Here is a 57,671-nt window from a genome sequence, read left to right on the forward strand (position 1 = left end):
AATACGATGTATATTGAAAGCCGAAAATAGTCTAGTGATGATGGCAAAGAGGTCACACCCGTTCCCATACCGAACACGGAAGTTAAGCTCTTTAGCGCCAATGGTAGTTGGGGGCTTCCCCCTGTGAGAGTAGGACGTCGCTAGGCGCAAAAAGTCGCTGCTGATAAACTCAGTAGTGGCTTTTTTTATATGCAAAAGAATATTAAATACTAGCAATATATATAAAGGAGACATTTCAACCAAGTGAATGGTAAAATGTCTCTTTATTATATTTTATACAGTTGTTGTTGCTGCTCGTAGTTCTATACGACGAATCTTACCAGAAGTTGTTTTTGGTAGCTCATCGATAAAGACAATACTACGAGGATATTTATAAGGCGCTGTTAATGCTTTAACGTGCTCTTGGAGTTCTTTTATTAACTCTTCCTCATCACGGTCTCTGAAGCTTTCTCGTAAGATGACAAAGGCTTTAACAATATGTCCTCTAATTTCATCTGGAGCTGCGACTACAGCACATTCTTGTACAGCTTCATGTTTATTTAAAGCATCTTCTACTTCAAATGGCCCAATTGTATAGCCTGATGAAATAATGATGTCATCTCCTCGACCTTCAAACCAAAAGTAGCCGTCTTCATCGCATTTAGCTTGGTCTCCAGTAATATACCAATCTCCACGGAAGGCAGCTTGTGTACGTTCAGGCTCACGATAATACTCTTTAAATAGAGCAGGAGAAGATTTGTGTACTGCAATATCTCCAACTTCTCCAACCGGTGCCTCGTTGCCTTCATGATCTATAATACGAACAATATTGCCGGGTGTAGGAACACCCATTGAACCTGGACGTAAATCTATATTTTCAAGTGTGCCGATTAATAAAGTATTTTCTGTTTGTCCATAGCCATCGCGAACTTTAAGATTGAAATTTTTCATAAATGTTTCGATGACTGGTCTATTTAATGGTTCACCAGCTGAAACAGCACTGCGTAGAGAAGATAAATTATAGTCTTTTAAATTATCAATCTTCGCCATAATTCGATATTCCGTTGGAGTACAGCACAATACATTAACCTTTTCTTCTTGAAGCAGTTTAAGATATGTTTTTGCATCAAATCCTCCGTGGTATACAAATGCAGTTGCGCCCAGCATAATAGTCGATAAAAATGGGCTCCAAATCCATTTTTGCCACCCTGGAGCTGCTGTAGCCCAAACTAAGTCACCTTCACGTACACAAAGCCATTGTGAAGCGGCCGTTCTAATATGTGCATAACCCCATCCGTGTGAATGAACAACTCCTTTTGGTTTGCCAGTTGTGCCAGATGTATAAGAAAGAAATGCCATATCATCTCTTTTAGTAGCAGCCGCTGTAAATGTATCTGGCTGAGTACTTGCTAATTCATCTAAAGAGGTCCAATCACCAGTAGCAGTGCCTATAACCAATTTATTATTTAAAGCCTTCACTGAAGAATTAATACTATCTACCTCACTTGTGAACGCTTCATAGGCTATCACTGCTCTTGCAGAAGAGTGTTCCATACGATATTCTAAATCACTTGCACGTAACATTTCTGAACAAGAAATAGGAACAATCCCAGCCTTTAGACAGCCAAGGAAGACAAAATAAGCTTCAGGCAGACGAGGAATAATAACTAATACGCGATCTCCTTTTTGAAGCCCCTTCTTCGTAAAGGCGTGTGCGTATTGGTTCATTTTTTGAACAAGTTCAACATAGGAAATTGTTTGACGCTCCTGCTGAGTATTTAGCCACCGTATTGCTTGGCGATCACTATCACGAGAAAATTTCTCCAATTCCTCTGTAATATTATAAAATTCCGGTGCAATTAAATCGTTTGTTACCATATGAACATTCCTCCCCTAATCAAATTTGATAGAAAATTCATAAAACTATTTTTATTTTATCAATTGCAATAATATACAGCAAGAATATTCTGTACATGAAATAGAAATATTAGATTTAATAGAGAACTATTACGTTTCTTGTTGCTGCATAGGAAGACTTCGACAAAAAATATAAAAATTTTCACAAAAAGTATTGCATAATTTATAATGCTTGCTATAATAATAAATGTACTTAAGAGGTTTTAAAAACTGAATTGAATAGTATTGTTCCGAAGTAGCTCAGTTGGTAGTAGCACCTGACTGTTAATCAGGTTGTCGCAGGTTCGAGTCCTGCCTTCGGAGCCATTTTTTTGCTCATTTTTAAAGGTGATGTATACATAAAAAATTTTTTAAAAAAGTATTGCATCGTACGACGAAAAATGTTATCATAATACTTGTCTTGTTTGAGACATTTCAAAATGGCCCCTTGGTCAAGTGGTTAAGACACCGCCCTTTCACGGCGGTAACACGGGTTCGAATCCCGTAGGGGTCACCATTTTTAAAGCATTGTAGTAATGCAAAGGCTTAAAAATAAAATAAAAAACTGTAAAGAAATGAACACCTGTTTCTATGGAGGATTAGCTCAGCTGGGAGAGCATCTGCCTTACAAGCAGAGGGTCGGCGGTTCGAGCCCGTCATCCTCCACCATATGTGTTATTTCGGAGGGGTAGCGAAGTGGCTAAACGCGGCGGACTGTAAATCCGCTCCTTAGGGTTCGGCGGTTCGAATCCGTCCCCCTCCACCAGTTTTTTATAAATGATTGGGGTATAGCCAAGCGGTAAGGCAACGGATTTTGATTCCGTCATGCCTAGGTTCGAATCCTAGTACCCCAGCCATTTTTATTTTTTGAGCCATTAGCTCAGTTGGTAGAGCATCTGACTTTTAATCAGAGGGTCGAAGGTTCGAGTCCTTCATGGCTCACTTTTATAAATAAAAAAAGTGTAACATTAACTACAGATACTAATCTCTTGCTGAAAACAGCAGGAGATTTTTTTATACGCTCTTTAATTGCATAAATATTCATAAAATTGCGAGGTTGAGCCAAGGAGGATGCAGGCTTTACAATAGTCTTACAATCTAAAGGGGGTATAGAAAAATGAATAAACTAAATATTTCTATTATTGGTGTACCAACAGATTATGGGCAAACTCGCAGAGGGGTAGATATGGGGCCGAGTGCTATTCGTTACGCAGGCGTTGTAGAGCGCCTAGAGGCAATAGGACATGTAGTACATGATCAAGGGGATATACGTGTTAGTCAAAAACAAGATGGCATTATTGTTGATAAGCAGCTACTTAATTTAGAGGAAGTTATCGATGTAAGTACGTCTTTGGCGAAAAGTGTAAATGAAGCAATTGAACAAAAGGAGTTTCCGCTTGTACTTGGTGGCGACCATAGTATCGCTATTGGCACTCTTGCAGGGCTAGGTGAGCATTATAAAAATTTAGGCGTTATTTGGTTTGATGCGCATGCTGACTTAAACACTCCAGAAACGACGCCATCTGGTAATATACATGGTATGCCATTAGCTGTAAGCATTGGACTTGGTCATGAACGGTTGGTGAAAATTCGTAATAATGTACCGAAAATTAAACCTGAAAACGTTATTATTATAGGAGCGCGTTCTGTAGATCCAGGAGAACGTGAATTAATTAGCCAGCAAGGAATCAAAGTATATACAATGCATGAAATAGATCGTCTTGGGATGACGCGTGTCATGGAAGATGCTCTAGAATATTTAAGGGAGCGCAATGTAGATGGTTTGCATTTATCACTTGATTTAGACGGTTTAGATCCACTTTATACGCCAGGGGTTGGGACTCCTGTAGCTGGTGGTATTACATATCGAGAAAGCCATTTGGCAATGGAAATGCTTCAGGAATCAGGTATGCTAACATCTGCTGAATTCGTTGAAGTTAATCCAATTTTAGATGAGAAAAATAGAACTGCCGATGTTGCAGTAGCATTAATGGGCTCTTTATTTGGCGAAACACTAGTTTAAAGAAATTTAACAAAAAATTGTCTATTGCCACAATGTATAAAAATCTTTTGCTATAATTAATAATAAAACGAAACTTTTCTTATCGATAGGTCGTATAGTATAAGACAGTTGTAAAGGTGGAGAAATAAACACAATGGATGCGTTAGTAAACAAGAAAATTAAACAAGTGCTTAAAGGTGATCAAAACGCATTTGCAGATATTGTGAGTCTCTATCAGCACAAACTGTACCAAGTATGCTATAGGATGTTAGGGAACAAGCAAGAATCTGAGGACATTGCACAAGAAGCTTTTGTTCGTGCCTATATGAACTTGCATACTTTTGATCAGAAAAGGAAATTTGCGACGTGGCTTTATCGTATAGCGACAAACCTTTGTATAGACCGTATCCGGAAGAAAAAGCCGGATTACTATTTAGATGCAGAAGTAGCTGGTACAGAAGGACTTGATATGTATTCACAGATCGCAGCAGATGACCAGCTACCTGAAGAACAGATAGAGCAAATGGAACTGCAAGATCGCATTCAATATGAAATTGGACGTTTGCCTGATAAGTACCGTTCAGTTATAGTATTGAAATATATTGAAGAATTATCATTACAGGAAATTAGCGAGATTTTAGATATGCCTCTTGGAACGGTGAAAACGAGGATTCACCGCGGACGTGAAGCATTACGAAAGCAATTAAACAATCTGTAGGAGGGGAAGCGTCATGAATACTTGTCCAGAGCATATAATAGACTATATCCATGATTATTTAGATGGTGACATTAGTCGTGAGCATGAGCAAGAGTTAAAACGACATTTGCATACATGCAGTGATTGTAAACAGTTGATGCAGGAATTAAGTGAAACAATCGCCTTTGTGAAGAGCGCTTCCCACATTACATCACCTCCGCATTTTGAAGAAGCCGTAATGGCTCGTTTACCGAAACCTAAAAGTCGTGTAGGGATGCAAAAGTGGATTCGTCGGCATCCACTCTTTGTGGCAGCAGCAGTTTTTTGTTTATTCATGAGTGCAACTTTACTAGGTAATTTTATGGATGACCGACAGTTCTCTGTGACTAAACAGCCAAATCTAGTTGTTGAAGGTCAAACGGTTATTGTGCCGAAGGGTGAAGTTGTAAAAGGCGACATTATTGTTAAAAATGGTGATTTAATTGTTGAGGGTGAAGTGGATGGCAATGTCACTGTTATTAACGGGCAGTATATGGCATCTTCGGCAGTTGTTTCGGGAAAAATAGAAGAAATTGACGAAGTATTCGAATGGTTGTGGTATACGATTAAAAATTCAGTGAAGTCTGCTGTAACATTCGAGGATAAACAAGCAACTAAATAACACTCTATACGTCCTAATAGATAGTGCACGTGAGAGGCTGAAAGGTCTACTCTTTTGAGTAGACTTTTTATTTGAAAAAAGTTACATTTGATAAGAATGTGCTATACTTATATGTGTATGGATTCGCAATGAAAAGTGGGGGATGCCACGTGCAAATTATCGAACATTTCGCTAATTTAACACCTGTGAATATTTTTATTAACTTATTAGATGTACTGCTCGTATGGTACGTTATTTATAAAATTTTAACCCTCATTAAAGGTACAAAGGCTGTCCAATTATTAAAAGGCATTTTCGTCATTATTATTGCGCGCCTTGCTACAGACTTTTTTGGGTTAGAGACGTTAGGTTGGATGTTAAAACAAGTTATCGAATTCGGTTTCTTGGCGATTATTATCATTTTCCAACCTGAAATAAGACGTGGTCTTGAACAAATTGGTAGAGGGAAGTTATTCCAACGTTCGATTAGTCAAGTTGAAGAAGAACAAACAAGGCTTATTGAGGCAATGAAGAAATCTGTTAGTTATATGGCCAAACGTCGTATAGGGGCGTTAATTTCTATTGAAAAAGAAACTGGTCTAAATGAATATATCGAAACAGGTATAGGTCTAAATGCTGAGATTTCATCTGAATTACTGATCAACATTTTTATACCTAATACACCGTTACATGATGGAGCGGTTATCATGCAAAAAGATAAAATATCGGCAGCGGCTTGTTATTTACCGCTTTCTGAGAGTCCGTTTATCTCAAAAGAGCTTGGGACACGTCACCGTGCTGCACTTGGCTTAAGTGAAGTGACAGATGCCATTACTATTGTCGTATCAGAGGAAACCGGTGCCATTAGTATTACACTGAATGGTAATCTACATCGAAATCTTTCTTTAGAAGAATTCGAAGGACTGTTACGTAAAATGTGGTTCGGATCAGCACAGGAATCAAATGCAGCCTCTAAGTTAACTTGGAGGGGGAAAAAGAATGGATAAAATGATGGATAGCCCTTGGGTGTTACGAATTGTTGCGCTAATTTTAGCCTTATTGTTATTTTTCTCCGTTCGTGCTGAATTATCTCCCTCAAATAAAACAATAATGAGTGAGCAAACAGCGGTAATCCGAGATGTACCAGTAGATGTTTTTTATGACGATAAGAACCTCATTGTAACAGGGATACCAAAGACAGTAGATGTTACGATAAAAGGTCCGATGACACTCGTTTTACAGGCTCAAGCGTCGAAGGATTTTTCTGTATTTGCAGATTTGAGTAAATTACTCATAGGTGAGCATAATGTTCGACTACAATACGAAAATATTTCGGAGAAGTTGCAAGTTACATTAGACCCTGCGATTGTAAAGGTTAATATTGAGGAAAAGGTCACACAAGAGTTTCGTGTTGACCCTGAGCTAAATACTCGTTTACTTGAAGAAGGATATATTTTAAATGGCATGAGTGCTAATCCAGCTACGGTGTATATTACAGGTGCCAAAAGTGCAATTGAAAATATTAGCTATGTAAAAGCTACTGTAACGGGTGAACGAGGCTTGAAAGAACCGTTCTCACAAGTAGCGGCAGTGAAAGTACTAGATCGTGATTTAAATAAGTTAGACGTGACGATTGAACCAGAAACTGTGAAGGTAGAAGTAGATATTGGAGCTTACAGTAGAGAGTTGCCTGTTGTGCTGAAGGAAATAGGAAAAGCAGAGAATGGTATTACCGTCAACCAACTAACAATTAGTCCAACAAAGGTGAGAGTATACGGTAGAAAATCTATGATAGATACTTTAACCGCAATACCATTAGAGGTTGATTTATCAAAAATTACAGAATCAAAAACTTATGAATTTGAAGTGAAATTGCCAGAAGGTGTGACAAAAATATCTGACTCTAAAATTAAAGTGAAGGCAGATGTTACGAAGGTAGAGCAGGAAAAAACAACAACGACAACAACGACTACCCCTCCTGCTCCTACACCTACTCCTTCGCCACCTTCAGAGGACACTAGCACTCCTTCTGATAACAGTACGCCACCGCCTACTGATAAAACAGAAGAAGATATTGATTCTTAAACAATAACTGACTATAATTTTATTTTGATTCAGTAGAGATTTCGTTCTCTATCCGTAAAGGTATTCTTTAACGGGAAGAAGTTACTTAGGCTAAAATCAAAATACCCTATGCTAAAATTTATCTGTGCCTATTTATAAGCCCAGATAAATTACATAGGGGCATAATTAATAGTTACCAGTGAATGAACGAAAATAGACTTTTCCAAAAGTAAGCAGACGAGTGGTCTAGTTGTCAGCATAGACAAGCATGACCGCCGTCTTGCATTGAAGGAGAGAATAATTAAAATGGGTAAATATTTTGGAACAGATGGCGTCCGTGGCGTCGCGAATAGTGAATTAACACCGGAGTTTGCATTTAAACTTGGCCGTGTAGGTGGTTACGTTTTAACGAAGGATGCAACTGACCGTCCAAAGGTTTTAATCGGTCGTGACACACGTATTTCAGGTGAAATGCTTGAAGGTGCACTTGTAGCTGGTCTTTTATCAATCGGCGTAGAGGTAATGCGTCTTGGTGTTATTTCGACACCAGGTGTGGCCTATCTTACTCGAATGATGAGCGCAAATGCAGGCGTTATGATTTCAGCTTCACATAACCCAGTAGCTGACAATGGTATTAAATTTTTCGGTCCTGATGGCTTTAAGCTAACAGATGCGCAAGAAGCTGAAATCGAAGCAATATTAGATGCTCAAGATGATACTTTACCACGTCCAATAGGGGCAGATTTAGGTTCTGTAAGCGACTACTTCGAGGGCGGACAAAAATATATTCAATACTTAAAACAAACGGTGGCTGAAGAATTTGAAGGCATCCACGTAGCATTAGATTGTGCACATGGCGCTACGTCTTCTCTAGCTACACACCTATTTGCAGATTTAGAAGCGGATATCTCAACGATGGGTGCCTCACCAACAGGCTTAAATATTAATGACGGTGTCGGCTCAACACATCCAGATGGATTAGCTAAATTTGTCACAGAAAAGGGTGCTGATGTTGGTTTAGCATTCGATGGCGATGGTGACCGTTTAATCGCAGTAGATGAAAACGGTAAAATTGTTGATGGTGATCAAATTATGTTCATCATTGGTAAGCATTTAAATACAGTTGGTCGCTTGAAAAAGCAAACAATCGTTTCGACGGTAATGAGTAACATGGGCTTCTACAAAGCTGTTGAAGATAACGATATGCATAGTGTACAAACAGCTGTAGGTGATCGTTACGTTGTAGAAGAAATGCGTGCTAATGATTATAATCTTGGTGGCGAGCAATCTGGTCACATTGTTTTCCTAGACTTTAACACAACTGGAGATGGCTTATTAACAGGTATTCAGCTTGTTAATATTATGAAAGCTACAGGTAAAAAACTATCAGAGCTTGCTTCGGAAATGAAAATTTACCCACAGCGTTTAGTCAACGTACGTGTAACAGACAAGCATGCTGTGACAGAAAATGCAAAAGTTGCTGCAGTGATTGCTGAAGTAGAAGCAGATATGGCTGGTAACGGTCGCGTGTTAGTACGTCCTTCTGGTACTGAGCCACTTGTACGAGTAATGGTGGAAGCGGCTACAGAAGAAGACTGTGAGCGTTACGTAGAGCGTATAGCAAATGTTGTCCGTGCAGAAATGGGCTTAACTGAATAAATAGTATGAACTCGATTTCCTTTGATAGGAGGTCGAGTTTTTATTTTTGTTCCTTCCTAAATGTACCAACGAAAAAATGAATGCTTTCGAAAAGAATGGGAACAGTAGTACAGAGTCACAATAACAAGGAGTGTTGTATTGCAATGGCTAAAATTGCTACAGTGATTACTAATATGTTTGAGGACGCTGAATATACAAGTCCTAAAGGAGCATTAGAAGCGGCAGGCCATGAACTAATAACGATTGATACGACGGCAGGCATTGAGGTAGAAGGTAAGCATGGAGAGAAAGTAAAAATCGATAAAGACATCGATGAGGTAAATGCTTCTGAATTCGATGCATTATTTATCCCAGGCGGTTTTTCTCCTGATATATTACGTGTAGATGATCGTGTTGTGGCATTTGTTAAAGAATTTATGGATGAGATGAAGCCAACCTTTGCTATTTGTCATGGACCTCAATTACTCATTACGGCAAAAACATTAAAAGGTCGTGACGCAACTGGCTACAAATCGATTCGTGTAGATTTAGAAAATGCAGGTGCGATATTCCATGACGAGGAAGTGTTTGTTTGCCAAAATCAATTGGTAACAAGTCGCACACCGGAGGATCTACCAGCATTTAATCGAGAAATTGTGAAATTATTGGAGAATAAAGAAGGCTAAGCTTAAAAGGCACAAGTAGTTTGCCTGTGCCTTTTATGTTTTAACTTCTTTCAGCGAGTGTCAAGCCCTTCAATGGATGTCACGAAAATCGGAAAAGAAGTGAATAAAGGATACTAGCCTAAGCTGACTAACCTGCATCGATGCCGCCGCTACGCTACGTTAGCACTGCGCTTCGCACTAAAACATTTGCGGGCATCAGCAAATCTCCATACTGGACGCAATTATGCCGATGCATAGTTATTCTAATTAAAATAGCCCTATTTCTTTTTCAACGCTATAATAGCATTAGTAATTTGTCCAAGTCCGATACCAATGATAATTCCAACACCGGCACCTATTGCAGTGTCAATCCAGCCTTTATCAAAAAAAGCTTCATATCCACCGCCAGTTAGAAAACCGGTTAATCCGCCAATGCCTAATCCTAAAAATAGGAAGCCACCATAAAACAGTCCGATTGCCTCATAATCTGCGGGATCGCGATTTTCGTAATACTGCTGGAAGCGTTCATTTAAATCCTCAGATTGCTCAGAGTTACTGGCGAATTGCAATTCCTCGCTAGCCTTATTAAAAGCTTCTTGCTCCGTTAAACCTTGTGACATTAAATCATTCATATAATCGCTCATATAGATTATCATGTCATCTTGCGCTTCTCGTCCCTGATCGGAACGCCCTTTAAACTTAGACAATTGCTTGTCAATTTTCCGTTTAGTTTGCCCACTTTTCTTACGCAGCTTTTCTATATAAGTCATCTCAGCATCCTGCAAATAATTCTGGGATTGTTCTTTCGTAAAACGATTAATTCTCTCCTGAATTTCACGACTAAAGCTCATGTTTGTTCCCTCCATTATGTCTTAAAATTTCAATACGACTACTTAAAAAATCCCATTTAGCCCAGAAAGATATTAATTTTTCTCTTCCTTGTTCATTTAGTGTGTAAAATTTCCTTGGTGGACCCATTTCAGATGGCTTTTTGACAATATTGACAAGGCGATTTCTTTCCAATCGCATAAGTAACGCATATACAGTTCCTTCAGCTATGCCCTCGAACCCCATCTGCGTGAGATATTTGACAATCTCATAACCATATATTTCACCGCGGCTAATGATTTCTAATACGATACCTTCTAAGACTCCTTTGAGCATTTCACTCAGATTATCCATAATCTCACCCCCAGGCTTAGCTCACCTGTACTAAGTGTTGCTAAGTACTGTATATAGTATTGCTAAGTAGTGGCTTTGTCAAGCAATAAAAGAATAGAATTTATCCAGGTTGATATTTACTTTTAGAGCAATTTATTTTGACACTGTTCAAAATAAATCCTTCACCGAAAATATTTGTTGCTGACATAAGGAAAAAACATCGTAGTTTAAACTTCTTTATGTAACGTAAGTGAAACGGCAGTTACTTTGGTGGCGACAGCTCAATAATGCCAAGGTATAAATCTCAAGACAGGCTATATAGCAGATTGTTTGTCTACTTTTTGTCATTAAAAAGTAGGATAAATAGGTGTTTTTTATAACGAAAATTTGACGTATAGCATATGATTGAGTATGATGGAGAAGTTGAATTATGAGGTCCGACCTTATCATTTAACGAAAGCGCATAAGGAGGGAAGAAAGCGCAAAATCGGAAAACAATTATAGCGCCTGAGCTGAAGAAATTGGACGAAACTATCTTCAGCAGACGAGGTGGAGGTTTATCGAAAGTTCGGCGGATGCCTCCCGATCGACGTACCCGATTGTCACTTTTCATTTTGAAAGCATTTAAGCGATTGAATGTACAGAAAATGAAAAAGGTATAGTTAAAGCAATAGATAAATAGAGAAACCTCATGTATCGAATGTTTACTATTCAGATGGCTGAATGAGTGTTAAGCATGGAATGTAAAAGCTATGCCTATTAATAAGCATACTTTTACATTCAAAAAAATTCGATAGGTTGAGGTCTAGTTTGTCGTTGCGTCAAATTGACAATATCGGAGGAAAAGAAATTTATGTGTGGAATTGTAGGATATATTGGAGAATCAGATGCAAAGGAAATTTTATTAAAAGGTTTAGAGAAACTAGAGTATCGTGGCTATGACTCAGCGGGTATCGCAGTACGAAACGAAGATGGTGTAACAGTCTTTAAAGAAAAGGGACGTATTGCAGATTTACGTGATGCAGTGGATGAGGACGTTGCTGCCAAAGTGGGTATCGGCCATACACGTTGGGCAACTCATGGTGTGCCAAACCGTTTGAATGCACACCCTCACCAAAGTGCATCAGGACGTTTTACGCTAGTACACAACGGAGTTATCGAAAACTATCATTTATTACAAAAAACTTATTTAAAAGGTATTCCGATGAAATCTGATACAGACACAGAGGTCATCGTACAATTAGTAGAGCTATTTGTGAAAGAAGGTTTAAGCACGGCTGAGTCATTCCGTAAAACATTATCTTTATTACATGGCTCTTACGCATTAGCCCTATTAGATGCAGAAGCGGCAGATACAATTTTCGTTGCGAAAAACAAATCTCCACTTTTAGTTGGTGTTGGTGAAGGCTTTAATGTTGTAGCTTCAGATGCGATGGCAATGCTACAGGTAACAGATCAATATGTGGAACTACATGATAAAGAGGTCGTAATCGTACACAAAGCTAGCGTTGAAATTACAAAGTTAGACGGTACATTAGTAGAACGTGCACCATATACAGCTGAGCTCGATATGAGCGATATTGAAAAAGGTACGTACCCTCACTATATGTTAAAAGAAATGGATGAGCAGCCAACAGTTATTCGTAAAATCATTCAAGCGTACGAAGGTGAGAATGGTGAATTAACAATTGATGCTACTATTTTAGAAGCATTACAAGCAGCAGACCGTCTATATATTATTGCAGCCGGCACAAGTTATCATGCAGGTCTAATCGGTAAGCAATATTTTGAAAAAATGGCTGGTATCCCAGTGGAAGTTCATATTTCAAGTGAATTCGGCTACAATATGCCATTACTTTCAGAAAAACCATTGTTTATCTTTATTACACAATCAGGTGAAACAGCAGATAGCCGTCAAGTACTTGTGAAAATTAAAGAGCTTGGTTATCCAACATTAACGATTACAAACGTACCTGGCTCTACACTTTCACGTGAGGCAGACCATACATTGTTATTACATGCAGGTCCAGAAATTGCGGTAGCCTCTACAAAAGCTTATGTAGCACAAGTAGCTGTACTTGCTCTAACAGCCTATGTAACAGCGAAAGCTAATGGCAAAGGCTTAGAATACGATTTAAAACAAGAACTTGCGATTGCAGCAAACGGTATCCAAACAATTATCGATTCAAAGGATGTTTTAGAGGATATTGCTGAGGACTACTTAAAAATCGCACGCAACGCATTCTTCATCGGCCGTAACATAGACTTCTATGTAAGCCTTGAGGGTGCCCTAAAGCTAAAAGAAATCTCTTATATCCAAGCAGAAGGCTTTGCAGGTGGCGAGCTAAAACACGGAACAATTGCCTTAATCGAAGAAGGTACACCGGTGTTTGCCCTTGTTACACAAGCAGCAGTAGGATTAAACATCCGTGGTAACGTCAAAGAGGTAGCAGCACGTGGAGCATACCCATGCATTATTGCTATGGCTGGCGTAGATGAAGACGGTGACCGTTTAGTAATTCCTCAAGTTCATGAATTACTAACACCACTAGTTTCTGTAGTGCCATTACAATTAATTAGCTATTACGCAGCACTACACCGCCGCTGTGATGTGGATAAACCACGTAACTTGGCTAAATCGGTGACTGTTGAGTAATTGTTGAGATAGAGTTCAATTGTGAGTGTAGGTGTGAGTTATAACTAATGCTGTCACAATTTATAATTATATTTGTCATAAATAAATAAGATGTTGTGACACCGAAAATAAGCCTTGGTACAGTGTAGTCGTTGCTGTATCAAGGTTTGTTTTTTTTCTCAGAATGATTTTAATTATAAGATATTGTAATATAAACCATTGAATATCACAGCAAAAAAATTATAAGTAATGTTGTCATTTAAACGCAAATGCAGACTTTGGTAGATCGCTTGATTCACCATGTCCACATCATCTCTTATACAGGACAAAGCTTCCGTTTAATCAATGCACTTTCAAAGAAGTTAAAAAAATATCGGGTGCAACACTCTGCAATTTTTCTTGCAAAAAACATCTCTTTTAAGTGCGTTTTTAGAAGTTTCTTTAACTAGTCCTAGTGGAATATATAAAAAATGTATTAGCTAATTTAGAGGGAGATAAAAGCTCTAAAACAAACAATAAAAAAATAAAATCATGATTGTTGTAATGGGGATCTTTCTGAATTAGAAGAAATGATTACTGACTATTTAGGGGGAAAAACGATGACAACTTTTATTATTATTCGATTATAGGATGAAGGTGGTATTGTCATAAATATCTGAACTCGGCAAAGCTGAAGGGCTTGCCGCCTGATATTCTCAGACGACAAGCCCTTATGCATATTATGAATTATTGTCTAATGGGTTATTTCAAACCAGCTGCAAATACTGCTGGCCCTGTAGCGCTTGAGGCTGCTGATTTCTTTAAATGTTATCATATAGCCCCATCCGCGAACCGGTATAGTATAATATGACCGGCGCTGCCAGTAACTCCAGCAGTTTCGGATATGGTTACGCTATTAGGTGAGCCATTCACGATCCTGATTGTATCACCAACGGATTGGAGGTTGACTTGAATGACCGATATCTGACCCGCGGTGTCTGCATTTGAGGATGGTGCAACAAGCGCCCCGCCGTTTATGGATACACCAAAGTAACTTTGTGCTGGCGTCCCTTCTGCAAAATTTAAAACAACAGCCAGTGAATAAAGACCTGCTCTTGTAATGATAAAAGTATCAGTACCGTTGAAATCGATACCAAAGATTGTAGAAATTCCAAACGTAACAGCGGCGCCGGAAGCTATTGTTTGGCCATCTATATTTGCACTGACGAATGCTTGTGAAATAGGCCCGGTAGCGCCAGTAGCACCAGTAGCGCCAGTGGCCCCGGTAGGACCAGATGCACCAGTAGCGCCCGTAGCCCCAGTAGAGCCAGTGACACCAGTTGGCCCAGATGCACCAGTAGCGCCAGTGGCCCCAGTAGGCCCGGATGCCCCGGTAGCGCCAGTAGCTCCTGTACAACATGGCCCTGTTGCTCCTGTAGCGCCAGTGACACCAGTAGGCCCGGATGCACCAGTAGAGCCAGTAGAGCCAGTAGAGCCAGTGGTACCAGTAGAGCCAGTGGCCCCAGTAGGCCCGGATGCACCAGTAGAGCCAGTAGAGCCAGTAGAGCCAGTGGTACCAGTAGAACCAGTAGAGCCAGTAGAGCCAGTAGCCCCGGTAGCGCCAGTTACACCCGTAGAGCCAGTGGCCCCAGTAGGCCCTGATGCACCAGTAGCGCCAGTAGCGCCAGTAGAGCCAGTAGCCCCAGTAGAGCCAGTGGCCCCAGTAGGTCCTGATGCACCAGTAGAGCCAGTAGAGCCAGTGGCCCCAGTAGGCCCTGATGCCCCGGTAGCGCCAGTAGAGCCAGTAGAGCCGGTAGCCCCAGTAGAGCCGGTAGCGCCGGTAGCCCCAGTAGGCCCGGATGCCCCGGTAGAGCCAGTAGCCCCGGTAGAGCCAGTAGCCCCAGTAGAGCCAGTGGCCCCGGTAGAGCCAGTGGCCCCGGTAGAGCCAGTGGCCCCGGTAGAGCCAGTAGCCCCGGTAGAGCCAGTAGCCCCAGTAGAGCCAGTGGCCCCGGTAGAGCCAGTAGTCCCAGTAGAGCCAGTGGCCCCGGTAGAGCCAGTAGCCCCGGTAGAGCCAGTGGCCCCAGTGGCACCCGTAGCCCCGGTAGAGCCTGGAGGTCCACCAGAAGGTCCTGTAGGCCCAGTAGCCCCGGTTGGACCTACTAAAGAAGGAGCAGCCAAGATATTTTCCAGTTTAGATTGAAGGAGTAGCTCCTTCTTAATTAATTCTTGCATAGTAGTTTGAACACTTGAATTTACCTGTAGCAACTCACTGATGGTCGCTGGAACCGAAAGTCCTGGCAGCGTACCGACAGCGTATTGTATTTTCTCCGCTTCGGCATTAATAATATGCCCTAGCCCTAACTCTTCAATCGCTATAGAAGATAACAAGAGGTTCAAGGCGTCATCTCTAGTAATAGTGATGCTAGGGGTTATATTAGGGAGATTTGCTTGTGACACTGTCTTCACCCTTTCTCAATTTTCAAAGTTTATGAATTTACCGATCTATATAGAGAGGTCTCCCTCTTTATAGTCATAATGCAGGATATGATTCTTTTTCATTAACGGTATGAGCATTCCTTGAGTTCAGTTAGAAGTTTCTGAGATATGCAGATCAGTGACGTAAGCCCTTCACTAGATCCATCTTCACGAATGTCAACTGTGATATAAACGGCTTCTTTAGATACCGTTTTACGACGTACTTGTACAACGCGTCTAAATAAATGCAGACATAGATGCATTTATTTAGACGTTTATTAAAGGCTTCTCCCTGTTCTGTGACCGCTTTTGTTCATGTAAGAGATTGCTTGTTCGTGTAAAGATGGTCATTTTTTTATTTAAACCAGCATTTCTGACATCTTAATTCCTTTTGGAAGAGCTAAATGACCGCTGATTCTAACGTGTCGTTCATTGGATAGATGAAAACGCTAAAAAGAGAGTTTAATTTTCGTTTTGCGATAATGTCTTCATAGGCTGATACGTTAACCAATCTGCATATTGTTAATGAAGCGCCAAGCGTACCGTTACTAGCAGTCGTAGTATTTGCGTTATCATTATTGAGCATCTGAAGAACGTTAACACATGGTCCAGTATTTAGAATGTATGCACCGGAGAGTTGTACATCTACCCCAACAGCGCCTCCGTTGCCAACATGACTCCCAAAAAGAGGAATCCCGTTTAGGCGAAGCGCGAATCCAACACCGCCAGTTGTCATTTCAACCCCTTCCAAATAGCTATTGATCCAATAGACTGTTCGGACTTAGATGGATATCTGGTGTTCCAGGTGTATGTGTAATACCGATATCATTGCTATTTATAGTTGAATCAAACATATAAGACGACCCCAGTGTAACTACTTGCTGAATGAAGCTTCCTAATTGATGTTGTTGGCTGTAAACGTACCGCCTGTAGCTCCAGTTGCACCGGTTTGACCCTACTTCAAAAGAAGCAGACAAGATGTTTTTGAACACCTGAATTAACCTCCAGCAATTCATTGAGGGTCGCCGAACCGATAGTCCTGGCAAACCCTTCAATTGCTATAGAAGCTAATAAGAGGTTCAATGCGTCATCTCTAGTAATAGTAATGCTAAGGGATTATATTAGGATTCGCTTGCGACTTTGTCTTCATCCTTTCTCGATTTTCAAAGTCTTGGATTCGATCTAATAGAGAGGTCCTCCTCCTTTTAGTCGTATAATGCAAGATATGATTTTTTTACATTAACGGTATGAGCTTTCACCCCGCAAAGAGGCTATTTTTATAAATACATACCGAAGTATTGAATCACGCTAGAGTTTTTGAAGCAAAGAGCCCGGAATCACCAATGTCTCCCGGGCTTAGACTCGTGCTTCCTATAGTCCATACTGCATAAGTTTTTTACCCGAACCGAACATGAATCAAAATGTCGGATACTTAGGCTATTTTTACAGAATGAAAGTGATGCGCAGATGAGGTGTTTTTTTATGGATACTTGAAGTTTATCTTGTGAAAAATTTTACTTAAACCCTAATGGTGCAGGATAATTTAATAAGGATTAAATTTAGGAGATGGTTAAATGAGTTTAATCAAGAACTGCCCCCTCTCCGTCATTCAAAATTCTATCTAAAATCAACTTATTGATATTATTCATATGTCGAATTTTCCATCAAATTTTTGGGATTCAAAACTCCTATACACAGAAATAGGAGAGGGGAAATATGGCAGAGTTAGGCGAGTGTTCGACATGCATTAAAAATGACTGGGCGGAACAGGTATGATAAATTAATGATACCTATTAATCTACTAATAGGTACCAATTTATCAGCAGTCGGGAGGAGATCAGATGGCAACACATATCACAGATAGCTCGGTATTGAACAACGGAGTTAAAATGCCGTGGTTAGGTCTCGGAGTTTGGAAGGCAAGAGAAGGCAACGAAACACTGGCAGTTCGCTCTGCTATTGAAGCTGGTTACCGCAGTGTTGACACAGCAACCGTCTACGGAAACGAAGAGGGCGTAGCCGAAGGAATCCGTCAATCGGGAATTGATCGTGATCAACTGTTCATCACGACCAAGTTGTGGAATGCAGATCAAGGCTATGAGACAACACTCAAGGCTTTTGACACCAGTATGAAAAAGCTGGGGCTCGATACACTGGACCTGTACCTCGTCCATTGGCCGGTAAAAGGCAAGTTTGTTGAAACGTGGAAGGCAATGGAGAAGCTATATCGCGAAGGATTTGTACGAGCGATTGGAGTAAGCAACTTCCAAATTCATCATCTGGAAGAATTACGTCAGAACAGCGAGATTACACCAGTGGTCAATCAGGTGGAATATCACCCGTTGTTGACGCAAAAAGAGCTACATGCCTATTGCAAAGAGCGTCATATCCAGCTCGAAGCTTGGAGCCCATTGATGCAAGGCAATCTGGATCACCCGCTTTTGATAGAACTGGGACAGAAATATGGCAAGTCTCCAGCTCAAATCATTATTCGCTGGGATTTGGAAAACCAGGTAGTGACGATTCCAAAATCTATTACGCCTGAGCGTATTCGCCAAAATGCAGATGTATTTGACTTCTCGCTTAGTGCAGAGGATATAGAAAAAATCAGCGCATTGAATCAAAATAAACGATTTGGACCAGATCCGGACAATTTTTCTTTCTAAGAAAAGCAGATGAAAGAAAAAGGGGAGACTGCTGCAAAAGGCACGTTTTTTCCGCAAACCTCGGATTGACAAGAAAATAAACAAAAGCCCGTTTATAGCCATTTCACAGGCTAAAGCGGGCTTTTTGGTGGTAGTCTAACGAACAGACTGTAATTGGTACAAACATCACTTATAATAAGAACCCTCTACAGAAGTGGAGGGATCTGATAAATATCCATATGTTTGCGGATAATGTTAGCTAACGCTAATACTATCCCTAGGGCTAAAAAAAGCAAAAACCCAAGAATGCTGTAAAATTAGCATTCTTGGGCTTTTTATTTCGGTAAAAGACTTTCTAGCCAGTCTTTGCTTCTATATACTGATGTAAGAGCTATCGGAAATAGCTTATTGCTCGTATTGTTACCAGATGGAAACTCGATCCTCAGGAGCAATATACATGCCATCTCCAAGCTTAATTCCATAGGTATCATAGAATTGCTGGAAGTTCACAATCGTGCGGTTTACCCGAATTTTATTGGCTGAATGTACATCGTTTTTGCTAAGAAACGCTGCAAATTCTTTTGTAGTTGTAGATTTCCATATTTCCGCATTGCTTTCGAAATAGGCTTTATAATCGGGATTACTCATTTTGGATACAACTTGCAGCGAAGCTGCCATTCCACCTAAATCAGCGACATTCTCACTTAGAGTAAGCTGACCATCATTTAACACACCCGGAATAATCTCAATGTCATTATAGAACTTAATCAGTTCCTGGTTTTTCTCTTCGAATTTCTTAAAGTCTTCTTCCGTCCACCAGTTATTTGCATTTCCATTTTCATCGTAGGCAGATCCATTGTTATCAAATGCATGGCTGATTTCATGGCCAATGACCATGCCAATGGCACCGTAATTTTCTTCAGGTTTAGCGTTAATATCATAGAAAGGCGCTTGGAGAATACCGGCAGGGAACGTAATTTCGTTATTAAAAGGGTTGTAGAAAGCATTTACGGTATAAACGTTTGCTAACCATTCCGTTCTATCCACCGGTTTTCCTAGCTTAGCTTTCGTGTTATCAATGTATGCTTTGGTTACTGTGAAGGTATTAGAGAACAGTGAACCGCCTTCGTCATATGTCTTGATTGCTACTTTATCTAATGTCGTATCCCACTTATCTGGGTAACCGATCTTAACAATCATCGTATGCAGCTTTTTAATGGCTTTAGCTTTAGTTGTTTCTGACATCCAATCAAGAGATTGGATTCTTTCCTCATACGTAGCGATTAACTTCTCTACCATTTGTTCAACATCTTTTTTAGCTTCTGGTGAAAAATGTTTCTCGGCAAACATTTGCTCCAAATATCCGCTCATTGTGCCAGTTGTCATGGCAACTGCGATTTCCTGATCTGTTTTTTCTCCTGTAATGCCGTATAACGTTGCGGAAAACTCATTTGCAGCGTCTTTGAATTCATCTGACAATAGACGACCTGTTGCGGAAAGCAGTTGTACTTTGGAGTAAGCTTTAAGTATGTCAAGATTATCTTCAGTCAAGAGTTCCGCGCCTTTTTGTGCCAACTTTACATCGAATACGATTACTTTATCAGCACTGTCGACTTTCATCGATTTCAAGACTTGTTTCATATCTACTGTTTTGAACATGTCATCGAATTGTTCGATTGTATATGGATTATAGTATTTATTGACGTCGCCTTGTTCATGAGGTTCAAGCGATACGGAAGCTAAGCTTTTCTCCATTCCGTAAATTTTCTCAGCGTGGCCTTTCGCTGTAGACTCGTCCTCACCCGATGACACGAGAAGCTTGGTCATATATTGAATGTAGGCTTTTTTCGCTATCTCGTCTTCCGTTACAAAGCTGTTTTTATCCAGACCAGTAGCTAATCCGGTATAATATAAAGCATTTTCACTGCTGTTCTTTGCATCGTTCATGATTGTAAAGCTGAATAATGAGCTTAGACCCAATTCTTTTTCCGTGGCAAGATCTGCTTGAACGAGCTCATCAAGTGTTTTAGCCCCGTTAATTGCCTTTACATATTTTTGGATGGGCTCAATCCCTTGTTTATTTCTATTTTTTTTATCCAACGCTGTCGAATAAAAGTCGGCAATTTTCTGTTCTTTTGTCCCTTTATCGAATTGTTTACCAACGAGCTCATTTATTATTTTTTCTATTTTATCGGTATTTAGCTTTTGTAGCTCAGGAAATCCGCCACCCATGATTTCTCCTGTTGGAATTGTCGATTTATTTAACCATTCCTTATTGATTGCTTCATAAAAATCGTCATTTAAATGGGAGCCTTTAAGCGTCCACACTCTGGCAATAATTTTTTTGAACTCATTGATCGTAATATTGTCATTTGCGCCTAATGTGCCGTCAGGTTTGCCTGTCAGTACGCCTGCCTTTGCAAGTTTATCGATATCTTTTTTAGCCCAATCTGGTACATCAGTGAACTTGACATCAAATGTTCCGCTGCGCAAATCATTTCCGACCGGCTCTGGCAATTCGCCGAATGCCCGGCTCAACATGACTAAAGCTTCAACCTTCGTAGCTGGCTCATTTTCTCTTAAATCTTCGTTTTTAGAGCCTTGCATAATGTATTCTTTACTAATTTCTGGTTGATAAGCGTCTGCTGCTATCAACAAGGTTTTAACGATTTCTCCTCTTGTCGCTGGTGGCGACGTTTCAGTGGCAAAAGCTGATACGCTAATTGATAGGACCATTATTATGGCCATGAGTAAGGATAAAACCTTCTTTTTCATCTTCGTGCCCCTTTACAGTAGATTTGTATAAAAAAAGATAAATGGGTGGAATTTAGAATTTCTTCCATTTAAATACCATTATAGTTTATTTATTTCAGTTTGAAAATATGTAAAAAGCTTTTTCATTTTCAAGAGAGCATAATCTAGTCTAGCTCTTTTAAGCTAGAGCGGTGGTGCCACGTGGAAAGTGGCGAGTATTTAAGGGTTGGAAGGGAAGCACAAAGTCGATTCCGTGCGCAATTGGAGGCATAATTGATGTCAAAGCAATAGGTGTGCTCGTTTATAATAAGAATGATAGTTTGTCATTACGTTTTATAAAAATCACTTCTTTCGTTTTAATGTATATATATGTTAAAATTGATGTTTATCCTGTGAAAAATTGTACTTGAACTAACGGCTGGTTAGTGCAATAAAGGAACTTTAGAGTATCTATATTGTTTATAGATAATCCAAAAATATACTTAGTTATATATTGAATAAACTTCTTTCGCCTAGAAAACAATTGTAGGCCCAAAGCCGATTCCGGACGCAATGATGAATCGAGGCGTAATCTGTTTAGAAGTAAAGGGGAAAATATGAGAAAAAAAGTTATTTTATCATTAATGTTAATGACATTTCTTTCAGCTGTAGAAGGAACAATTATTAGTACAGCAATTCCCCGTATTACAAGTGATTTGTCAGGTGTCGAACTTGTTAGTTGGGTATATGCAATTTATATGCTTGCCACAGCTGTTTCGACGCCAATATACGGGAAGCTGGCTGATTTATTCGGTCGTAAAAAAGTTTTACTTATCGGGGCTACAATATTTTTAGTCGGCTCTGCACTTTGTGGTGTTGTTACATCGATGGAGCAGCTTATTGTCTTTCGTGCCCTTCAAGGTATAGGTGCTGGCGCTATTATGCCAATAACAATGACAATCATGGGTGACTTATATAGCGAAGTGAAAGACCGTGCAAAAGCGCAGGGCTGGATTAGTGCTGTGTGGGGCGTCTCTGGTGTAATAGGACCATTAGTTGGTGGATTTTTAGTCGATTCTCTATCTTGGCGTTACATCTTCTTCTTAAACGTTCCATTTGGAATTATCGCGTGCTTAATGATTGTCATTTATTATAAAGAATCTATTAAGCCTGCTAAGCACCATATCGACTATCTGGGTGCAACAGTATTTTCATTAAGTACAATCGCGCTACTATACGCGTTATTAACAGGTAGCAGTAAGCAAAATTGGGGGGACATTACAATTATTGGTCTCTTAATCTTTGCAGCTGTTGCATTCGTTATTTTCTTATTAATTGAGAGAAAATCTCCGGAACCATTAATTCCGCTAGCACTTTTCTCTAATCGTACATTATCTATTATAAACATTTTAACGCTTATTTCTGGTGCAATGATTATTAGTATTACAATGTATCTTCCGATTTGGAGCCAAGGTGTATTAGGAAAAAATGCGACAGAGGCCGGACTCGTTTTAATGCCACTTCCCGTTATGTGGACATTTGGCACTATTTTTTCTGGTAAATTAATTGATTACTTAAAAACGAAACAAATCATTTTACTTGGAGCTAGTATTCTTTCAGTTGCTGCCTTTTCACTATTTACATTGTCAACAGACTCTCCAACATTCCTTATTTATGTTGCAGTTGGATTATTCGGCTTAGGAATGGGGCTTATTATACCAATTTACATGGTAACGATTCAATCAGCTGTTCCAACTCATACACGGGGAACGGCAATTGGCTTAAATACATTTATCAATACGTTTAGTCAAACATTAGGTGCTGCAGTTTTCGGGGCAATTTTCAACACGATGATTCACGCACAAGGTATTAAAAACCTTAATCTTATATCTTCTGGTGGACATGGTGGAACTACAGCAACTATAGTCACCGAATCACAAGAGGCGTTAGCTTCAAGTGTACATTTCATATATATGAGTACTTTTATATTAGCACTAGTAACTTTAGCAATTGTTTGGTTCTTATTAAAGCCATCCACACAAACTAGTGAGCAATAAAAAATAATTACTATAATGTTTAAAAATAATATAATTTCATATAAAAAATGCGCGAGAAAAAATAATTTATTGACAATTCAAATAAAGAGACTATAATAATTATCAAGATTTGCATAACGAAAAATTGTTGTGAACAATTTGGAGTATAAGAGTAAAAGTGTTGAAGAGAACTAGTAGTTTTAATGGAACTGACAGAAAGTAGCCGGTTGATGAGAGGCGCAAGGAAAGTTAAAATGAATTCATCTTGGAGCTGCGTACCGAACTTTAGTAGGCTACGACGGGTTTGCATCCGTAATCAATGCAAAGGTATCGCATTTAGCCGTACCTATTGAGAAGAGTTATGTGAGTAGCTCTTAAATTAAGGTGGTAACACGTTCATAACACGTCCTTTAGGTTTTTTCCTAAAGGACGTTTTTTTATCTTCATTCAGCAGAAGCGGGTAGTAAAATGAATGCGATGTGACTCCTTTTATCGAGGAACTCAGTCTAAGAACTTCACGTTCTATGGCATATGTAGCGAAAGCGAAGCGTCAGCTACAATTACGCCAAGGCGAAATTGATTTTTTACTCTTATAGAACTTGCAATATTAATTCAATATTAAAGGAGTTGTATTGTATGTTTTTAACACTGGAAGAACAAGTAGAGACGATTCAAAAGGGTGTAGGTAAGATCGTTAATGAAGGAGAGGTTTTACCAGATAACATCCCCACAATGTTAATTGAAATAGGGAAGGAGTCTGTACTAGATATTATTCCATCATTAATTGCTGAAGAGTATATTCAAAGTAAAAGTGAGTTTATGCGATTAATGAAACAAAATAATGTTTCTTTGAATGGAGAAAAACTTACGGAGGAAGACACTGACATCATATTAATGAATGATGAGATTTTACAATTTGGGGAGAAACGATCTATACGATTTATAAAATAAGGGAACTAAGTTGAATTATTCGTCAATCGATAATTAAACAACTATATTAAAAAAATCACCTTCGAGATATTACGAAGGTGATTCTCATGTTTATTATTTCCCTAGAACAAATTCAGCAATTTCATCTAAAATCATTTCTTTACCAAGAGGGAAGTAACCTTTATTGACCGCATCATTTTTAATAATAAATACGTGGTTGTTCTTAACAGCATTCATGTTTTTCCAAATTGTCTCTTCTTGGAATTCTTTTAAGCGCTGAGAACCGTCGCCTGTTGTAAATACGAATAGGTAATCTGGATTGTAGTCAATTAAAGCTTCTTTTTGTACTTGTACTAATGCTTCATCCAATGGCGTACCTGGAACTGCTGGTAATTTTAAATCTTTAAAGAGAACGCTACCGTAGCCATAGTCACCATATATACGGAATGCATTTGGATATGCAGCCATTTTCATGAACTTGGCATCACCAGTTTTAGCAACGATTTTATCGTGTAACTTGCTAGCTTTTTCGTCATACTGTTTGAACCATTCGTCTGTTTCTTTTTCTTTATCGAAGATTTTACCTAACTCCTCGAACTTTGGACGCCATTGGTCTAATGGAGTTTTTAACATGACAGTCGGTGCAATTTTAGATAATTGATCATAGATTTTTTCTTGACGATCATTTATAAGAATTAAATCTGGTTTTGCAGCAGCTACCGCTTCGATGTTAATATTGTCACCCCAAGCGGAGCCGACTGGTTTTACATCTTTTAATTGATCTGCAATATGTGGATCAATTTCTTCCTGAGACGTATTTGCAGTAATGATTGGTTTCATTCCAAAGATTAATAATTCTTCTGTTGAACCACTAAGGTCAGCAATTTTCTTTGGATTAGCAGGGATTTTAATGTTCCCCTTAGCATGCTCTACTGTACGCTCTTCTGTTTTAGCGTCTGTTTTTTCTTCTTCTTTTTTATCAGAAGAGCAAGCTGCAAATAGTATAGATGTAACAACTAATACCATTGTTAGTAACGTTAGTTTAAATTTCTTCATATCTTTGTTCCTCCCGGATAAATTGTTTGCGACCCATTTCATTCTAATGGGTGTTCAACTTCTTAGACTACAATGAGAAGCTCAACGCCCATTAGAATGCTCCTTCTCCTCTATTTAATAAAGGAAGAGTGCTCCTTCCTTTATGCTTTTATTTGCTCTAGATTATTAATCGTTGTTAAATCGTAAGTTAAACAAATTGGCTTCCTGTTTACAGGGCATGAAACGATTAGTGCTTCAATTTCAAATACATTTCGAAGTGTTTTACTTGTCATCACTTCATCTGGAGTTCCCTGGTGAATCAGTTTACCAGCCTTTAAAGCAATCATATGATCAGAAAAACGAGAAGCATGGTTTAAATCATGAATGACCATAACGATTGTGCGGCCTTCTTCCTGATTTAATTTTTTTAAAAGATTTAAAATTTCTAACTGGTGAGCCATATCTAAGTAAGTTGTCGGCTCATCTAATACAAGTAAGTCCGTTCCTTGCGCAAGTGCCATTGCAATCCATACTCGTTGACGTTGGCCGCCTGATAAAGCTTCTGCTGAACGGTTTGCAAACTCTGTCATCCCTGTCACTTCAAGTGCCCAATGGATGTAGCAATAATCTTCTTCTTGCAGTGTCCCAAATCCATTTTGGTGTGGAAAGCGACCATATGACACAAGCTCAAACACAGTAAGACCCATTGGAACTTCTGCCGTCTGGGGTAAAATCGCCATTTTCTTTGCAATTTCTTTTGTTGACTGTTTGTCAATTGCTTTTCCATCAAGATAAACAGTCCCTTGTTTTGACTTTAAAATACGAGAAGCTGTTTTTAACAATGTAGATTTCCCACATCCATTAGGTCCAATAATCGTTGTTATCTTTCCTTCGGGAATCGCCACTGATAATCCATCTATTATTAATCCTTCATTGTAGCCAACGGATATCGAATCAACTGCTAAAGTTACCATCTAAAAAGACTCCTTTTACTTTGTCCTCATAAGTAAATAAATAAAATAGGGTGCACCAATAATAGAAATAACAAGACCGACTGGTATTTCTGAAGTTGTTAGTACACTTCTTGAAATTAAATCTGCAAATAGTAATAAAAAAGTACCAATTAATGCTGCTGTAGGTAACATAATTTGATGTTTTCCTCCAACAAGGCGCCTTGCGAGGTGAGGTGCCATTAATCCAATAAATCCAATGCCACCAGCAACAGCTACCGATGCGCCAGCCAAACAAACAGCGATAAATAATAGTTTACGTCTTTCCTTCTCTACATTTACACCAAGGCCAACCGCTGCTGCATCTCCTAAATTCATTACATTCAATATATGTGCCTTGCAAAATGCAATTGGTAGAAATATGAGCATCCATGGAAGTGCACTTAATACAAACTTCCAATCTGTTCCCCATAAACTTCCTGCTAACCAAATGGTTGCAAAACGAAAATCATTTGAAGTCATTTTCATGGAGAAGATTAAACTAACAGCACTAAATCCTGCTGCGACTGCAATACCTACAAGGATTAAACGAGTGGATGAAACACCGTTCTTCCAAGCTAGTGTATAAATAATAACCGCTGCTAATAAAGCACCGACTAACGCAAATAACGGAAGAATGAATACTGAAATTAGCGTACCGGTTTCAACTTTCCCGAAGAAAAAATAGACGAAAACAACAACTGTTAATCCAGCACCAGCATTTATACCAATAATTCCAGGGTCAGCAAGTGGATTTCTCGATAAGCCTTGCATGATAGCCCCTGAAATCGCTAGCGCTGAGCCAACTAAAATCGCGATAACCATTCGAGGCATACGAAACTCGAATAAAATGATAGATTGATCTTCGGCCCCTAACCCAATTAACGATTTTAATACATCTATTGGTGGTATTTTAAACGTTCCTGTATTTAAGCTAATTAAGAATACTGACACAATTAGGCAAGCTAAAATGGCTAAAACTGAAATATTCTTTTTGGTTAGAATACTTTGTCTCATATTTTCCCTCTCCCTTCATTACGAGCTAAGTAAAGGAAGAATGGAACACCAATTAAAGCTGTAATTGCACCAATTGGCGTTTCAAATGGAGGATTGATAACACGAGATAACATATCTGCGCATTCTATTAACAAACCACCTAATACTGCTGAACATGGAATGACCCATCTATAATCAGATCCAACAAGAAAACGCGTCATATGTGGGATAACAAGTCCAACAAATCCAACAGAACCTGCCATAGATACTGCTGACCCCGTTAAAACAAGCACAAGTACAGTTCCAATAAATTTAATTAAGGTTGTATTTTGTCCAAGCCCAATCGCAATTTCCTCGCCGAAACTTAAAATGGTGATGTATCTCGACATTATAATTGTTATAACAAGACAAACAAGCCCTATCGGTAGCAACATATCAATACTTACCCATTTGACACCTGAAACGCCTCCTGCATTCCACATGCTGACCTCCTGGGCAAGATTAAAATAAAGTGCAATACTAGAAGATATAGCCCCAAGCAGTGCACTGATCGCTGCACCAGCTAACGCTAACTTTACAGGTGTGAGCCCTCCTGGTGAGGATGCACCTACACCATATACAATACTTGCGCCAAATGCGGCACCAATGAATGAAGCAAGAACAAACATTATGTATGGGGAATTAGGGAAAAAGGCATACGTAATTGCAATGCCAAATACCGCACCATCTGTAATCCCCATTAAAGAAGGTGAGGCAAGAGGGTTTCGTGTCATACCTTGCATAATTGCTCCGGATACTGCTAGAAACGTACCAGCGACTACGCCTCCAATTGCTCTTGGGATACGAAGCTCCCAAATGACATTATGATGTGTAAGTGAATCATCGAATTGAAAAACAGCTTGCCAAACAGTTTTTAAGCTAATATCTGCAGCCCCAAATGAAATGGACATGCCCATACTTAAAGCTAATAAAATCGTACCTACTATTAAAATAATAGAAGCAATAAGCGGTCTGCTCTTAATCTTTTTCAAATTCGTCTCTTGTTGTTCTATGCTCCTCGCGCTTGCTTCCATCCGTTACCATCCTAACTAACAACATATATTCGTGAAATGAGATTCATTCTCAATTATCGATAAAAAAATAATGGTTGCTCTTAATTGATAATGATTCTCATAATCACTTGTCCTATTCTACATAGCACCCTAAAAGATTGTCAAACATTATTTTTGAAAATATATTATTTTTGTTTATTTTTTCATATTTGAATTTGCTATAAGGGCTTCCATTAAGCGAATCTCAGGGGGGCGTGTAGATAGTTAAATTATTTAAATAATAATAAATTCGAATAGAAAAAGTGACCGTTGAATTATCAACTTTTTATTTTCTTACTATAATAACTATGCGAAGCTGCCTTTAAAGGTTTGTATACTTTTTTAGCTTTATAGTTAATCAGATAGAAGGAAATCATCCAATAAACCTAGTGTTTTATAGGTTATTGCTATTAGAGTAATCAAATTTTCAAGTATTGCAAAATCCCTTTGATATAAAGATATTGATGAATAATTTATAAAAATGCAATGAATTGTTATGTCAAATAATAGGGTATAGTATATTTAGAGTTTAGCTTTAAAATTGAATTATTTGTTAATTTCTCTCTCATTTTACCATTACCGTGCAAAATAATGGTATGCTATATCACGATAATAGTTTATGGAGGCGGTATTATGTATTACAGTAATGGTAATTATGAGGCTTTTGCACGTCCTAAAAAACCAGAGGGTGTTGATGAGAAATCAGCGTATCTTGTTGGTTCGGGGCTAGCTTCACTTTCAGCCGCATGTTTTTTAATTCGTGATGGTCAAATGAAGGGAGAGAATATTCATATTCTCGAAGAACTAGATATCTCAGGTGGTAGCCTTGATGGTATTTTAAATCCGACAAGAGGCTTTATTATTCGCGGTGGTCGAGAAATGGAAGATCATTTTGAATGCCTATGGGATCTATTCCGTTCAATCCCATCATTAGAAATAGAAAACGCTTCTGTTTTAGATGAATTTTATTGGTTAAATAAAGAGGATCCTAACTATTCAAAATGTAGATTGATTGAAAATAGAGGACAAAGACTTGAGGATGATGGCAAGTTTACATTATCTGATAAAGCATCTGAAGAAATGATTAAATTATTCTTTACGCCTGAAGAAAAATTAGAGGATGTAAAAATTACAGATGTTTTCTCTGAAGAGTTCTTTGAATCGAATTTCTGGCTATATTGGTCTACGATGTTTGCTTTTGAAAAATGGCATTCTGCAATGGAAATGCGTCGTTATATTATGCGTTTCATTCATCATGTCGGGGGTCTACCAGATTTATCTGCTTTGAAATTTACAAAATATAATCAGTACGAATCTTTAGTACTTCCTATGATTAAATATTTGGAAGGTCATAATGTTGATTTCCAATTCAATACAGTTGTAGAGAATGTTTTAGTTGATAAAGTTGGCGATAAAAAAGTAGCCCATACTTTAGTGTTAAAACAAAATGGTGTGAAAAAGAATATTGAGCTAACAGAAAATGAATTAGTGTTTGTAACAAATGGTAGTATTACGGAAAGTACGACTTATGGTGACAATAATACACCAGCCCCTATAAGTACTGATTTAGGCGGAAGTTGGTCACTTTGGAAAAACATTGCTTCCCAAGATTCTGATTTTGGTAAACCGGAAAAATTCTGCGAAAACCTTCCAGAAGAAAGCTGGTTTGTTTCAGCAACACTAACTACTTTAGATGATCGAGTTGCTCCGTATATTGAAAAAATTAGTAAAAGAGATCCGTATGCAGGTAAAGTAGTGACGGGTGGTATTGTAACGGCTACTGACTCTAATTGGATGCTAAGCTATACGTTGAACCGACAACCGCATTTTAAAGATCAACCAAAAGACCAATTAGTAGTTTGGATTTATGGTTTGCTATCTAATAAACCAGGTGATTTTATTAAAAAGAGTATCACGGAATGTTCAGGAATTGAGATCGCACAAGAATGGTTATACCATATGGGTGTGCCTGTAGACGAAATACCGGATATAGCACAAAATTCTTGTAATACAATTCCATGTTACATGCCTTATATAACATCTTACTTCATGCCTAGAGCAATGGGAGATCGTCCTTTAGTTGTCCCTAATGGATCTGCTAACTTAGCCTTCATTGGAAACTTTAGTGAAACAGAAAGAGACACTGTATTTACAACTGAGTATTCAGTGAGAACGGCGATGGAAGCAGTTTATCAATTATTAGATATTGACCGAGGCGTTCCAGAAGTATTTGCATCTACTTTTGACATTCGTACTTTATTATCTTCAACTGCTCGTTTACTTGATGGTAAAAAATTAACAGATGTTGATGCTCCATTTATGTTAAAACAAATAGGTAAGTTTGGTATTCATAAAACGAAAGACACAATCATCTATGATTTACTGAAAGAAAGTAAATTGATATAAAGATATGTGCTAAAAAAGCTGATTCAATGGAATCAGCTTTTTTAAATTAAATAGTGAATTTTTTCATTTCGTCTCTTAAAGCATCAGCAATGGCATTTAGGTCTTTAGCTTTTTCAGAGACAGTCTCAATGCTTTTAAGTTGTTCATTTGCGGAAGCGGAAACTTGTTCTGTTCCAGCAGAGGTTTCTACTGCAGAAGCAGATATGTTTTGTATGGCACTAATGATTTGCTCCTTGCGTTCATCCATTTCATGAGATAAATGTTTTACCTCTTGAGCCACTTCACTCGTTTGATCTAGAGCTACCTTTATTGTATGGAAAATTTCGCTAGTATCCTTTGTAGCTTTTGCATTTTGTTCGACAATACTAAGGCTTGTACTAATTTCCTGCACAGCACTTTTAGAAATATCCTGAATGGCAGAGATTTTATTTTTAATATCCTCAGTAGCATTAGATGTCTGTTCCGATAATTTTCGAATTTCATCAGCGACAACCGCGAAACCTTTACCGGCTTCACCAACGCGAGCGGATTCAATGGATGCATTCAGAGCTAATAAATTAGTTTGAGTTGCGATATCTGTAATTGTATTAACGATACTTGATATATCAGATGAAGTTTTATCTACTTCTTGAACGATGTTACTTACCTGTTGTGAAGATTCGCGATTTTTCTCTGACCAAACAGAGAGTTGGTTGACAGTTCCTACACCTTGATTACTTAAATGACCTATATCTTCTGTCATAGAGGCGATCTTCTCTGTATGCTCAATAACACGATCAATATTTCCAGATAGTTGATTTAATTGTTCTGCACTTTGTTCTGTATCATGTGCCTGCTCTTCTGTAGCTTTTGCCATTTCATTAATGGCTGAGCTAATTTCGTCAGTCGTACGTACCGTATCTTCTGCGATTTGAATAAGAATGTTAGAGGAATCTGATAACTCGGAACTAGTGTTATGTATGTTGACGGTAACATTCTTTAATGCAGAGCGCATGCTAGAGATGCCTTTTGCCATAAGACCAATTTCATCTTGATGATTTAATAGCTTATCTAACTCAGGATTTTCAGTAAAATCTAAGCTTGCAGTTTGATGAATAACCTTTTCGAGATTCTTAATGGCAGCAACAATGCGACCAATAATCCACCACATTAAAGCACCTATAATGATAAAACTCACGATGCCTGTAATAATCTGATAGCCTAGTACAGAGTTTGTAATAGATTGAATGCCGCTTTCAGGCACCCCAATGTCAATTACGCCATAAAGTTCACCATCTTTATAGATAGGCTCCATGATGTCGTATGTCCAAATATCTTGAACTTCAGCATACCATCTCGTAAATTGCTTTTTTCCGTGTTTAGCACCATCGATTGTGTATGCATCCTCATATGTTTTTCCTAATTTCCCTTTATCACTATGCGCCACAGCTTTTACATTGGTATCAATGACAATAGCATAAGTCACATTCTCTTGTTGTGCTTTTGACTCCACAAAATCTTGTAAAGATGGGATGGGGTCGTTCTCAGAATTTAATATAGTTTCAGCTTGCTTGGCGATTTCAAAGACCTGTTCATTAGCTTTTTCAATTAAAACTTCTTTACTATTTTTGCCAACAATCCATACACCTAATACGGAATTAACTACGGATGACAATAACAGCAAACTTAATGTAAAAAACAATAATCGTCGCTTAATACTTTTGTTCTTCAAATAGTTTCCCCCTTTGAGTTTTGTCGGAACTTTATACCTAAAAAAACTCAAATTTTAAGTATAGTATTATGTAATGGAGCAGGAATGTCAATAATATATTGCGAGACTTGTTACTTAGTTTGTGACAAAACAGGGGCTAATAGTCCTTCGATTTTTCGACAACTTTATAAAAGCTTGAACAGATCGGAAATACCTATTTCCGGAGAGTAAACAGTGTTAATTGTTTTAATTTAATAGCAGGCGGCAACCGACCTTTATTTCGTCGGTTTTTTAGTGTAATAAATAATAAATCGATGCAACTAACTATCAATCATAATGCTCTAACGGTATGTAAAGAGAAAAAGAGGTGATTATATGCAATCCGAGATTCTTGTAAAAAAAGCAAAGAAGGGAAATGGAGAAGCGTTTATACAATTAATCCGTCAATACGAAATGACGCTTTACCGGACAGCAAAACGACTTGGTTTGAAAGATGAGGACATTGCAGATCTTTTACAGGACACAATACTGACTGCGTTTGAAAAAATAGATTCTTTAAAAGAAGCAAAATATTTTCATACATGGCTTTGTCGCATTCTTTTAAATAACTGCTATCGCTTTATGAAGCAGGGTCAGCGTACTGTAACACTAAATGTGACGACATTGCATGAACTACGACACCAAGATCAAATTTCACTTGAACTTGATGAGGCATTAGAAAGTCTAGATGAAAGCTATCGCATTACCGCGAGCATCAGAACATAAAAAGCAATCGGGATCCGGGCTACAATTGATCTATAGGATGTTGGATACGGAGTTTGTAAAAAAGAATATATAAGTTTTAGGTAATTTCAAATGGATTTCCAATAAAAAGTGCGACAAAAATCTGTTTAATGAGTTTTGTCGCACTTTTATATATAGTTCTACTTTTCTCTATTTCCGAAAATTCCTGTAAATAGAATTCCTAATATGTGATAATAACCGTAAATTAAGGTAATGGGAGAGGAATAAAATGGAGAAAAACATTTTATGTTTAAAACTAAAAAGATTTCGAGAAGAAAAAGGAATCACCCAACAAGAACTAGCTGAGATTTTGGAAGTAAGTGATAAGTCTATATCCAAATGGGAACTTGGGAATGGTTATCCAAGTAAGAGAAATATGCTGAGAATATCGGAGATTCTTGATATCAGCGTGGAAACATTGCTATTAGAGGAAAAGAATGATGATAAAGAAAAAATAAAGTTAAGTATTAATTATAGCTTAATTAGTTATATCATTATTTTTGCTGTAACCTTAATAATAAAAGGTCTGACAGATGCAGAACAGTATCAAAACATTTTATCTAAAGATATTGTTGAGATTTTAAAACTACTTGCAAGTGCATTTGTCCAAAATATAGGAATTGCTTTACCGCCCGCAATTATTATTGGTTTCGTTTTTTATTTTTATATTTTTCCTAAACAATCAAGAGAGTAGATATCGGTCTACTTTCTTTTTTATAAAGAGGCTATAAAACTGATAATATAGAGTTATGACGCATGAGAAGGTGAGAAAATGCTCGGGAAATTTTTGAGAAGTAAAAAGAAAAATAAGGAATGGCGAGGGGGAAATTCAAATGGACGGCCAAAAGTGGCCATAAACGAATTGGAGTTGCTGCAGTTAAAGGATGCTGGAAAAAGTAATCGAGAAATTGCACAAATATTTCGCGTTTCAGAAGCTACTATTCGGAGACGATTAAAAGATTTAGGTGGTTGATTCTTCTTTTTATTTGAATTGTTATACATTTCTTCATTTCAAGATTCCAATAGATTAAAAACAAACTCTTATGTATGATAGCGTAAAGAGTTTGTTTTTTGCTTTTTTCTTACAAATTTGGATTTGGAGCATAAAGGACGAGGGGGATGAATTAGCTTGGAAATTTCAATTATTTGCTTACAAGAACGCGATGCAGAAGAATTGTTTGAGTTTGAAAAGAATAATAGACTATTTTTTGAACAAATGGTACCTGGTCGTGGAGAAGACTATTATAATTTTGAGACATTTAAAATAAGACATAGGGAGCTTTTAACAGAACAACAAGAAAATAAATCGAAATTTTACTTAATAAGAGATAACCCAGGCAGTATTGTTGGAAGAATTAATTTAGTAGATATGGATACAACGAATGAGATAGCAGAAGTCGGTTATAGAGTGGGACAAGAATATGGAGGCAAAGGAATAGCGGCTAGAGCCTTAAAACTACTATTAGAAACAGAAATCCGTGTCAAAAAGATTAAAGCAAAAACAACAACAAATAATATTGCATCTCAAAGGGTTCTTGAAAAGAATGGTTTTAAACAACTGTCTATAAGTGATAATAAGTTCGAAATGAATGGCAAAAAGCTGCAATTTATCGATTATATATTGGAACGCTAAATCCTTCAGAGGGGTAGTTAAAAAGATAGTGTTTAAACGAATCATGATACTTTTTTCAATTTGATACTTTTGTGGATCATTACGACAAGTTATATTAGGCGAAGAGTCGGCAACAATGGTTTCTGTAGCGAAAGCGAAGTGGCAGCTAAAAGCGCCCAGTCGGAACGGAAATCAACACCACACATCATGATGAAGAACCATAAAAATTACTAATTGTTATAGAAAAAATAAAAGTGGGGGTTTTATACATGAAATATTTATTACAAGTTGATTTTACAATGGACGGGCCATTCGGTGAAGAAATGTCCGAGGCATTTACTGATTTAGCAAAAAGTATTAATGAAGAGTCGGGTATGATTTGGAAGGTTTGGACTGAGAATGCTGCGACTAAAGAAGCTGGTGGGATATATTTATTTGCAACCAAAACAGCAGCAGAGAAATATTTAACTATGCATTCAGAACGATTAATAAGTTTTGGCATTACCGATATTCGTGGGAAGGTCTTTGAGGTGAATGAAGTATTATCAACAATTAATAATGCGCCAATTAAATAGTTAGCTAAAGCTAATTGGGAGCCATAATTCGCAGTATTATCAACTAAATAATTAAAAACAGCAAACATGAGCTTGTGATTTAACAATCTCATGTTTGCGTTTTTTTTTCGATCATAATTTATTACTTGCAAAATATGTTTATTGTGTATATATTGTATATAGAGTATATATACATTATGTAGAAATTTGCCTTAATGAGCTCAAGGAAATGCTTACATTATTGCATACGGAGGGTGAAGAATGGAAAATGTCATTGAATTACAGCATGTTCATAAATCTTTTAAGGGATTTCAGATAAAAGATTTCTCTATTAACGTTAAAAAGGGCTTTGTAACTGGATTTATCGGGGGAAATGGTGCAGGAAAGTCAACAACAATCAAATTGATTATGAACTTGCTAAAGCAAGATAGTGGTACTGTTTCAGTGTTTGGGATGGATTATAAGAAGCATGAAAAAGACATAAAGGAACGTATTGGTTTTGTCTATGATGAAAATGTCTTTTATGAAAATGTAACGTTAAAAGATATGAGAAGGATTATTAAACCAGCCTATAAAAACTGGGATGATGCTGCCTTTCAACGTTATGTTGATCAGTTTGAACTACCATTGAACAAATATATGAAGACCTTTTCAAAGGGAATGAAGATGAAAGCTTCGTTAGCTATAGCGCTAGCTCATCATGCAGAATTAATTATCATGGATGAACCAACTGCCGGGCTCGATCCGATATTTCGTAGGGAGCTACTAAATATTCTACATGAGTTAATGCAAGATGAAGATAAAACGATTTTCTTCTCGACACATATAACAACAGATTTAGACCGAATTGCGGATTATATTACCTTTGTTCATAACGGTGAACATATATTCACGAAGGAGTTTTATAAGATTGAAGAGGAATATGCTATTGTCAAAGGGACATTGAATTTATTGGATCAAGAAACGGAACGAGAGTTTGTGGCAATTCGAAAATCGAACATAGGCTTTGAGGCATTAACAGCGGATAAAAATCGTGTGGCAAACATATTTGGGGATTCTGTTATTGTGGAAAAACCAACGCTTGAAGATATTATGTACTATACGAAAAAAGGATGGTGATTGCATGGCTAACCTTATATTTAAAGATATTTTAATACAAAAGAAAATGATTGTATTATACATTGCTACTATTATTCTTTATTTATTAATAAATGTGTCCCTAGTGAAAATAGGATTCTTATATAGTTTAGCGATTATTACCATGTCCTTTTCTTACGATGAAAAAGATAATGCTAATATTTTACTTAATTCGCTACCATATACGAGAAAGCAAATTGTTAGTTCGAGATATATAGGTTCTTTGATATATACATCACTAATTATACTCATTACGTATTTAGGTAATTTCCTCTTAAACGGAAAAGAGACATTGTTTTTATTGAAAGATATAGTGATAATTATCGGTCTTGTTATGGTCGCTATATCATTCATACTGCCAATTTGTTATAAATTTAAAACGCAAGCCTTAATGATTGCTTCAGGTACTTTATTTGGTATATATTTGGTAACCATTAAATATTTATTCCCTAGTTTTAATGATACATTAAGTGAACTGATACAAAAATTTCTGACTTTACAAGAAACACAAATGTATTTTGTAGCTATCTTTACAATCATTATTTTATATGTTGGATCGTGGCTACTATCTATTCGAATATATGCGAAAAAAGTCTTTTAAAACAGCTTGAGCCCGTTGATGTAGGCTCAAGCTGTTTAAGTACGCTTAAACATAATGTTTATCGCCGACCATGGCTTCCGATGCCGATATAACAAATGACAGTATGTTAACATATTTAATAAATCTCAGATAATTTTCGTGAGGCAGAAAATTATACTCTAAACTATAGACAATGTAATCTTTATGGGAAAGACATTAAATGGCTTTATATTTCCCTGAATGTCCAAACATAAGTACAACTGACGAGTCATTAGCATGCTGAAATAAAAAATTGCTCATGCTAACTAGAATAACCAACGTCTTCTGTGCTGACACATAAAAATAAAGAAGAGGTATTTGCATGCAAATTATTATTTCAAACAGCTCAAAAGAACCGATTTATGAGCAAATTTATAGTCAAATCAAAAAGCTAATTTTATCAGGTGAATTACAAGAGGGGCAGTCATTGCCGTCTATGCGACAGCTTGCAAAGGATTTAGAAATTAGCGTTATTACGACAAAACGTGCTTATGAAGAGCTAGAGAAAAACGGATTTATTTATTCTATTGTGGGGAAAGGTTCGTTCATTTCAGAGCAAAATACGGAAATGATAAGAGAAAGAAAAGTAAAGGTAATCGAAGAAAATCTATTGATTGCCATCCAAAATGCTAAAGAAATGAATATTGGCTTAGCAGAGCTTAAAGAAATGCTCACACTATTGTATTCAGAGGATGAGTGATGGAGACAGCTGTTAAATTCGTGTGGTGAATATATTTAAGCCTAAGTTTAAAGATAGTATGTAATATAAGAAAAAGGATGGTAATTGGATGATTAACCTTATACTTAAGGATGTTTTAATACAAAAGAAATTAATTTTATTTTACATTGCTACTATAATACTCTACTTATGGGCAGGTGTACCCTCCCTACTATTTTTGGGATTTCTTTATAGTGTAATATTTATACTAAATGCTTTCGCTTACGATGAAAAAGACAATGCTAATATTTTGCTTAATTCTCTACCATATACGAGAAAGGAAATTGTCAGTTCAAAATATATAGGTTCACTGATATTTACAACAATATTTATTTTCATAATTTATGTGGGGGATTTCCTCATAAATGGAAAAGGAGATCTTTTCATATGGAAAGAGATGTTGCTTATTATTGGTCTAGTGATGGTCGTTATATCACTCATGTTTCCATTCTCCTATAAATTTAAAACGCAATATTTATTGATTGCTTTAAGTGTTTTATTTGGTATTTATATGTTATCCATTAGTTTACTAGTTCCTATAAATGATATATTAAGAGAATTAGCACGAAAATTCTTGACTTTACAAGAAACGCAAATGTATGTTGTAGCTAGCATGACGGTTATTATTTTATTTATTGGGTCATGGCTACTATCTATTCGTATATATGAGAGAAAAGCTTTTTAAAATAAAACGGCTTGAGCTTAGGCTCAAGCCGTTTTCGCACGCTTAAAGGCAAACTTCCATAGAACGAAATTCGTGATGACAAGCACGATTAAGTAAATGATTGCCCCATAAGCAGTATGAGAAGTCAAGAAGTAATGCAGTCCGGCCAAAGCACCTAATGGGATAAGCAATATAAGCGTTTTCCAACTCTGGCCATCGCCAACTTCATTATAGGGCTTTGTGAAAGGAATGTTGCTTCCCATGCCGATGTAACAAATGACGGTGTACATGCAGCTTGTTACTAAAACAATCAGTAAATCTAAGATAATTCTCGTACCAAAAATGAAGCAGAAAATAATGCTTAGAAAAATATACAATGGAATGTACAACTTTATCAAAAATGCTTTTAAGCTTCCTTTTTTCAAGTTTGTGTAGTCTTTGATTGGAAAGACTTTATAGATCCAAGCTGCTTTATATTTTCCTGAATGTCCAAGCATGAGTACAGCTGAAGGAATAATTAGCATGCTGAAATAAATATTTAAATAGCCCATGCTAACGGCATAATCAACACTTTCGTACCTTGAAAAAGAAAACATAAAAATAAACGGAATGACAAAAGAAAACCCTAAAGATGGATATACTTTCAGTTTAAATTCTCGCTCCTGTTTCATCATAAGGGAAGCAAAGCGGTAGAAAGCTCTTTCTTCATTCGTTCTACAAATGATTGTTAACAAAAGGGTCTTAAGTAGATTGTTCTTTTCTTTTTTCGATTTGCTTGTGTTTAATAGTTTTTGCAGATTTCGTTCAAAGGTTGGAATCAGCTTTACATAAAGCCATATCGAGATCATTGGCATGACGACAGCAAACATACTGAACACCACTGTAAATAAAGAGCTGTCACTGTTTAGTAGTAGTTCATAAGGAGCGGCAAACCACATTGGGATTAGAAAAATACTCCACCAATGAAATGTTAGCGCCATATCATAATCAACGAATTCAAAGGATCTAATAAGAACTTGATAGCCAATCATCAACATTAATGATAAGCCGATTTGTACATAATTGATGATGTCTTTCAGCTTTTCTCCATCAAAGAATCTTAAAATAGCAATATATAAAATAGCAGTTAATACAACAATAAAAATATTCATTAAAACGAGTAAGAGCACAGTTAAAATAAAGAATACAATTCCTTGATTATATAGGCCCACCATAAGAGGAATGGCAGTGAATGCAATAGTTAAATACGTCAGGTAAATGAAAATATGCATGAACTTGGCCGCATTAATCGTTTTAGCAGAGATAGGCTTGGTTGATAGGATACTTCTGTCCCGTACATCCAAAAGTACCGAAGAAAAATCAGCAATCAATGTTGTCATGATGATAAAAATAATCATTGCATAAGCAATACTCATTTGGAAAAGATAGTTTTGACCAAATCCCATAAAAGGAACTAGCATAAGTCCCATTAAAACATAAATCCATAAAGATTTGATGTAGCCATTCTTTTGCTCTTTTTTATTAGATGCTTGGTTAAATATTGTCGGTACTTTACGTTCATCCATTGTGAGTTTAATATGGAGGATTCTTCTCATCATTTTGTAATCAATGCCCATTTTCACAAAAACAAATTGTATCTTATCAAGCACGTGTAAAGTTTTGAAATCTTTCATGATCATACCTCTTGCACTATAGAAACAAATTTCTCACCAATTTCCTGATGATCATGGAAGCCCGTCAATTGGTTGAAAATCTTTTCCAGAGTTCCTTCGGTATTGTCTGCCTGTAGTTGGGCAAATGTCCCATCGGCAGCGATTTTCCCATCATTCAGCAGGATGATGCGACTACTGATTTTTTCGACAACATCCATAATATGAGAGGAATAAAATATTGTTTTTCCTTGGGCAGCCAATTGAATCAAAATTTCTTTAAAGATCATCACACTATTCGCATCTAAGCCATTGATCGGTTCATCTAAAAATAACAAATCGGGATTATGTATAAGGCTAGCGATAATTAATAGCTTTTGCCGCATCCCTTTTGAATAAGAAGATATCCTTGAATGATACGCTTCACCAACACCAAACAATGCCATTAAGGATTTTGATTTATCCGCAGCGACTTCAAATTCAAGGCCATAAAGCTGGCCGATGAAGGTCAAATACTCATAACCAGTTAAATTATCGTACACATCTGCAATTTCTGGTACATAGCCAATTCGTTGTCTATATTCAATGCTGTCTTTTCCGATATTCTCTCCGAAAAGCTTAATTTCTCCACCGTAATCACCTTCGATCCCCAAAATGATTTTGACAGTGGTACTTTTACCTGCACCGTTCGGGCCAATATAACCAATTATTTCTCCTCGCGAGACGTGCAAATCGATCCCTTTTAATATTTCCTTACTACCATAACTCTTTGTCAAATTCGTAATCGTCAAGATTTCTTCCATGTTGCAACTCCTTTCTGTAATCCTACATTAACGGGCGTTGAGCCACGATGGAGGGTGAAGAAAACCTCCTCCAATATTAAAGCTTCACTTTAACGTATGTTTAGTGTAATTGATTTAGAGAAAATATCCATTAATATTATGTAACCTATAATAAATGGTGTAATATTCCTGTACCTATATTATATAATTTATAATTTACGGATTACCATTATAAGGTGGGGATTTTAGTTTATTGCGAGGGAATAATATCTTTTTTTACAGAGAGGGTTGAGCTTTTATAAATGTATTGAATTTTCTGTATTCTTGGATGAGTCAACTTTTCTAGAAGAGATTATGACTAAAATTTGGGGTATTGACATATTTATGGTTAGAATTATATATTTATCTCATCGTAATTTTTGGAATATTCGCTATACTATTTTGATCTAACTTGTACCTACAACGTGTTGTCATGTAGTTGTGTTGTTGTGGATGATTGGTAAAATCAGTATCAAATGTAAACGTTTACTTAATGAAATAAATGCAGAATTTTTAGAGGGGGAAAATTAATGAATAAAGTACGGATTGGCGTAATCGGAGCGGGATTAAGAGGAGGTTTAGCTCAATACTGGCATAAGCCTGATGGGGAATCAGAAATTGTTGCTTTAGCTGATATTTCTCAAGAACGTTTAGATAAATTTCAAGAAAAATTTGAAACACCTTTATTTTTAACGAAGGATTATAAGGAATTATTAACAAGAGACGATATTGATGCTATTGCCGTCTTATCACCGGATTATTTACATGAAGAGCATATTATTACTTGTTTAGAAGCAGGAAAGCACGTATATGCTGAAAAACCTTTAGCGATTACAGTGGAGGGCTGCGATCGAATTTTAGATATATGGAAAAAATCAGGGAAGCATCTAATGGTCGGTTTTAATATGCGCTATATGAGTATGTATCAAACGATGAAAGGCTTAATCGATTCGGGCGCTATTGGAGAATTAAAAGCCATATGGGTCCGCCACTTTGTTGGCTTTGGCGGTTACTTCTATTATCATGATTGGCACGGTAATTCCAAAAATACAACATCCCTGTTGCTGCAAAAAGGCTCACATGATTTAGATGTGATTCATTGGATTTCTGGAAAACATGCGACGAAAGTATCTGCATTTGGTAGCTTAGATTATTACGGTGGAGATAAACCAAATACGTTAACATGTCCAACATGTGACCAGAAAAAAACATGTCCAGAATATGTCCCACATACATTCACGGAATGCGCGTTCAGAGAAGAAATTGATGTTGAGGATAATAACATGCTCATTATGGAATTAGAGGGTGGTATAAAAGCTTCCTATTTACAATGTCACTTCACTCCAGATTATTCACGAAATTATACATTTATCGGTACGAAAGGGCGGATCGAAAATGATGATGTGAACAATAAAATTTATTTGAAGACACGTAAATCTAATTCCTGGGAAGAGCTTAGTGATGTTGTTTATGAAATGAAACCCGAGGAAGGAAGCCATGGGGGAGCAGATCCTAAAATTGCGCAAGATTTCGTAGAGTTAATACTTTACAATAAAGAGCCTTTAACAACTCCATTTGCTGGTCGTATGAGCGTAGCAGTTGGCTGTGCAGCAACGGAATCGCTCCGTAATGGGGGAAGAGTTGTTGAAATTTCACAGGAATCTACTATTCTACAGCATTGATAAATAGGGGGTGTATGTATGACGCTTTTGGATGAAACAACTGTTGAAGAAAAGCCATTTAAAACAAAGCGTTTGTTCAAAAAGCAATCAAAAGTAAAGAGGAATCACTGGATAGAGTGGAAGAAGTCTATCAGAAAAAATTGGGAGCTTTATTTATTATTAGTCCCTGTGATCCTTTATTTTTTGATTTTCCATTATTACCCGTTGTACGGTTTGCAAATTGCCTTTAAGGATTTTATCGCTACAAAGGGGATTACCGGTAGTCCATGGGTTGGTTTTAAGCATTTTGAACGCTTCTTTGATAGTTATTATTTTGGGAGATTAATTAAAAATACAATTGGTATTGGTGTATTTACGCTACTAGTATCTTTCCCTGTACCGATTATTATTGCGTTACTGTTAAATGAAGTGAAAAGTCTTCGCTTTAAAAAGTTTGTACAGACCATTATTTATGCACCGCATTTTTTATCAACAGTAGTCGTTGTCGGTATGTTATTACTTTTCTTAAAATCAGACGGGATGATTAACCAAGTTATCATGTTGTTTGGTGGTACGCCGATTGATTTCATTTCAGAGCCAGCATGGTTTAAGTCCATCTATGTACTATCAGATGTATGGCAAACAATGGGTTGGAGTTCCATTATTTATATTGCAGCTTTATCAGCGGTAGATCCAGCGCAGCATGAAGCAGCAATGATGGATGGGGCTTCAAAATTCCAGAGAATTATTCATATTAACATCCCAGCGATTATGCCAACAATTGTTATCTTATTTATCTTGAACGTAGGATCAGTTATGGCGATTGGATTTGAGAAAGTATTTTTATTGCAAAATGATTTAAATATGTCGACTTCGGACGTCATTTCAACCTTTGTTTATCGAAGTGGGATTTTAGAAGCGCAGTATAGCTTTTCAGCGGCTGTAGGTTTATTCAACTCTATCATTAACTTTATCCTGCTCATTATGGTAAACCAAATAGCGAAAAAAGTAAGTGATACAAGCCTATGGTAAGGGAGTGATGAAATTGAAAGAATCGAAAGGCGATCGAGCGTTTACAATCTTTAATTATATTTTTTTAGCAATTGTTGCGATTATCGTTCTTTACCCATTGCTTTTTGTATTAAGTGCTTCATTAAGTAATCCGCAGTATGTTATCTCGGGTGATATGTGGTTATGGCCGAAGGAATTTACTGTTGAAGCATATAAAAAGGTATTTCAAAATCCAGATATAATTAATGGATTTATCAATACATTGAAGTACACATTTTTCGGAACGGTATTGAATATTGTGATGACAATTTGTGCTGCCTATCCACTTTCACGTAGAGATTTGAAAGGTAAAGGTTTCATTATGGCATTTATGGTATTCACGATGTTTTTCAGCGGAGGGTTAATACCAACATACCTATTAATTCGTGACTTAGGCATGATTAATACATTTTGGGTCATGATTATTCCGAATGCTGTTGCTGTATGGAACATTATTATTATGCGAACATTCTTCCAATCGATTCCTCATGAATTAGAGGAATCCGCTACGATTGATGGAGCGGGAAACTTTCGAATTTTATGGAGTATTGTCCTACCGCTATCATTCCCTGTTATGGCCGTAATGGTTTTATTCTATGCAGTAGGACATTGGAACTCGTATTTTCAAGCTTTAATTTATTTACAAGACCAAAGCAAGTTTCCACTTCAACTTATACTTAGACAAATCTTAATTCAAGGACAAGCCGATGATATGATTCAAGCAACTTCAGAAAGCTTTCTAGCTCAAAAACTTAGCGTTGAAGGGTTGAAATATGCTGTTTTAATCATTGCCAACCTCCCAATGCTAATGCTTTATCCGTTCTTACAAAGATATTTTGTAAAAGGTGTCATGATTGGTTCATTAAAAGGTTAAAGAAAAGGAGCGATTTAAATGGCGATGAAAAAGAAACGTGTATATGGTTTGATGGCAACTATGATGTTAGCAGCTAGTATTTTAGGAGCTTGTTCAGATAATAAAGAAAATAAAGCAAGTACAAGCGGCAACGCTGATAATGTGAATGCTACGGGGATGCCTATTGCTAAAGATAAAATTGAAGTAGATGGTTTTGCAGCTAAGTTTTTTGCTTCACAAGATTGGAATAGCTTAATGCTATGGAAAGAATACGAAAAAATGTCTAACATCCATATTAATTGGACAACTGTTCAAACCGAAGTATTAGCAGATAAAAAGAACTTACTTTTAGCAGCAGGGAACTATCCAGAAATCTTCTTTGCATCGGCATTCTCAAGAACTGATTTACTGAAGTATGGTCAGCAAGGCGTATTCATACCATTAAATGATTATATTGATAAATATGCGCCGAATTTCAAAAAGCTTTTAGAAGAATACCCGACTGTAAAGCAAGGGATTACGATGGCAGATGGAAATATCTATGGTTTCCCAACAATCTATGATCCAAAGTTTGAGTCACTTCGTGTAGGAGCACCATGGATCAACCAGCAATGGCTAGATAAACTAGGCTTCAAATCACCTGAAACGACAGAAGATTTATATAAAGTGCTTAAAGCATTTAAAGAAAACGATCCAAACGGTAACGGTCAACAGGACGAGCAAGGCTGGGGATCTGGTTATGGAATTAAGCAATTTATTGATTATTTAAGGGGTTCATTCGGCTTGAACAAACAAGGAACGATGAATCCGAATTTAGACTTTAAAGAAGGAACTGAAGAATTCCGCTTCGTTCCAACAACAGACGAATACAAACAATTGCTTGAATTTTTAAATAAATTGTATAGCGAAGATTTAATCAATAAAGATGTATTTACAACGGAGCCCCAAAAATTCGCTGCTGAAGCGGGTAAAGGAACTTTCGGTATGCTAAGTGAAGTAGATCCGAAAGAACTGTTCAAATTAGATGGTTATGTAGGTGCGCATGTATTAGAAGGCCCTAATGGAGATCGTCAATATACAGCTATGTCTAACGGTCTTGGTAATTTAGGAATGTTTGTTGTAACCGATAAAGCAAAAAATCCTGAAGCAATGGTACGATGGATTGACCATTTATATGGTGATGAGGGAACAAAAATGTTCTTCATGGGCTTTAAAGGTGTAACTTACGAGGAAGATGCAACTGGTAATGTAAAGTATGTAGATAACATTACCAATAACCCTGATGGTAAAAACTTAGACCAAGCAATAAGCGACTACCTAACATGGCCAGGCGGTTACTACCCTGGAATCGTTACACAAAAGTATTTCCAAGGGGCAGAAGCGAAAGAAAATTCAATTAACAATGCTCAGCAAGTAATGCCATATGCATTGAAAGATGAAGACATTATTCCAGGCTTAAACTTCACATTAGAGGAAAATGAACAGGTGTCAGCTATTTTAACAGACATTCAAACATATGTGGATGAGATGACAGCAAGCTTTATTACAGGTAAGGCAAGCTTCGACAAATGGGATGACTATAAGAAAACAATTGAGAAGATGGGCTTAGAGAAATATATGAAAGTCGCCCAAGCAGCATATGACCGTACAAAAAAATAAAGTGTAACAAAGAACACGGGCTAAAACGCTACTTCCTATGACAACGTGAACATTTACTGGCAGTTGTGCTTCAACGTACTCATTCTTTTTTATGCGGATGCCTTACTGCCAGTTAATGTGAGATAAGAATGAGACATAGTGGCGACTTTAGTCGTGCATGTATTTCTAGTGTAGGGAGGCAAAGTAAATGAAATTTGAAGGATGGAAAGGGAAATTATACTGGACAGTTGAGTTAATAACATTGTTGGCAGTGTTACAGTTAATGTGGATTGGCTTAACCTTACTTGGACTTGTTTTATTCGGGATTACTCCCGCAACTGTTGCGATGTTTACAACATTACGTAAAAGATTGCAAGGGGAGGACGATTTAAAACTACTTGTCAAAACATATTGGAAGACATATAAAATAGAGTTTATTTCATCGAATAAAATAGGCATTATCATTTTAAGTATCGGTTACTTTTTAACAATTAATTTTCAAATAATTTCATCGTTTCATGGGGTGACAGGTTTACTATTACTTACCTTATTTGTGACGATTAGTAGTCTATTTTGCATTATGGTATTGAATATTTTCCAAATATACGCTCATTATGAGCTACCACCTATCCGTTACTTTGCTGTTTCGATATTATTTAGCGTAGCATATCCACTTCAAATGATTGGCTCTATTGTAGGGATGGCCATATTATATCGCATTTTTAGTTGGATTCCAGGATTATTGCCGTTTTTCGGCGTTAGCTTAACAGCTTTATTTTTATCTTGGATGTCATCGCATATTTTCAAAAAGAAAACGGAAGCTGAAGCACAAATAAAAGCAGGACATTATCCCAATGAAGGGGTGACTTCATGAACAAAACATGGATCATTCATGCCAATATTGTGATGGAAGATGGCATTTTAACGAATGGTTTTTTACAAATGGTAGATGGGGAAATTGCAGCAATTGATGAAATGAATAATTGTCCGCCATTGACGGCGTCTGACAATACTATTAATTGTCAGCAACAAGGCTATATTATCCCTGGGATGATTGATATACATGTACATGGTGCTTTAGGGCATGACTTTATGGATGGCGCCCCTGCTCATTATGCACAAATCGCAAAATATTTAGCAAGCGAAGGTGTAACAGCCTTTTTAGCAACAACGACGACAAGTCCTATGTCAGAAATTGAAGCTGCTATCGAAGCACTTGCGTTTTATAACAAAGAACAGCCTACTGCGGTAGCTGAAATGCTAGGAATTCACCTGGAAGGTCCATTTATTAATCGCTTAAAAAAGGGAGCGCAGCCAGAGGAATCAATCTTAAAACCAAATGCTAGGCAATTTAATGATTTATATGACAAGTCAAATCAATTAATTCGCTTGGTCACATTTGCACCAGAGGAAGATGTGAATTTTGAATTACTTCGGGCATTGAAAAGTAAAGATGTGATTGCATCTATTGGTCACTCCGATGCAACTTATGATATGACTATCGGTGCCATAAGAGCTGGTATTACACATGCAACCCATCTATTTAATGGAATGAGAGGCATTCATCATCGCGATCCAGGTGTTGTAGGGGCAGTGCTATTAGAAGATGATGTCTATGTTGAACTGATTCCAGACAATATACATTTTCATAAAGATTTGCTGTTGATGGTTCGTAAAATGAAAGGTTTGAATCGCATGCTTGTCATTACTGATGGTATGCGTGCAAAGGGCATGCCAGACGGTATTTATACATTAGGTGGCGAAGAAGTAGAAGTGTTTGATAATCGCTGTATTCAACGTAAAACAGGCTCCTTAGCAGGAAGTGTTTTGACTATGAATACAGCAAGAAAAAACATAGAAGAGTGGCTGACACTTTCACTAATCGAACAAGTTCGTCTTGTTTCTCTAAATCAAGCAATTCATTTAGGAGTTTCCAATCGTAAAGGCTCTCTTGCTGTAGGGAAAGATGCAGATGTTATTTGGCTTAATGCTGAGGGGGAAATAGAGAAAACCTTTTGCTTAGGGAATCTTGCCTTTGAAAAGAATTGATATATCGATAGGCATCCTTTTGATTAGATGATATATTGATAACAAAACCTAGGAGAAGGATGAGTAGAGATGAAACCGTTAGATCAAGCTAGTGTAATCCCGCTATATCATCAATTGAAACAAAGATTATCTGCTAAGATTCAATCGGGAGAGTGGAAGCCGGAGGATAAAATTGATTCTGAAAATCAATTGATGGAGATGTTTCGCGTCAGTCGAAATACTGCAAAGAAAGCAATTGAAGAATTAGTACAAGAAGGAAAACTATACCGTATTCAAGGGAAAGGAACTTTTGTTGCAAAGCCACGGTTTGAACAATCGCTTGGTGGTTTTTATAGTTTTAGTCGTGTGCTTCAAGAAAAAGGTTTAAACCCAAGAGATGAAGTACTTGAGATTCAGGAAGTATTCCCTTCAACAAAGGTTAGACACAGTCTTGAATTAGGTGAAGATGAACGAGTCATTGAAATGAAGCGCTTACGTTTTGCAGATAATGAACCGATTGTTTTAGAATCATCATTTTTACCAAAAAGTATTATCAAGGATAGTGAAATATTACATGAGGTTAGTTCCTCTTCCTTGTATAGCTTATTAGCACAACGTTTTGACATTATCGTTGTGAGGGCAAAAGAAGCTTTCGAGCCTGTACTTATTAGTAAAGATGAGGCACATTTGTTGAAAACGGAGGCAGGAAAACCCGCTTTATTACTAGAACGTACTGCATTCGATACTTCAGGAAAGCCAGTCGAATTTTGCATTTCAATAGTAAGAGGCGATCGCTGCCGGTTTTATACAGAATTAAACTAAACTCATAGTTACGATCTATGAGTTTCATAATGTTAAAGAATAAAATGGCCAAGGTATAGTAATCTTTGTGAATGTTGGCATTTTAAATGTGGGTGATTTCTGTTTCTGGTGACTACTTGCTGAGGGTCGAGTGCTTTTTCTGCTTATGTTGGTTCTGACACTTTGCTTTCGCGCAAGCCGTGAAGAGTTCCGTTTATCGTTATAAAAATGAGTATCATGCTAAGTTTGGTTGGTGTGCAAGACTGAATGACTCCTTTGCAATCACAGAGATGATCCTGCAACAAACTTATAGAAGAGCAAAGTATCGTGTCCCGGCTTCGTAACCAACATCCTTTTGGCCCAAACTGCTAATCGACACCACTGGAAAGTGCTCAGTCAGAACGGAAATCCATCCATTTGTTTTGTCGATGAGTTTCTACTGTATAGACATCTTAAACTCATTGACATAATTGCTTTTTAATAATGCTTCATCAGTTATCAGAATTTTTATACTATAAATTATACCAACAACCCATTGAGGGAGGAACTCGACTATGCCATTAGTGACGACGAATGAAATGTTAAAAGACGCTTATAGAAATAATTATGCAATTGGTGCGTTCGGAGCGCATAATTTGGAAATTATTAAAGCAGTTATTGCAGGAGCAGAGAAGGTAGGTGCACCTGTTATTTTACAAACGACTTCAAGCACTTATAAATATGTAGAAATGCATTATATGATGGCGCTTGCTAAAACAGCTGCTGAGCAAGCAAAAGTACCAGTAGCTCTACATTTGGATCACGGTGAGTCCTATAAAGTTGTAATGGAATGTTTACGAGCAGGCTATACGTCGGTGATGATTGATGGTTCTACGTCACCCTTTGAAGAAAATATTAATCTTGTGAAAAGAGTTGTAGATGCTGCAAGTGCAATTCATGTGCCTGTCGAAGCAGAGCTTGGAACAATTGGTGGTGTAGAAGATGATGTAACAGTTGACGAGAAAATGGCCTTTTTCACTGATCCTAAACTAGCTGAACGCTTTGTGAAAGAAACAGGTATCCAATCGTTCGCGCCAGCTTTTGGCACAGCACACGGTAAGTATAAACAAGAACCACAGCTACAATTCGAACTACTGCAGGAAATTCATCGTGCTACAAATGTGCCATTAGTTATGCACGGTGCATCAGGTGTACCAGAAGAAAGCGTACGTAAATCTTTAAAATACGGTATTGCGAAAGTGAATTTTTCAACAGAGCTAAAAGATTTATTTGCCGAGCAATTAAGAGCCTTCTTTATAGAAAATCCGACAGAAAATGATCCAAGAAAGTATTTTCTTCCTGCACGAGAGGCATTAATTGAGTTAGTAGAGCAAAAGATTGTGATGCTACAAAAATGATTACGACGATAACTTTAAATGCAGCCATTGATCAAGTATATGAAATGAATTCTTTAATGCTTGGTAAGACAAATCGAGTATTGCAGAAGCTGCAGCAAGGTGGAGGAAAAGGCATTAATGTCGCCCGTGTCATTCAAACACTCGGTGGTGAAGTGGTCATTGGTGGTTTCGTTGGCGGACTAAATGGGGAAAAAATAATGGCACTATTAAAGGAAGAAAACATGCAAACAGGGTTTATTCAAATAGAGGGCGAAAGTCGAATTTGTCTAACCGTTTCAAATAAGCAAACGAAGGAAATGACCGAGCTTTTAGAAGACGGACCAACGATTTACGAGCATGAATGGCAAGAAATGCTGAAATGGATTAAAGCTCAAGCAGAGTGTTCTGAATATTTCGTGCTTTCAGGAAGTCTACCTAAGGGTATACCAATGGCTGCTTATGGAATGATTATTCGTTTATTAAAACAAAAAGGTGTTCGGGTTGCTCTTGATACGAGCGGAGAAGCTTTGAAGCAAGGCGTTGAAGCAATACCTTTTATCATTAAACCTAATGAGGATGAAATTGTTCAATTAATCGGGAAACAGGTTAAAGCGCAAGACGATTTAATTCAAGCTGGTGAAAAAATACAGGATTTAGGAATTGAGCATGTATGTTTTTCGTTGGGCGAAAAAGGGGCTTTATTTGTTAATCGTTTAGGGGTTTACCAAGTAAATGCACCGAAAATTAATGTTATAAATACAGTGGGTAGCGGTGATGCGTTTTTAGGAGGCCTTGTCTATAAGCTTTCAGAAGGTGTGGACTGTACGGAGGCATATAAATGGGCTGTTGCATGTGGCTCTGCAAATGCAGGTGAAAAAGAAATTGCGAAAGTACAAAAGGAGACTGTTCAAAGTCTCATAAAAGAGCTACAAATAATTAAAATTAAAGAGAGATAGGGGTTTTATTTATGCACACGTATAATGAGATTATGAAACAAGCGCAACAATTAGGTAAAACAAAAGAGATTGTTCAGTTGCTTACGTTCAATGAAGAGGCTGTAGACATAGCTCTTTTCACAGGATGTGGGACATCATATTATTTAGCAATTGCAGCTGCACGTTATTACCAATCGGCAACAGGAGAAGTAGCAGTAGCAGTCCCAGCATCTGAGCTGTTTTTACACACGGATACTCACATTCTATCAAATAAAAAGTATAATATTATCGGTATTTCACGCTCAGGAACAACTTCTGAAATTATTATGGCATTGGAACATTTGAACGGAGCAGAGAATATACGTACAATGGCAGTTACGTGTAATGGTGATACACCAATGGCTGAAGTAGCAGATGAAGTGATTGCCTTAAACGATATTTCAGAGAAAAGTGTTGTCATGACGCAATCATTTTCTAATATGTTATATGCTCTTCAACTATATGCGGCAAAAATTAGTCAACGTGTTGAATGGATGAACCAATTAGAAAAAATTCCTGCACTTGTTAAAATAGCATTAGGCAATGGCGAGCAGTTAAAGCAAGTGACAGAGGATTTAACGAAAAAACGTTTTATCTTTTTAGGGTCGGGTGCTTATAACGGATTAGCTAAAGAAGCGACATTAAAGCTAAAGGAAATGACACAAACAGAATGTGAAAGCTATTCGAATTTAGAATTCCGCCATGGTCCAATTTCTATTGTAGATAAAGAGACTGTCGTTATTTTATTTACACAAAAAGAAACGAAGGACTTCGATCAAGCATTAATAAAGGATATTCAAAAGCTTGGTGGTTTTGTTGGTGTAATTGGTATAGCTTCAGCAGACTTGGAAGCAGATTTAATCATTAGACTTTCAGAAGAAATAGATGACTTGAATCGCCTTGTTGAAGTAGTTCCATATTTCCAATTTTTAGCATATCAACGTGCAATATACAAAGGCTATGATCCAGATAAACCACGTAATTTAACGCAAGTCGTAAGCCTTTAAAAAATGAATCACTTCACTCAGTGAATAATAAAGAGGTAAAAGTTACTGTGAAATGAACATCCTGTTGTCCCGAATCAATAAGGACACTACTGGTAGTTAATGCGGGATAAGAAAATTGGCGGTGAAAAAATGAGTTACATTTTAGCAGCAGACATAGGTGGAACCAAATTAGCCGCGGCTTTGTTCGATATAAATCAGCAATTATTGAGCACAAAAGAAGTGGCTAGTGATAACACAAATCGAGAAACTTTATTTGCTTGTTTGATTGGTAGCTTTGCAAAGCTATGTGCAGAAAAGGAAATTACGTTTAATGAAATTTCAAAGGTATCTATTGGTGTGCCTGGTATCGTTGATATTGAACAAGGTATCGCGGTTTATCAAAATAATATACCTTGGGAGAACTTTCCGATTTGTATGCGGTTAACTGAAGTGTTTCCACATGCTCATATTAAAATGGACAACGATGTGTATATAGCAACATGGGGAGAATATCGAGCTAGAAAGTTCTCCAAAGAAACAATGGTCTATGTTACATTGAGCACCGGTATTTCTTGCTGTACGGTTGTAAATAGTGAATTTTTAAGGGGAACCGGACTAGCTGGTGAAATTGGCTTTAGTATTGTTGATAATGACGGAACTACACTAGAAGAGAGTGTTGCTGGCCCGGCAATTGAAACATTAGGGAGAGAGCTACTCGGTGATTCTGAGATAGAATTGAAGGATATGATGGAACTTTACTATAATGGGAATTCTATCGTCGATAAGATTTTGGAGCCATTAGTCCAATCGGTAGAGAAACAGTTGCAGCAAATAATATTACTGCTTGATCCACATTGTATCGTTTTAGGAGGAGGCTTTTTTAATCATCATCCTAAAATCATTGACTATATTAAAGAAGCGATTCAGCAGCGTTTTGTAGGAACACCTTTTGCAGGGAAAGAACGAATCATTGAAAGCAGCATTCATAAAGGTGAAGCGGGTCTTTACGGAGCAGCGATAAAATAATAAAAAGGCAGTAAACAAATGAGCGTTTGTTTACTGCCTTTTTCTATTTTTAAAGGATAACGTAGGTTTCCCTAGGAAGGGAAGGAGTATACTGTGCTTATGCCTGCAGATGTTTTTTGTGCGAAAGCGCGGTGTTAACGTAGCGACAGCAACAGAAGGGTCGACACGAAATCGGTCATTTCGGTATTGCCCTGAACTATTTTTATCGATGCAGGAAAGTTAGCCGTTATCGCATAGATGCGATGATTTTAGGCTAACATCCCATTTGAACGCCTTTCCGATCCCGTAATATCTAACCTTAGCGAATGCGTTGCTCTGTTTCTAAGTCAAAGAAATGAACGCGTGACATGTCAAATAGTAGATGCGCGACCTGACCTTGTGTAATTTTTGTATCGGAGTTCACCCGCGCGATATAAGGCTGACCATTTAATTGGGCATGTAACATTAGCTCAGCACCTGTTAATTCGGATACTTCAATATTCGCGTCAACAGCTGTGAAGAACGGTTCAGGATTTACAGAAGATTTTTCATAAATATGCTCTGGTCGAATGCCAAGAAACAGTTCTTTTTGTAAATAACCTCGTTCTTTTAATAATTTACTTTTTTCTGCTGGAATAGTTAGTGTAATATCAGCAATCTGAATCCCGTTTTCTTGGAATACGCCTTTAAAGAAGTTCATGGATGGTGAGCCGATAAAACCACCAACAAATTTGTTCTCTGGTGTTCCATATACTTCTTCAGGTGTCCCGATTTGTTGAACTATACCATCCTTCATTACAACGAGACGAGTGGCCATTGTCATCGCTTCTGTTTGATCGTGTGTTACATAAATAGTAGTCGTTTTTAATCGTTGGTGAAGCTTTGTTATTTCAGCGCGCATTTGTACGCGAAGCTTTGCATCTAAATTGGATAGAGGCTCATCCATTAAAAAAATATTTGCATCGCGGACGATGGCTCGACCGAGTGCCACACGTTGACGCTGGCCACCTGATAGAGCTTTCGGCTTGCGATCTAAATACTTTTCTAAATCGAGAATTGCAGCTGCATTGTGGACACGCTCTTTTATTTCCTGCTTAGAAAACTTGCGAAGCTTTAAGCCAAATGCCATATTATCGTATACAGTCATATGTGGATATAGTGCGTAGTTTTGGAAAACCATCGCAATATCTCGATCCTTAGAAGGTACATTGTTCATTTTCTTGCCATCTATTAAAAATTCTCCAGACGAAATTTCCTCTAAGCCGGCAATCATTCGTAATGTTGTCGATTTCCCACAACCTGAAGGCCCGACAAGTGCAATAAACTCTCGATCTTGAATTGTTAAATTAAAGTCAGATACAGCTGTTACACCGCCATCATATGTTTTAATAATATTTTTAAGTATGATTTTTTCCATGTTTATAAGCCCCTTTGTTTGTTTTTTTTAGTGTATAAAAGTATAGGGGAAAACTAAATATTTAAAATGCATAATTTTCAGTTATTATTTTTGTGCATTTTGTAATTTTGATCGAAGAAAGCTAGCAATATAGACGAGTATAGCACCGTCTAGATTTTTTGTAGAAATATTTGTTGTTTCTTGAAATTTTGCTAAACGGTAATTAAGCGTATTACGATGAATATGTAGTTTCTTTGATGTCAAAGAAATATTTAACCCACATTCGTAAAATGTCCTGACTGTATCAAGTAACTCCATATCAGACTGCAAAGGTATTAAAATTTGTTCTTCTATAAATTGCAATATGGAAGCAGGCATTTGTTGCGTTAATAAAATAGGAAAAATCGTTTCAAATGAATAAAACTGTTCAGCATTTTTATAATGTAAGCATTCCTCAAACCATTGAGCTTCCCGTTGGAACTTACTTGGGAATTGCTTATTTATTTCATAAGATTCGCCTTGATACAAATGAATTTGAACGAAAAAATCTGTTTCAATTGTGCGAATAAGTGCAATGAAATCTTCCTTTTTATTAATCGAATGATCCATCGCCTCAATTAATAGAAAACGATTTGTGGCAACCTGAAGTACTACCGTATCTTGCTGGAAAAAGTTTAAAGTAGCTTCTTTTAACTCTTCAGCAGGAGGATTATCATTTAAAAAAATGAGCTGAATAACACGAGCGTTGCTAAATGATAATGTAGATGGTATGTCACCGTTCAAATATAAAAATTCATACCAGATTTCTGATGGTTGGGATATTGTAGAAGTGATCTCCGTATAAAAAACAGTGAGCCACTGGTAGTCACGCTGTGAAATCTCTTGCTTTGAAACAGAAAACCATGCATTTGCTTGTCGATGGTAGAAATAAAAAAAGTCATACATTAACTCCGTTGGCTTTGTTCGATAATGACGGTAAGTAGAAAACAATGCTTTGAGATTTAAGTTCATTAGATAACTCCTTCCTTTTATATGCAGGAACCATATGAATGGCTCCCTTACAAGCAGACAGTGGAAATAATTATGGGCTTAAGCCGTAGTCCTTATGTTTTTGTTGGCGTACGGTGTAGCCATTTACGATAAGTAGCGTGATAAATACTAGCCATTCCAAGTGTAACATTTTGTATTTCAATGAACATAGGAGTGTCAAAACTAATAGAAGGAGAGAATGTTAACTATATTCGGAAGGAAGATTGGATAACATCCTTGAAGAGTTATCCCATATAATGAAAATATAGAATATTTAGTTTTTAAATTGAAGCAAAATGGAGGCGTAAAATGCAAATCAAATCAAATGAGCAATTGCTAAGAGTATTAGATAATTTATTACGCGAACCGCAAGGGTTTTGGAATGGGTTTTATGATCAAACATTTAAAAAGGTACCTTTTTTCGTTAATAAACCTGATGAAAATCTAGTAAGCTATTTTGAAAAAAAGATGATTCGACCAAATAGTGTTTTAGAGTTAGGTTGTGGTGCAGGACGAAATGCTATTTACTTAGCAAAACAAGGCTGTTCAGTTGTTGGAGTCGACTTATCGGATCATGCATTGCAGTGGGCACAAAAAAGGGTTGATGAAGCAGACGTCAATGTAGATTTCATTTGCGCTAATATTTTTGAACTGAATCTACAAGAAGAGAGCTTTGATTTTATTTATGATTCAGGTTGTTTTCATCATATAGCACCTCATCGTCGTGTGACGTATATTGAATTGATTCATACATTATTAAAGCCCAATGGTTACTTTGCTTTATGCTCATTTGAGGAACATGGTACATATGGTGGTTCAGCCATCTCGGATGAAGAAGTATATATAAAACGTAGCTTAGAAGGCGGATTAGGATATACCGAACATCAACTGAAAGAAATATTTCAATCATTAGAAGAAATAGAAATACGGAAAATGAAAGCCCTATCTGATGAACACCAATATTTTGGTCTAGAAGGATTTTTAGTAGGTTTATTTAAAAGGAATAGGAGATAAAAGAGGCTAGCCCTTTCAATTATTCCTAGAAATAAATACGATAGTTCTTAAAGAACGAGCTGATACAAAGGACTTCAAAGTGTATTTTTAATAGCCTTTTATAGGTGCAATTCTTCGTTTTGAAGGGTTGCATTTTTTGAATCAGACCATACCACAAGGAAGGGAAAATCCCTATACTGTGGACCTTTTGAGTTAGAAACAGTTATGTAAAAATAAAGCAAGGGGGTCAAGGAAGTGTTTAATGATTTTAAGCTTATAGGTAATCGTCCGGTTTATAGTCAATTAAAAGACTATTTAAAAGAAATGATTATGAAGGGACACTTGCGGGAGCATCAAAAGCTTCCATCTACCCGTGAACTTAGTAAATTATTATCGATTAGTAGAAATACGGTACTAAATGCATATGCAGATTTAGAGCAAGAGGGCATGATCTATGCAGTGAAAGGAAAAGGTAATTTTGTAGGGAAAGTTGAAACGTTGAAAGCTGCATCTGTCGAATTTAATTGGAAGGAGAGACTGAATAACGTTACCTTGTTAGCTGATGAGCTAGATTTAATGAAGCAAGATATTCATTGGGAAAAAGGAATGATTTCCTTCAATAGTGTTTCTCCCGATGAGAAGCTTTTTGATGTTGAAAATTTTAAAAGAGCTTTTCTGACTCGGATGTCCCTTGAAGGAGATATCGTTTTGAATTACGGGTATGCAAAGGGCTATAAACCTTTAATCGAGTACCTTCTTCACTATATGGAAATGAAGGGTGTAGATATTTCCAATAAGGATATTTTGATTACGAATGGTTTTACCGAGGGCTTAGATATTTTATTATCTTCCTTAGCGAAAAAATCTGGACGTGTTATTTGTGAAAACCCTACTCACCATGCGGCATTAAAGCTTTTTCGTCTACATGGATTTGATATACAC

Annotated in this window: 49 protein-coding genes, 6 tRNA genes, 1 rRNA gene, 2 pseudogenes and 1 other annotated feature (1 of these 59 running past the window's edge); of the genes and pseudogenes, 42 read left to right on the forward strand and 16 right to left on the reverse strand. The window is 37.2% G+C overall.

The annotated features are described in order from the left end of the window. Positions 1–30: 30 nt before the first annotated feature. A 5S ribosomal RNA gene (gene rrf, locus PVA17_RS01630) occupies positions 31–146 on the forward strand. 127 nt (positions 147–273) lie between these two features. Here the strand turns inward: rrf and mbcS are convergent. Continuing rightward, complete coding sequence (gene mbcS, locus PVA17_RS01635) at positions 274–1,857, reverse strand: acyl-CoA synthetase MbcS (RefSeq protein ID WP_274066698.1); 1,584 nt, start codon at positions 1,855–1,857, stop codon at positions 274–276. A gap of 268 nt (positions 1,858–2,125) precedes the next feature. Here mbcS and PVA17_RS01640 point away from each other — a divergent pair. The 13 genes from PVA17_RS01640 (at position 2,126) to PVA17_RS01700 (ending at position 9,602) form a co-directional block, all read left to right on the forward strand. Then, positions 2,126–2,202 (forward strand) — tRNA-Asn (locus tag PVA17_RS01640). Between the two features lie 115 nt (positions 2,203–2,317). Beyond that, a tRNA-Glu gene (locus PVA17_RS01645) sits at positions 2,318–2,392 on the forward strand. A 76-nt stretch (positions 2,393–2,468) separates the two neighbouring features. Continuing rightward, positions 2,469–2,544 (forward strand) — tRNA-Val (locus PVA17_RS01650). A gap of 13 nt (positions 2,545–2,557) precedes the next feature. After that, positions 2,558–2,641, forward strand: a tRNA-Tyr gene (locus PVA17_RS01655). A 16-nt stretch (positions 2,642–2,657) separates the two neighbouring features. Beyond that, positions 2,658–2,732: transfer RNA gene (locus tag PVA17_RS01660), tRNA-Gln, on the forward strand. 12 nt (positions 2,733–2,744) lie between these two features. Then, positions 2,745–2,817: transfer RNA gene (locus tag PVA17_RS01665), tRNA-Lys, on the forward strand. Between the two features lie 175 nt (positions 2,818–2,992). Then, the gene (gene rocF / locus PVA17_RS01670; protein ID WP_132361147.1) at positions 2,993–3,898 is read left to right on the forward strand and encodes an arginase; all 906 of its coding nucleotides are present in this window, start codon (positions 2,993–2,995) and stop codon (positions 3,896–3,898) included. Between the two features lie 133 nt (positions 3,899–4,031). Further along, on the forward strand, positions 4,032–4,595 hold the full coding sequence (gene sigW, locus PVA17_RS01675) for an RNA polymerase sigma factor SigW (RefSeq protein ID WP_100542806.1): 564 nt from the start codon (positions 4,032–4,034) through the stop codon (positions 4,593–4,595). A 13-nt stretch (positions 4,596–4,608) separates the two neighbouring features. Continuing rightward, complete coding sequence (locus tag PVA17_RS01680) at positions 4,609–5,235, forward strand: anti-sigma factor family protein (protein ID WP_132361149.1); 627 nt, start codon at positions 4,609–4,611, stop codon at positions 5,233–5,235. A gap of 149 nt (positions 5,236–5,384) precedes the next feature. Beyond that, on the forward strand, positions 5,385–6,221 hold the full coding sequence (cdaA, locus tag PVA17_RS01685; protein WP_132361151.1) for a diadenylate cyclase CdaA: 837 nt from the start codon (positions 5,385–5,387) through the stop codon (positions 6,219–6,221). Beyond that, complete coding sequence (locus PVA17_RS01690) at positions 6,214–7,299, forward strand: CdaR family protein (RefSeq protein WP_274066699.1); 1,086 nt, start codon at positions 6,214–6,216, stop codon at positions 7,297–7,299. The genes cdaA and PVA17_RS01690 overlap by 8 nt, the downstream gene beginning before the upstream one ends. 285 nt (positions 7,300–7,584) lie before the next feature. Further along, on the forward strand, positions 7,585–8,937 hold the full coding sequence (glmM, locus tag PVA17_RS01695) for a phosphoglucosamine mutase (protein ID WP_132361155.1): 1,353 nt from the start codon (positions 7,585–7,587) through the stop codon (positions 8,935–8,937). Positions 8,938–9,080: 143 nt separating this feature from the next. Then, on the forward strand, positions 9,081–9,602 hold the full coding sequence (locus tag PVA17_RS01700; protein WP_132361157.1) for a type 1 glutamine amidotransferase domain-containing protein: 522 nt from the start codon (positions 9,081–9,083) through the stop codon (positions 9,600–9,602). Positions 9,603–9,859: 257 nt separating this feature from the next. Here PVA17_RS01700 and PVA17_RS01705 read toward each other — a convergent pair whose 3' ends face one another. Both PVA17_RS01705 and PVA17_RS01710 read right to left on the reverse strand, forming a co-directional pair. Beyond that, a complete protein-coding gene (locus PVA17_RS01705; protein ID WP_132361159.1) occupies positions 9,860–10,432 on the reverse strand; it encodes a hypothetical protein in 573 nt (190 codons plus the stop codon). Continuing rightward, positions 10,422–10,763: a PadR family transcriptional regulator gene (locus PVA17_RS01710; protein WP_274066700.1), complete on the reverse strand. Its 342-nt coding sequence runs from the start codon at positions 10,761–10,763 to the stop codon at positions 10,422–10,424. Before PVA17_RS01710 ends, PVA17_RS01705 begins: the two co-directional genes overlap by 11 nt. Before the next feature lie 832 nt (positions 10,764–11,595). Between PVA17_RS01710 and glmS the strand changes: the two genes are divergently transcribed. Beyond that, positions 11,596–13,398: a glutamine--fructose-6-phosphate transaminase (isomerizing) gene (gene glmS / locus PVA17_RS01715; protein WP_132361161.1), complete on the forward strand. Its 1,803-nt coding sequence runs from the start codon at positions 11,596–11,598 to the stop codon at positions 13,396–13,398. Between the two features lie 257 nt (positions 13,399–13,655). Next, positions 13,656–13,739: pseudogene (locus PVA17_RS25485) on the forward strand (ATP-binding protein); the annotation flags it as partial. A gap of 448 nt (positions 13,740–14,187) precedes the next feature. On the opposite strand, the gene PVA17_RS01720 reads toward PVA17_RS25485, so the two are convergent. The 3 genes and pseudogenes from PVA17_RS01720 to PVA17_RS01725 all read right to left on the reverse strand — a co-directional run bounded on the left by PVA17_RS01720 (position 14,188) and on the right by PVA17_RS01725 (position 16,567). Continuing rightward, positions 14,188–15,813, reverse strand: coding sequence for a collagen-like triple helix repeat-containing protein (locus PVA17_RS01720; RefSeq protein ID WP_274066701.1), 1,626 nt, complete (start codon positions 15,811–15,813; stop codon positions 14,188–14,190). 164 nt (positions 15,814–15,977) lie between these two features. Then, a pseudogene (locus PVA17_RS25490) lies at positions 15,978–16,144 on the reverse strand (transposase); the annotation flags it as partial. 87 nt (positions 16,145–16,231) lie between these two features. Then, the gene (locus PVA17_RS01725) at positions 16,232–16,567 is read right to left on the reverse strand and encodes a hypothetical protein (RefSeq protein ID WP_274066702.1); all 336 of its coding nucleotides are present in this window, start codon (positions 16,565–16,567) and stop codon (positions 16,232–16,234) included. Positions 16,568–17,672: 1,105 nt separating this feature from the next. Between PVA17_RS01725 and PVA17_RS01730 the strand changes: the two genes are divergently transcribed. Further along, complete coding sequence (locus tag PVA17_RS01730; RefSeq protein ID WP_132361167.1) at positions 17,673–18,497, forward strand: aldo/keto reductase; 825 nt, start codon at positions 17,673–17,675, stop codon at positions 18,495–18,497. A gap of 399 nt (positions 18,498–18,896) precedes the next feature. Here the strand turns inward: PVA17_RS01730 and PVA17_RS01735 are convergent, their stop codons facing one another. After that, positions 18,897–21,251: a M13-type metalloendopeptidase gene (locus PVA17_RS01735; protein WP_274066703.1), complete on the reverse strand. Its 2,355-nt coding sequence runs from the start codon at positions 21,249–21,251 to the stop codon at positions 18,897–18,899. Between the two features lie 575 nt (positions 21,252–21,826). Here PVA17_RS01735 and PVA17_RS01740 point away from each other — a divergent pair. Further along, the gene (locus PVA17_RS01740; protein WP_483307996.1) at positions 21,827–23,266 is read left to right on the forward strand and encodes an MDR family MFS transporter; all 1,440 of its coding nucleotides are present in this window, start codon (positions 21,827–21,829) and stop codon (positions 23,264–23,266) included. 151 nt (positions 23,267–23,417) lie between these two features. Further along, positions 23,418–23,659 (forward strand) — a binding site (T-box leader). A gap of 222 nt (positions 23,660–23,881) precedes the next feature. Then, positions 23,882–24,196, forward strand: coding sequence for a hypothetical protein (locus PVA17_RS01745; protein WP_132361173.1), 315 nt, complete (start codon positions 23,882–23,884; stop codon positions 24,194–24,196). Between the two features lie 93 nt (positions 24,197–24,289). Here PVA17_RS01745 and PVA17_RS01750 read toward each other — a convergent pair whose 3' ends face one another. The 4 genes from PVA17_RS01750 to PVA17_RS01765 all read right to left on the reverse strand — a co-directional run bounded on the left by PVA17_RS01750 (position 24,290) and on the right by PVA17_RS01765 (position 28,268). Further along, positions 24,290–25,231, reverse strand: coding sequence for an ABC transporter substrate-binding protein (locus tag PVA17_RS01750; protein WP_132361175.1), 942 nt, complete (start codon positions 25,229–25,231; stop codon positions 24,290–24,292). A gap of 140 nt (positions 25,232–25,371) precedes the next feature. After that, positions 25,372–26,184, reverse strand: coding sequence for an ABC transporter ATP-binding protein (locus PVA17_RS01755; protein WP_274066704.1), 813 nt, complete (start codon positions 26,182–26,184; stop codon positions 25,372–25,374). 15 nt (positions 26,185–26,199) lie between these two features. After that, on the reverse strand, positions 26,200–27,216 hold the full coding sequence (locus PVA17_RS01760) for a FecCD family ABC transporter permease (RefSeq protein WP_274066705.1): 1,017 nt from the start codon (positions 27,214–27,216) through the stop codon (positions 26,200–26,202). After that, complete coding sequence (locus PVA17_RS01765) at positions 27,213–28,268, reverse strand: FecCD family ABC transporter permease (protein WP_274066706.1); 1,056 nt, start codon at positions 28,266–28,268, stop codon at positions 27,213–27,215. The genes PVA17_RS01760 and PVA17_RS01765 overlap by 4 nt, the downstream gene beginning before the upstream one ends. Positions 28,269–28,919: 651 nt before the next feature. Here PVA17_RS01765 and PVA17_RS01770 point away from each other — a divergent pair. Beyond that, a complete protein-coding gene (locus tag PVA17_RS01770; RefSeq protein WP_132361183.1) occupies positions 28,920–30,692 on the forward strand; it encodes an oleate hydratase in 1,773 nt (590 codons plus the stop codon). A 46-nt stretch (positions 30,693–30,738) separates the two neighbouring features. Here the strand turns inward: PVA17_RS01770 and PVA17_RS01775 are convergent, their stop codons facing one another. Beyond that, the gene (locus tag PVA17_RS01775; RefSeq protein WP_132361185.1) at positions 30,739–32,403 is read right to left on the reverse strand and encodes a methyl-accepting chemotaxis protein; all 1,665 of its coding nucleotides are present in this window, start codon (positions 32,401–32,403) and stop codon (positions 30,739–30,741) included. Positions 32,404–32,757: 354 nt separating this feature from the next. On the opposite strand from PVA17_RS01775, the gene PVA17_RS01780 reads away from it, so the two are divergent. From PVA17_RS01780 to PVA17_RS01820, 9 genes are all read left to right on the forward strand, one after another. Beyond that, on the forward strand, positions 32,758–33,147 hold the full coding sequence (locus PVA17_RS01780) for a sigma-70 family RNA polymerase sigma factor (RefSeq protein WP_274066707.1): 390 nt from the start codon (positions 32,758–32,760) through the stop codon (positions 33,145–33,147). A gap of 247 nt (positions 33,148–33,394) precedes the next feature. Then, positions 33,395–33,859 (forward strand): helix-turn-helix domain-containing protein, encoded by a 465-nt coding sequence (locus PVA17_RS01785; RefSeq protein ID WP_274066708.1) that lies wholly within the window; start codon positions 33,395–33,397, stop codon positions 33,857–33,859. Between the two features lie 78 nt (positions 33,860–33,937). Further along, positions 33,938–34,138 (forward strand): winged helix-turn-helix transcriptional regulator, encoded by a 201-nt coding sequence (locus tag PVA17_RS01790; RefSeq protein ID WP_132361193.1) that lies wholly within the window; start codon positions 33,938–33,940, stop codon positions 34,136–34,138. 156 nt (positions 34,139–34,294) lie between these two features. Then, positions 34,295–34,798, forward strand: a complete 504-nt coding sequence (locus PVA17_RS01795; protein ID WP_274066709.1) for a GNAT family N-acetyltransferase — start codon at positions 34,295–34,297, stop codon at positions 34,796–34,798. A gap of 248 nt (positions 34,799–35,046) precedes the next feature. After that, the gene (locus tag PVA17_RS01800) at positions 35,047–35,352 is read left to right on the forward strand and encodes a monooxygenase (RefSeq protein WP_132361197.1); all 306 of its coding nucleotides are present in this window, start codon (positions 35,047–35,049) and stop codon (positions 35,350–35,352) included. A 240-nt stretch (positions 35,353–35,592) separates the two neighbouring features. Continuing rightward, positions 35,593–36,450 (forward strand): ABC transporter ATP-binding protein, encoded by an 858-nt coding sequence (locus PVA17_RS01805; protein WP_132361199.1) that lies wholly within the window; start codon positions 35,593–35,595, stop codon positions 36,448–36,450. Positions 36,451–36,454: 4 nt separating this feature from the next. After that, entirely contained in the window at positions 36,455–37,069 is a 615-nt protein-coding gene (locus tag PVA17_RS01810; RefSeq protein ID WP_132361201.1) for an ABC-2 transporter permease, read from the forward strand. A gap of 340 nt (positions 37,070–37,409) precedes the next feature. Next, positions 37,410–37,787, forward strand: coding sequence for a GntR family transcriptional regulator (locus PVA17_RS01815; RefSeq protein WP_132361203.1), 378 nt, complete (start codon positions 37,410–37,412; stop codon positions 37,785–37,787). An 88-nt stretch (positions 37,788–37,875) separates the two neighbouring features. After that, positions 37,876–38,490 carry an ABC-2 transporter permease gene (locus PVA17_RS01820; protein ID WP_274066710.1) on the forward strand — a complete coding sequence of 205 codons (615 nt, stop codon included), beginning with the start codon at positions 37,876–37,878 and terminating at the stop codon, positions 38,488–38,490. A 23-nt stretch (positions 38,491–38,513) separates the two neighbouring features. On the opposite strand, the gene PVA17_RS01825 is transcribed toward PVA17_RS01820, so the two are convergent. Together PVA17_RS01825 and PVA17_RS01830 are read right to left on the reverse strand one after the other, a co-directional pair. Beyond that, the gene (locus tag PVA17_RS01825; RefSeq protein ID WP_274066711.1) at positions 38,514–40,142 is read right to left on the reverse strand and encodes a hypothetical protein; all 1,629 of its coding nucleotides are present in this window, start codon (positions 40,140–40,142) and stop codon (positions 38,514–38,516) included. 2 nt (positions 40,143–40,144) lie between these two features. Further along, positions 40,145–40,921 carry an ABC transporter ATP-binding protein gene (locus PVA17_RS01830; RefSeq protein ID WP_132361209.1) on the reverse strand — a complete coding sequence of 259 codons (777 nt, stop codon included), beginning with the start codon at positions 40,919–40,921 and terminating at the stop codon, positions 40,145–40,147. A gap of 548 nt (positions 40,922–41,469) precedes the next feature. On the opposite strand from PVA17_RS01830, the gene PVA17_RS01835 reads away from it, so the two are divergent. From PVA17_RS01835 to PVA17_RS01885, 11 genes are all read left to right on the forward strand, one after another. Then, a complete protein-coding gene (locus tag PVA17_RS01835; RefSeq protein ID WP_132361211.1) occupies positions 41,470–42,621 on the forward strand; it encodes a Gfo/Idh/MocA family protein in 1,152 nt (383 codons plus the stop codon). An 18-nt stretch (positions 42,622–42,639) separates the two neighbouring features. Beyond that, positions 42,640–43,632, forward strand: a complete 993-nt coding sequence (locus tag PVA17_RS01840; protein WP_248717446.1) for an ABC transporter permease — start codon at positions 42,640–42,642, stop codon at positions 43,630–43,632. A 7-nt stretch (positions 43,633–43,639) separates the two neighbouring features. After that, a complete protein-coding gene (locus PVA17_RS01845; RefSeq protein WP_274066712.1) occupies positions 43,640–44,524 on the forward strand; it encodes a carbohydrate ABC transporter permease in 885 nt (294 codons plus the stop codon). 24 nt (positions 44,525–44,548) lie between these two features. After that, the gene (locus tag PVA17_RS01850) at positions 44,549–46,162 is read left to right on the forward strand and encodes an extracellular solute-binding protein (RefSeq protein WP_274066756.1); all 1,614 of its coding nucleotides are present in this window, start codon (positions 44,549–44,551) and stop codon (positions 46,160–46,162) included. Positions 46,163–46,349: 187 nt separating this feature from the next. Further along, positions 46,350–47,015, forward strand: a complete 666-nt coding sequence (locus tag PVA17_RS01855; protein ID WP_274066713.1) for a YesL family protein — start codon at positions 46,350–46,352, stop codon at positions 47,013–47,015. Further along, positions 47,012–48,190 carry an N-acetylglucosamine-6-phosphate deacetylase gene (nagA, locus tag PVA17_RS01860; RefSeq protein ID WP_274066714.1) on the forward strand — a complete coding sequence of 393 codons (1,179 nt, stop codon included), beginning with the start codon at positions 47,012–47,014 and terminating at the stop codon, positions 48,188–48,190. The genes PVA17_RS01855 and nagA overlap by 4 nt, the downstream gene beginning before the upstream one ends. A 69-nt stretch (positions 48,191–48,259) precedes the next feature. Continuing rightward, positions 48,260–48,991: a GntR family transcriptional regulator gene (locus PVA17_RS01865; protein ID WP_132361221.1), complete on the forward strand. Its 732-nt coding sequence runs from the start codon at positions 48,260–48,262 to the stop codon at positions 48,989–48,991. Between the two features lie 533 nt (positions 48,992–49,524). Continuing rightward, entirely contained in the window at positions 49,525–50,367 is an 843-nt protein-coding gene (locus tag PVA17_RS01870) for a class II fructose-bisphosphate aldolase (RefSeq protein WP_274066715.1), read from the forward strand. Then, the gene (pfkB, locus tag PVA17_RS01875) at positions 50,364–51,302 is read left to right on the forward strand and encodes a 1-phosphofructokinase (protein ID WP_132361225.1); all 939 of its coding nucleotides are present in this window, start codon (positions 50,364–50,366) and stop codon (positions 51,300–51,302) included. Before PVA17_RS01870 ends, pfkB begins: the two co-directional genes overlap by 4 nt. A gap of 11 nt (positions 51,303–51,313) precedes the next feature. Continuing rightward, positions 51,314–52,327, forward strand: a complete 1,014-nt coding sequence (locus PVA17_RS01880; RefSeq protein ID WP_274066716.1) for an SIS domain-containing protein — start codon at positions 51,314–51,316, stop codon at positions 52,325–52,327. Positions 52,328–52,456: 129 nt separating this feature from the next. Continuing rightward, positions 52,457–53,332 carry an ROK family protein gene (locus PVA17_RS01885; protein ID WP_274066717.1) on the forward strand — a complete coding sequence of 292 codons (876 nt, stop codon included), beginning with the start codon at positions 52,457–52,459 and terminating at the stop codon, positions 53,330–53,332. Positions 53,333–53,630: 298 nt separating this feature from the next. Here PVA17_RS01885 and PVA17_RS01890 read toward each other — a convergent pair whose 3' ends face one another. Both PVA17_RS01890 and PVA17_RS01895 read right to left on the reverse strand, forming a co-directional pair. Then, positions 53,631–54,728 (reverse strand): ABC transporter ATP-binding protein, encoded by a 1,098-nt coding sequence (locus tag PVA17_RS01890; RefSeq protein ID WP_248717438.1) that lies wholly within the window; start codon positions 54,726–54,728, stop codon positions 53,631–53,633. A gap of 84 nt (positions 54,729–54,812) precedes the next feature. Further along, the gene (locus PVA17_RS01895) at positions 54,813–55,718 is read right to left on the reverse strand and encodes a PucR family transcriptional regulator (RefSeq protein ID WP_274066718.1); all 906 of its coding nucleotides are present in this window, start codon (positions 55,716–55,718) and stop codon (positions 54,813–54,815) included. Between the two features lie 327 nt (positions 55,719–56,045). Here PVA17_RS01895 and PVA17_RS01900 point away from each other — a divergent pair, with 327 nt between their 5' ends. Together PVA17_RS01900 and pdxR are read left to right on the forward strand one after the other, a co-directional pair. Beyond that, positions 56,046–56,750, forward strand: coding sequence for a class I SAM-dependent methyltransferase (locus tag PVA17_RS01900; RefSeq protein WP_132361233.1), 705 nt, complete (start codon positions 56,046–56,048; stop codon positions 56,748–56,750). 234 nt (positions 56,751–56,984) lie between these two features. Next, on the forward strand, positions 56,985–57,671 hold the 5' end (the start) of the coding sequence (pdxR, locus tag PVA17_RS01905) for a MocR-like pyridoxine biosynthesis transcription factor PdxR (protein ID WP_274066719.1). The gene runs 762 nt beyond the window's last position; the window shows 687 of its 1,449 coding nt (coding positions 1–687); the start codon lies at positions 56,985–56,987; the stop codon falls past the right edge of the window.

The sequence above is a fragment of the Lysinibacillus sp. CNPSo 3705 genome (genome assembly GCF_028674935.1).
Taxonomy (GTDB): Bacteria; Bacillota; Bacilli; order Bacillales_A; family Planococcaceae; genus Lysinibacillus.

Coding starts and splice junctions, on each gene's coding strand:
- mbcS (WP_274066698.1), bottom strand. CDS start 1,857: ATGGTAACAAACGATTTAATTGCACCGGAATTTTATAATATTACAGAG.
- rocF (WP_132361147.1), top strand. CDS start 2,993: ATGAATAAACTAAATATTTCTATTATTGGTGTACCAACAGATTATGGG.
- sigW (WP_100542806.1), top strand. CDS start 4,032: ATGGATGCGTTAGTAAACAAGAAAATTAAACAAGTGCTTAAAGGTGAT.
- PVA17_RS01680 (WP_132361149.1), top strand. CDS start 4,609: ATGAATACTTGTCCAGAGCATATAATAGACTATATCCATGATTATTTA.
- PVA17_RS01690 (WP_274066699.1), top strand. CDS start 6,214: ATGGATAAAATGATGGATAGCCCTTGGGTGTTACGAATTGTTGCGCTA.
- glmM (WP_132361155.1), top strand. CDS start 7,585: ATGGGTAAATATTTTGGAACAGATGGCGTCCGTGGCGTCGCGAATAGT.
- PVA17_RS01700 (WP_132361157.1), top strand. CDS start 9,081: ATGGCTAAAATTGCTACAGTGATTACTAATATGTTTGAGGACGCTGAA.
- PVA17_RS01705 (WP_132361159.1), bottom strand. CDS start 10,432: ATGAGCTTTAGTCGTGAAATTCAGGAGAGAATTAATCGTTTTACGAAA.
- PVA17_RS01710 (WP_274066700.1), bottom strand. CDS start 10,763: ATGGATAATCTGAGTGAAATGCTCAAAGGAGTCTTAGAAGGTATCGTA.
- glmS (WP_132361161.1), top strand. CDS start 11,596: ATGTGTGGAATTGTAGGATATATTGGAGAATCAGATGCAAAGGAAATT.
- PVA17_RS01725 (WP_274066702.1), bottom strand. CDS start 16,567: ATGACAACTGGCGGTGTTGGATTCGCGCTTCGCCTAAACGGGATTCCT.
- PVA17_RS01730 (WP_132361167.1), top strand. CDS start 17,673: ATGGCAACACATATCACAGATAGCTCGGTATTGAACAACGGAGTTAAA.
- PVA17_RS01735 (WP_274066703.1), bottom strand. CDS start 21,251: ATGAAAAAGAAGGTTTTATCCTTACTCATGGCCATAATAATGGTCCTA.
- PVA17_RS01740 (WP_483307996.1), top strand. CDS start 21,827: ATGAGAAAAAAAGTTATTTTATCATTAATGTTAATGACATTTCTTTCA.
- PVA17_RS01745 (WP_132361173.1), top strand. CDS start 23,882: ATGTTTTTAACACTGGAAGAACAAGTAGAGACGATTCAAAAGGGTGTA.
- PVA17_RS01750 (WP_132361175.1), bottom strand. CDS start 25,231: ATGAAGAAATTTAAACTAACGTTACTAACAATGGTATTAGTTGTTACA.
- PVA17_RS01755 (WP_274066704.1), bottom strand. CDS start 26,184: ATGGTAACTTTAGCAGTTGATTCGATATCCGTTGGCTACAATGAAGGA.
- PVA17_RS01760 (WP_274066705.1), bottom strand. CDS start 27,216: ATGAGACAAAGTATTCTAACCAAAAAGAATATTTCAGTTTTAGCCATT.
- PVA17_RS01765 (WP_274066706.1), bottom strand. CDS start 28,268: ATGGAAGCAAGCGCGAGGAGCATAGAACAACAAGAGACGAATTTGAAA.
- PVA17_RS01770 (WP_132361183.1), top strand. CDS start 28,920: ATGTATTACAGTAATGGTAATTATGAGGCTTTTGCACGTCCTAAAAAA.
- PVA17_RS01780 (WP_274066707.1), top strand. CDS start 32,758: ATGCAATCCGAGATTCTTGTAAAAAAAGCAAAGAAGGGAAATGGAGAA.
- PVA17_RS01785 (WP_274066708.1), top strand. CDS start 33,395: ATGGAGAAAAACATTTTATGTTTAAAACTAAAAAGATTTCGAGAAGAA.
- PVA17_RS01790 (WP_132361193.1), top strand. CDS start 33,938: ATGCTCGGGAAATTTTTGAGAAGTAAAAAGAAAAATAAGGAATGGCGA.
- PVA17_RS01800 (WP_132361197.1), top strand. CDS start 35,047: ATGAAATATTTATTACAAGTTGATTTTACAATGGACGGGCCATTCGGT.
- PVA17_RS01805 (WP_132361199.1), top strand. CDS start 35,593: ATGGAAAATGTCATTGAATTACAGCATGTTCATAAATCTTTTAAGGGA.
- PVA17_RS01810 (WP_132361201.1), top strand. CDS start 36,455: ATGGCTAACCTTATATTTAAAGATATTTTAATACAAAAGAAAATGATT.
- PVA17_RS01815 (WP_132361203.1), top strand. CDS start 37,410: ATGCAAATTATTATTTCAAACAGCTCAAAAGAACCGATTTATGAGCAA.
- PVA17_RS01820 (WP_274066710.1), top strand. CDS start 37,876: ATGATTAACCTTATACTTAAGGATGTTTTAATACAAAAGAAATTAATT.
- PVA17_RS01825 (WP_274066711.1), bottom strand. CDS start 40,142: ATGAAAGATTTCAAAACTTTACACGTGCTTGATAAGATACAATTTGTT.
- PVA17_RS01830 (WP_132361209.1), bottom strand. CDS start 40,921: ATGGAAGAAATCTTGACGATTACGAATTTGACAAAGAGTTATGGTAGT.
- PVA17_RS01835 (WP_132361211.1), top strand. CDS start 41,470: ATGAATAAAGTACGGATTGGCGTAATCGGAGCGGGATTAAGAGGAGGT.
- PVA17_RS01840 (WP_248717446.1), top strand. CDS start 42,640: ATGACGCTTTTGGATGAAACAACTGTTGAAGAAAAGCCATTTAAAACA.
- PVA17_RS01845 (WP_274066712.1), top strand. CDS start 43,640: ATGAAATTGAAAGAATCGAAAGGCGATCGAGCGTTTACAATCTTTAAT.
- PVA17_RS01850 (WP_274066756.1), top strand. CDS start 44,549: ATGAAAAAGAAACGTGTATATGGTTTGATGGCAACTATGATGTTAGCA.
- PVA17_RS01855 (WP_274066713.1), top strand. CDS start 46,350: ATGAAATTTGAAGGATGGAAAGGGAAATTATACTGGACAGTTGAGTTA.
- nagA (WP_274066714.1), top strand. CDS start 47,012: ATGAACAAAACATGGATCATTCATGCCAATATTGTGATGGAAGATGGC.
- PVA17_RS01865 (WP_132361221.1), top strand. CDS start 48,260: ATGAAACCGTTAGATCAAGCTAGTGTAATCCCGCTATATCATCAATTG.
- PVA17_RS01870 (WP_274066715.1), top strand. CDS start 49,525: ATGCCATTAGTGACGACGAATGAAATGTTAAAAGACGCTTATAGAAAT.
- pfkB (WP_132361225.1), top strand. CDS start 50,364: ATGATTACGACGATAACTTTAAATGCAGCCATTGATCAAGTATATGAA.
- PVA17_RS01880 (WP_274066716.1), top strand. CDS start 51,314: ATGCACACGTATAATGAGATTATGAAACAAGCGCAACAATTAGGTAAA.
- PVA17_RS01885 (WP_274066717.1), top strand. CDS start 52,457: ATGAGTTACATTTTAGCAGCAGACATAGGTGGAACCAAATTAGCCGCG.
- PVA17_RS01890 (WP_248717438.1), bottom strand. CDS start 54,728: ATGGAAAAAATCATACTTAAAAATATTATTAAAACATATGATGGCGGT.
- PVA17_RS01895 (WP_274066718.1), bottom strand. CDS start 55,718: ATGAACTTAAATCTCAAAGCATTGTTTTCTACTTACCGTCATTATCGA.
- PVA17_RS01900 (WP_132361233.1), top strand. CDS start 56,046: ATGCAAATCAAATCAAATGAGCAATTGCTAAGAGTATTAGATAATTTA.